Source organism: Kribbella sp. NPDC005582 (genome assembly GCF_040605415.1).
In the GTDB taxonomy this organism is placed as follows: domain Bacteria; phylum Actinomycetota; class Actinomycetes; order Propionibacteriales; family Kribbellaceae; genus Kribbella.
This window is the reverse complement of record NZ_JBEXCU010000009.1, coordinates 225,910-274,795: the sequence shown is the minus strand read 5'-3', so window position 1 is coordinate 274,795 and position 48,886 is coordinate 225,910. Positions and strand designations below refer to the sequence as shown.

Genomic DNA, 48,886 nt, shown 5'->3' with positions numbered 1-48,886 from the left:
ACTGCGACCGGGAGGTCGTGGGAGAGTAGGACGCCGCCGGACATTCACACTGTTAAGGGCCACCCCGCGAGGGGTGGCCCTTAACATTTGTCTGGATAAAACCAGCAACCGCTGAACCGCAGAGCGGCCGGCCTCAGCCTTCGGGAGCGATCCCCACCAGGGCTGCAGCGGCACAGATATGCACCGGCGTCAGCTCAGCGGGCGACACCGGCGCCTGCAGCAGCGTTCCGCGCTCGAACGGCGTCAGCTGGATATCAATTCCATGCGCGCCGGCCACCATGCCGCGGACATACGTAAGCCAACCCATCATCGGAATACCGCGCCGGAACACCCCGGCCGCAGCCGCGAGCTCGGTGTCGGCGATGCTGGCCCACTCGGGCTCCCAGATCGACACAACAGCCCGCAGAACCTGCGCAAAGCGCTCGGACTGCACCAGTGCCTCGTCATCGCTCCAATGAAGCGTGATCTGATCCGAGACAGTCGTCAGCGTGCCGCCCATCGACAGGTCGAACAGCCAAGGCAGCTCGCCGGTGCTCTGCAGATGCAGCCGCGTCGTGCTCGAGCCGTTGGCCAGCACCTTCGTGGTGGCTTCGACCATTTCCTCGAGCGGCGTCGATCCGTCCGCCTCCAGGACGTGGTATCCCCAGCGCTCGTCCTGCGTCCACATATGGACGTCCGGGAACGCGACAGCAACCGCTGTCAGCGTCCGTCCGACGCGCAGCGCGCGGTGCTCAACGGTCTCGTCTCGGTGGGCCCACTGGGCGCGTAGCAGCCAAGATGCCATCACGCCCTCCGATCGTGTGCCGGCCGATCCTGCGCAGCAGACGGTACGCCGATGGCCGGATGGTTGGCCAGGGTTCCGCCTACCCGGCGTGAAGAGCCCGTGCGGTTCCCTGGAAGTTCCACCCGACCAGTCTGCGGTACCGGTGGTTCGGAGCTGACCACCGGGGTCCGGTTTTAGTAAATAAGCGTCCGAAGCCGCTCAGCTCTTCGGCGTCGCCGCGAGCAGTCCACCCAGTGCACTGGCCTGGGTCCGCCAGTCCCGTACGCCGCCTGCCGCCCACCGCTGTCCGAGCCGATTGAGCGAGTCGCGATCGTTCTGCCAGATCGAGTCGGCCTGCCGCTGCGCGTAGGTCTTGTACGACGCGTCCCCCGTGCTGTCCGCCAGATCCATCAGGTACCGCATGAAGATGCCCTTGAACTGCTTCTGGTTGTCGTCACAGCTCCCCGCGGCATCACACGACTCCGTCAGGATCCCGCCCGGACTCAGCACCGTCGACGACATCGCCGCGTCACCCAACTGTCGCGCCTTAGCCAGTACGGCGGCATCCCCGGTCGCGCGCCACAACTCGAGCGCACCGCCGATCGCCAGACCCTGGTTGTAGGTCCACACCGTCTGCCCGTTGTTGGCACACGAACCAGTCAGCCCATCGTTCACCAGACCCGAAGAATTGATCAGGCCGCTGCCGACGAACCAGTTCCAGCCAGCCCTCGCCCGCTGAAGCCAGACTGTGTCACCAGCCAGCCGGTTGTGCAGCGCTGCTGTCATACGGACATACAGTCCGATCGTCACCGCGTTCTTGTAAGTGCGCTCGCGGTCCCACCAGACCCCGCCGCCGCACGAGCCCGTGTCCCAATACCCGTGCACATAGTTGGCGATGGTCACCGCCATGTCGAGGTACTTGCGCTCACCGGTGAGGTCATACGCCTGGATCCACGCGATCGCCCACCACTCGGTATCGTCGATCGCCCGGCTGATGAAGTTCCCCTCCAGCGCGTCACCGCTCTTCACGCCGGCCGGGAACACGCCCTTGTTCTTCTCGAACATCTCGTTGACGATCCACCGCAGATCAGTACGCCGAGTCCGCTGCTGATAGTCCATGACCGTGGTCAGTGCGACCGCCGAGTTCCACCAACTCGACAACCACCAGGCGGTGTACGGCTGATAGGCGTACATCAGGGCGTCGGCCGCGGCCGAGGTTCGATCCGCCGCCGGCCGGGCCCACGCCGTACAGGCTCCGTTTTGGCCTTCGACTGCGCGGCCGCAGGCGCGGACGGCGCCGCCGTACAGCTTGGAGCGAGGATCGGCGGTGGCGTAGAGCTTGGTCTTCACCGAGGTCGAGCCCGAGACGATGCCGACGCGGCCGAGCGAGGAACCGCCCGGCCAGGAGGCACCTTCGTTCCACGAGCGGTCGAGCCAGATCTCGTCGCCGGCCTTACCAGCGGAGATCGTGCCCCAAGCCATTCCGCGATTGTCGACGTGCAGTGCGATTTGGCGGCCGGACAGCGTGGCTGTCGGAACCGGCTGGTTGTCGCCGGACGGGCCATCACTGCCGTCGCAGGCCGCGGCACAGACGGTCGGATAGACCCACGCGGTGCAGTCCACCCCGCCGGCGTCGCCGCAAGCGCGGATCATCCCGCGCCGGTGACCGCCCGGGTCGGCCAGGTTGTACATGAGCGTCCGGCTGCCGGTCCAGCCGCTGGGGATCGAGGCCTTGCCCAGCAGACCCTCCCAGGTCGCTCCGCCGTCCCAGCTGCGATCGAGCCAGACTGCGTCGTTGGTGACGCCGTTGTCGATGCTGCCCCAGGCCATCGAGTCCTTGTCGGATACATGCAGTACGACGCGGCGTCCGTTGATCACCTTCTCGGGCACCGGGAAGGTCTCCTGCTGAGCCCGCGACGGATCAAGCGTGTCGCAAGCGACCGAGCACACTTGGGCCAACGGGACTGAGTCAGCCTGCGCCGGTACGACGAGTACGGCGCTCAGCAACGCCAGTACGAGGATCAGCCGAGCCATGTCACCCTCCCAGCCCGGACTGCGCAGCCCAAGTCGCATCGGCGTTGTAACTGCCGCCGCCGTCCCAGGCGTTCGCACCGCTGGCCGTAGCGATGTACACCAGCTCGGCAGCGTGCCGCACGTAGTAGCTGGGATAGTTCAGAGACTGCAGCGACAAATTCCCCGCCCCACCAGCCAGCGGCGGCTGCGCGCAGAACGTCGCATCCCGGCGGAACGTGTCAGTCCCGTCGCTAGTGGCCTTCTGCAGCCGGTAGTTGCTGTGCCGCAGATACTGACCGGGGAAGTTCAACGACTCGAGCGAATAGCAGCTGCCCTCCGCCAGCCCAGCCCGTACGACGAAGGTCGCGTCCTGCCGGTCAGCAAGCGCTGAGCCGGCGTCGATGACGTCAGTCCGAGCAAGGCTGTCGCGGTGCCGCAGTACTCGGTTGGTGTAGCCGGTCGTGGTCACCCGGAAGGTGCGCGTCTGGCCAACGGTGAGATCAGCACCGCTCTTCCACCACGCCGGCACGAGGTTCCAGGTCGAGTCATCGCGGAAGGAGCCGCCGGTGTCGCCGTCGACCCACACTTCCGAGTTGCGATGCCGCAGGTACTGACCAGGTCGTGCTGCGGACTCCAGCGACGTACCGCCGCCGCTCAGGCCGGGACGCGCACAGAAGGTCGCGTCGGCCGCGAAGGTGCCGCCGGTGTTGGCCTCTTTGTAGACGCGCTGATCGCGCTGGCGCAGGTACTGACCGGGGAAGTTGCGCGACTCGAACGAGAAGCAACTCCCGTTCGACAGGCCGGGGCGCACCCAGAAGCTCGCGTCCTGCTTCAGACCCTGGCTGCTCGCGGAGTCGACCACCTCGGTGTTGGCGACGCCTCCGATGTGCCGGAGATAGCGGTTGGTGTAGTTCGGCGTGGTGACGCGGAACGAGACGAGCTTGCCGGTCGGTAGACCGGTGCCGTTCGCGGCTGCCAGGACCTGTTGATGAACGGCGCGGACCCGGGCGAAGTCCATCTTCTGCACCTGGCGGTCGTAGGTGAAGAAGCCGTTGATCTCGTCCTCGACGTCGGTGGGTTCGGTGTAGACCGAGCCCGACAGTCCGGAGCCGTTGATCAGATCCGGAAGCTGGCTGGTGATCTGGACGTATCGGCTGGTCAAGGCATCGCTGGTCGGCAGCATCTCGTAGGCGAAGCTGTTCCCGCTCGGCCACTCGTGACCGGGGACGTGCAGCCCGAGCCCGCCGTACTCGCCGAGCTGCAGCACCCGCGTCGTCGACGGAGCGCGGGCGATCCCGGGACCGACGTACATGTGGTCGTCGATGATGTCGCCGTTGCCGGGGTCCGGATCGGAGTCGCAGCAGTTCGAGCCCGAGTTGTGGTTGACCAGCCGGGTCGGGTCGAGGCTCTTCACCAGGTCGGCGATCCGGCCGGCCTGGAACTCGCCCCAGCCTTCGTTGAACGGGATCCACTGCACGATCGAGGTGATCTGCTTGTGGTTGTCGATCATCCGGCGCAGCTCGGTCTCGTACCGCGCTTCACCGGTCGCGGACGCGTTGCGGCCGGCCACAAGTGACGGCATGTCCTGCCAGACCATCAGGCCGAGTTTGTCGGCCCAGTAGAACCAGCGGGCCGACTCGACCTTGATGTGTTTGCGGACCATGTTGAAGCCGAGTGACTTCTGCTGCTCGAGATCGAACCGCAGCGCCGCGTCGGTCGGTGCGGTGTAGAGGCCGTCGGGCCAGAAGCCCTGGTCGAGGGTGCCGAGCTGGTAGACGAACTTGCCGTTCAGCGTGGGGCGCAGGAAGCCGCCGATCATCGCCTTGCCGACGGAACGCATTCCGAAGTAGCCGCCGACGGCATCGCTGCCGAGGGTGACCTTGAGGTCGTAGAGGAACGGGTCGTCCGGCGACCAGAGTCGCGCGTTCGGCACCGGGACCCGGAACGACGTACCGCTGACGCCGGTGGCTTCACCGACGACCTGGCCACCGGAGAGCACCTGTGCGCGGACCGGTTGCCCGGCCGACGATGCCTGCACGGTCAGGTCGAGGCCGCCGGCGCCGACATTCGGGATGGTGTCGAGTCGGGTGATGCGGGTGGCCTGGGTCGGCTCGAGCCAGACGGTCTGCCAGATTCCGGACGACGGGGTGTACCAGATCCCGCCGCGGTTCAGGCGCTGCTTGCCGGACGGGATGTCCTCGGCGTCGACCGGCGCCCAGACGCCGACGATGATCTCGTTGTTCCCGGCGCGCAGTGCCGAGGTGATGTCGTACGAGAAGGCGTCGTACCCGCCTTCGTGCGTGCCGAGCAGTACGCCGTTCACCCAGACCTTGGACTGCCACATGACCGCGCCGAAGTTCAGCTGCACATTGCGGCCGGACCAGCCGGCGGGGACGGTGAAGTTCCGCTTGTAGTACATGCGGTTCTCGTGCCGCATGATGCCGGACAGCGCCGACTCGATCGGGTAGGGGACCAGCACTTCCTCGGCCAGCGTCCCGCCGACCGGCGGCGTAGTGAGGTTGCTCGTCGGCGCGAACTGCCAGACCCCGTTGAGGCTCTGCCACTCGGTCCGGGTCAGTTGCGGCCGCGGGTACTCCGGCAGCGGGTTGGTCACCGAGACCTGATTGGTCCAGGGCGTGGTCAGCGGCGGCGGCTTCGGCGCGAACGCCTCGGCAGGTGCTGAGACCAGCACCGTGCTGAGGATCGCGAGAACGATCAGCAGAGTGAGCCGGACGGTGACATGACGGGCATGGCGAAGCGGACCGGAGGTCATCTGTAGTCTCCCTGGGGCGGTAGGAGAGAGCGCTCTCACCCGTCAGTATGAGGACCCAGCCGACTAAATCAAGACTCTGGATGATTGTTTCTGTCGGAAAGCGTTTGTCTACGTGAGGGTGGGCGAGGCCAGTTCGAGCGTCGGCGTCTTGCCGCGATACGACTCCAGCCACGACCGCAACAGCTCCACGCGAGCGGCGTACTCCTCGTTGCCCTTGACCACAGGTGCCTGGTTGTAGGCCATCGTGTCCGAGCTGCGGCGCAGCTTGACGTACAGCCGCGACGACGCGAGGGCGTACCGCTCCATGTCGTCCTGCAGCGCGCCGATGACCGTGATGTTGCGGTCGCGGCCGATCTGCTCGAAGAGCGCGACGGCCTCCCGGCGGTGCTGCGATCCGAGGTTGCGGCCGAGCTCGTCGAGGATCAGAAGCAGCGGTCGGTCAGAGCCGCCGGCCAGCGCGGCCGCGCAGACCAGCTTCACTGCCTTCTCGTCCATCTGTGCGGTGTTGCCCTTGACGTTGAACGCCGAGAACGGCCCGCCCTCTGAACGTCGCCACTTCGGGGTGACCGTCCAGCGCCACGGCTTGTCCGGCTCGGCGGGCGGATCCGGCTCCGGGAACTCGAGCTTCGCGCCGTAACCGCCGTACTGCTGGTCGAGTCGGTCGAACTCTTGTGACACAAGGCGAAGCCGGGCTTTGATGCCGTCGGCAAGCGATGCGCGGTGGGCGCGAGCTGTGCTCTCGGCCTCGCCGAGGCCCTCCCGCGCACGCTCCAACGCGGCATTGCGCTCGGCGCGCTGGTTGGCGATCTGCTGTTGCTGCAGGCTGTCGAAGGTCTCGTGCTGCGCGAGGTGACTGCTCAGCGTCCGCTGCAGCGCCGGAACCAGGCCGACGCGTGCGCCGAGAGTGCCGCTCGTCCAGCCTTCCGGACCGTTGAGGATCTCCCAGAGCTCGGCCGGGATCTCCTCGCGGGAGCGAGCGTTCGGGAAACAGCGGCGAATCACGTCGTCGAGCTGAGTGCACGCCTGGTGGTTCCAGTCGGCCGTCGTCTTGCGTTGGGCTTCGTCGGGCATCGCGAGCAGGAACTCCTCGGCCTCGGCCGGGGTCGCACCCCAAGCGGTGATCCGGGCGGTCAGATCGAGGTTGGTCTGCTCCTCGAGCAGGCGGAGCCGGCGCCCGGCCAGGTCGTCGAGGATCCGGTCGTGGTCGCGGCGGGTGGATTCGAGATTCTTGAGTCGCTCGTCGCGCACCAGTTGCTGACCGGCCGCGGCCTCGGCGGATTCCTTGGCAGCTTGGAGTTGTGGCGCGAGGGAGTCGCGGTCGCTCTCGTGACGGTCGATCGTTTCGCGCAGCGCGAGGATCTGCTCCTGCACCGACTCGGCATCGGCGAGGGCCCGGGCGGCCGCCGTACGGCGCTCGGCCTGGTCGACGCGGGCGCGAGCTTGCTCCAGCGCGGACGATGCCGCAGCGCGCGCTTCGGCCGCAGCCTCGACTCGACGACGGGCCGCCTCGATCCGCGCGGTCCGACCGGTCAGCGGCTCGTCGAACTGCCCGACCGCGACGACACCGGCGACGTCGTCGATGTTCTCCTTGGTGGCGCGCTCGGCGAGCGTCGCGAAGAAGGCGTCCAGTGTGAAGCGTTTGTCTGCTGAGGTCGGCAGGCCCTTGACGCGCTTGGCGCCGGGCCGATTCGCTAGCACCAGAAGGAATCCGGCGTGCCCGGCGTCGGCCAGCGCCGCCGAAGCGACAGCCGCGTCACCGGCGTCGATGACAACAGCCTCCCGGTACGGCGCCAGTCGCGGCTCCCACTCGGATCGCGCCGAGGCCGGCAGCTCGGTGATGTCGGTCAGTGCGCCGCATTCGAGGCCGGCGTTCTCCAGGATCTGTTGCTGGGCAGCGGAAACGGTCTGGCCGCTCTCGGCCTCACGCAACTCGGCGGTCGCGACGTCGACTGCGGAACGGGCCGCATGGTCGCGGCCGATGTGCTCTTCCAGTGCCTCGCGTGCCTCGGCCTGCTCCTCGCCGGCCGCGGCCAGATCGCGGCCGTCCGCGGAGCGTCCTGCCTCGAGCAGCCGCCGGTGCTCCTGGCCCAGTCGCTCCAGCTGCTCACGAACGGAGCGTTGAGCCAGATCGAGGTCGCGGTCGCGCGCGTCCAGCTTGTCCCGCTCCTGCCGGGTCAGCTGGACATCGCGGAGCAAGACCTCTTCGTTGCCGAAGGCCTCAATCGCGGCGTCGACCGCCTCCCGGCGAGCCTCCTGCTCGGCGACCCGCTCGTCGAGCTCGGCCAGCTCGTGCAGGATCTCGCCGTTGCGGGCGTCACCGTCGATCAGGTGCCGCGCGCAGCGGGCCTGCCAGGATTCCTTCGCCGCGTGCAGCGCGTCGCGAGCTGCTGCGCGCTGCAGGATGCCGGCCTCTACCGCGGCCATCTCCTGCTCCCAGCGCTGCAAGTCGGCTGCGGCTTGCTTGGTCGCTTCGCGTTGGGTGTGCTCGGCCGATCGGTGTGCCTGCTCCTGCTCGAGCTCGTGATCGAGACCGGTCAAGGTGGCGATCGCGTTGAAGATGCGGGCCGGGCCCAGCTCGTTGAGCGGCTCGGCGAGCAGGTTCGCGGTCGGGCTGGAACGGACCGACGTCGACAAGAACGAGACGCAGCGGACCTGGCCGCCGTACAGGACGGTGGAGAGCTTGTTCGCGTGGAAGTCGGTGCGCCCGTTGGAGTGCGGCAGCGCGGCCCAGAGTGCGTCGGCGCCGGCAGCACGCTCGGCCTCGGTCGCGCCGTACGGGACGTGCAGGCCGTTCTTCCAGCGCAGATCGATGTACGACGCTTTGCGGTTGATGCGGATCCAGACGGTGATCGCGGCCGCCTCGATCTCCTCGAGCTCGGTCAGGTCGGGATCGGAGAAGACGCCGACGATGTAGCCGCGGTCCACGTTCGACCAGTTGCCCTCCTGGCCGGCCGCCTCGGCGGTGAACAGGAGCTCGGCCGCGCCGGGCGCGCCACTGGTGAGCCGCCACTGGTCGTCGGCATGCAGCAGGCTGAGCGCCGCGATCCATGACGACTTGCCCGCGCCGTTCGAGTCGGTCGGGCCTTGGCCGGCGACCGTGACGAGGCCTTGGCCGACCATCGGGATCGGGTGCGTCGAGAGCCGGGACAGGTCGACGACCTGGACACCGAGCAGCACCTTCGACCCGAGGATGTCGAACGGACCGTCCTCCACCGTGCTGCTCATGCCACTCCTTCTTCGGGGTCTGTGCTGCTCGTCGCGTTGTCCACCGGGGTTGCTGTCCCGTTGCGGGCCCGGATGGCTTCGGCGATCGGACTGGCCGGAGCGGCGGCCAGGATGAGTTGGTCCTGCAGCCTGCGTCGGGCCGCTGGAGTCAGGCGCTGCAGCTGCGGGCCGGGGATGTAGCTCGGTCCGCCGGAGTGGTCGCCGGAGAGCTGAATCAGCCCTGCTGCCCGGAGTCGCTGCAACGCGAGACGGCGCTCTTCGCCGCTGATCTTGGTGGTCCGTAGCTCGTCCACGGTCGTCGGCCGAGCCGATTTCCAGCTGTCGCCGGTCAGGATGCCTTCGCTGCGCGGAATCGCAACCGAGTGGATCAGCACGAGCACCAGCACGGCGCGGTCGACCACCGACAACGGCTGCCAGCCCTGCGCGGTGAGCGCCTCGGCGATGTCATCGGCGTATCCCGATGTCCAATGCGTGCCGTCCACCTGCACGAGCACGCGCCCAATCAGCTTCAGCATCTTCTGCACCTGCCGCCGCAGCGTCACATCACGCAGCCCCGCCAGCTGAACCTCAGCCACCGGATGCGCCGCGAACTGCACCGCACTGAACGCCGCCAGCACCTCGTCCCGCGCCCGGTCGCTCAGATCCTGCAACAACGGATCGAACAACGCATGCTGCAGCTCACTCATCCCCGACCTCCCGTACGTCGTTCGGCGCGGGAAGCTCATCGGGAGCCGCAGCCTCCGGAGTGGTGCTGAGGACTGCGGCGGGTGGGTCGGGAAGATGCCTGCAGAGGTCTCGAAGGGTGGCTTGGTCGGCGGCATTCCAGTTGATGACGCGGGGGCCGAGCCGAACCTCGCCTGCCTTCTCGTTCCAGCGGATCCAGTGGGTCGCGTGCAGTCGGCGCAGACTGCCGATGATCAGCGTCAAGTCGCTCGACTGCTCCGCCCGCCCGCGCATCCCGGCGTACACCGCTCGGATCTGAGTGAGCGTGCCGACCGCACCAGGCCAGGCCGAACCGCTGCGGTCGGTCCAGCAGCAGGCGACCACGATCGCCAGCACGCGGGCTGTCTCGTTCGGCTGCTCGACGGCGACCGGGGGAGTGCCCAGCTCATCGAGTACGGCGTGGCCGGAGCCCGACGGCATGGTCGGCACCAGCCAAACGCTCGAACCGTCCGGCTCGGCCGCACGAGTCAGTCCGGCCACGGCCGGCGTATCGGGGTCCACTGCGAGCGGACCGGCGGACTGCACCTTCGCCCACCACAGCGCGTTGTAGAGCCGTCGCTCGACGGCCTCGGACGGCGTGCTCACCGGCTGACCCTCCGGAACACACCTTCGGTCGCCCACGGCGTACCGGCTTCCGGATCGATACGCATCCCATCCGACCAGACCAGCTCGTAGTCCAGCTCGTCATGAAGATGCGCGGCGGTCAGCTCGGCCAGCACCCGGCGTGCGGTGACCCAGTCACCCGCATCGTCGACCACCTCAACGATGTCCACGGACGATCGCCCGGCCAGCACCCGCTCAGCCTCGGCGCGCAGCTCCTCACGATCAGTCGCAGCGGCCGACTCCGGCGCCTCCACATCCGCGGTCGGTCGAGGCGGAGCCATCCGCGCGGTCCCGGAGCGGCGACCGGTCTCGACTGCCTCGACCATGGTCTGCGGCGAGAAGTCCGGTGCGGCCGCGTCGAACAGCAACCCGTCCAGCACGGACGCGAGGACATCGGGCTCGCTTCCGCGAGTGAACGTCACCCAGGTCTCGATCGGCAGCAGCCCGAGCGCACGCGTCGTACCGGCTCGCTCCACTAGTCGACCCGCGGCCAGCTGCACAGCATCGGCATACGCCGCGAGCGACATCCGCAACGACGTACAAGCGCGGTGCAGGGTCGGCCAGCGCTCAAGGACGATGCGGTGCACCTTCTCGGCCTGCTCGATCAGACGCTCATTACCCCACGCCAGCTGGGCGTTCTCCCGGAGCTGCGCCGTCGTGCTGGTCGAGACCAGGATGGCCAACTCGTTCCCCAAGAGGCGGAACACCTTCGTCAAGCGCTCGATCGAGGCCAGCCCCTGGTCCTCGGTCGCGCTCGGGTCGCTGACGCTGTGTGCCTCCAGGGTCAGCAACTGGTGCAGCTCGCCCTGACCGCCCTGCACCGACATCCGGCGCAGGAACATCAGCATCACGTACGGCGCGAACGCGGCGCGGTGGCGCAACTCGTTCGGACGGTCGACCAGTTTGGTGATCGCGCCGTACTGCCGGAGGACCTCGAAGCGGCGGACGATCACCTCGTGCGGGTACGCGCGGCAGGCCAGCGTCGCCTGCTCGACGGTGAGCCCGTCGCTCCCGGCCTCCGCGAACGCGTCCAGGATCGCCTGGTCGACATCCAGCAGCTCCGGATCGACGATCATCGCCCCGGCCTCGCGGGCGAGCACGGCGAACACCTGCCGGTAGACGCGCAGCACGGCCGCTTCGGCCTCCGCGTCCAGCAATGTCGCGTCCATGCTCACTCCTCCCGTGTACCGCAGGAAAAGGACTCTAGTCATCGACCCCGACAGACCAAAACCAGGCCCGCCGAGCCTGTGGAAAACCTGGTGACGACCGCCACCCGCGCTGCCTACCATCGCGAACATGAAGCAGCATCAACTCGGCTGACGCGGTCCAGGTAGACCGCGTCAGGACCACAACACCCTGAGGGGTGTTCACCCACCGGTGCGCGACCCGCGACAGGGTCCCCGGTGCGCTGCTCAGTTCTCCAGTACGGAGTTCCGCACATGACTGTGCACCCCGCTGCGCCCGCCGCTGGCGCCCAGCACCCCGCCATCCGTGACCTGCTTACCGTCCGCAAGGACGCCGCTCCCGGCCGGATCCTCGTCGAAGGCGCGTGGGAACACGACCGCCTGCTCGCCACCGACACCCACCTCGAGGCGTTCTTCTGGTGCCCCGAAGCCGGTACGACGTACGCCGTGGACCGGATTGCCGAGCGCGCCGCCGAGGTCTACCGGATCTCGCCCAAACTACTCGACCGGCTCAGCCGCAAGACCCGCTCCGACGGCCTGCTCTCGATCGCCCGGCTGCCGGTGTGGAAACCACACACACTCCATTTCACTGCCGAGTCGCTGGTCCTGGTCGCAGACGGCGTCGAGTACGCCGGGAACCTCGGCACGCTGATCCGGACGGTCGACGCCGCGGACGCCGACTGCCTGGTCCTGACCAGCCGGCGGGCCCGCCCGAGCCATCCGGCCGTGTACTCCGCCAGCCGGGGGACCGTCCTCTCGACACCGGTCGTGGAGTTCGACGACATCGCCTCGGCAGCGGACTGGCTGCGTGGACACGGGTTCCGCGTCCATCTGGCCGACCCGGCCGCCCAGGGCAGCTACCGGTCCGCGCCGTACGAGGGTCCGACGGCTTTTGTGGTCGGCTCCGAGGGCTCGGGACTGTCTGCGGAGTGGCATGCCCAAGGCTTCGACGGAGTGTCGATCCCGATGCTCGGTCAGGCCGATTCGCTGAACGTCGCACTCTCCGCCGGGATCCTGCTGTTCGAGGCGCGCGCCCGCAAGAACGGGTGGTGAAAGAATGGCGCCGCCCCCAACCACAAGGAGTCGGAACGTGCCGTTCGAGCCAGGTGAGGTTGTCGCCCCATCAGACCCGCGGATCGTGCTGGAAGGCCAGTGGGGTCACCAGCCCGGAGTCGCGATCACCGTGAACTCCGGGTCGCGGCTCTCGTTCTCCTTCGCGGGGGAGCGGGTCCAGTTGCTCTTCGACACCAACGGTCTGACAGTCGCGCCGCACCTGTGGATCACCGTCGACGACGGCGAACCAGCCCTGCACGTGGTCAAGGAGTCGGTCGTCGACCTGTCCGCGCCGACCGGCCGCCACAAGGTCGAGGTGGTCGTCAAGGACGTCAGCGAGCACGTCAACCGCTGGAACCCGCCGTTCGCGTGCGCCGTCGTGTTCGGCGGCCTGGTGCTCGACGTGAACTCCCGCCTCCGGCTCAGCGGTCGCCCCGACGGACCGCGACTCGAGTTCTACGGCGACTCGATCACGCAGGGCGTCCGGGCGCTCAGCGAGGCAACCGATTCCGAAGGCGCTGACGGTACGGCGTCCTACGCGTACCTGACCGCCCGCGCGTTCGGGGCGACGTCGTACCAGGTCGGTTTCGGCCGCCAAGGCATCGTGAGGACAGGTAACGGCGAGGTGCCGTCCGGCCTCGAGTCCTTCGGCTGGAACTACGCCGGTTCGCCCGCCGAGCGCATCGCGCCGCCTGACGTCGCGATCGTCAACCTCGGCGTGAACGACGAGACGCTCACCCCCGAGCAGTACGCCGAGTACGTCGCCCGCGTGCGATCGGCGTACCCGCAGACGACGATCGTGGCGCTGCCGCCGTTCAGCGGCAAGCACGCCGACACGATCGCCGCCGCGGTCAAGTCCCTCGACGACCCGAACGTCGTACTGATCGACTCGACCGGCTGGATCACCGAAGCCGACTGCACCGACGACGTCCACCCCTCGGTCGCCGGCAACCGCAAGATCGCCGACCAGTTGATCCCCGCCCTCGAAGCAGCCACGCACCTCCGCCGCCGGAGCTGAGCGAGCTCTTGACGGGCGCGGTGACCCGAATTAGGTTGCGGGTCACCGCTCGACTCTGTGGTGTCAGCTGGAACCCGACCGGCTGACTGTTCTGCCGAGGCGCCGTCGTGCGGTTGCGCCTTCCTCCATGGTCCTTGCCTTTCACCATGGAGGAACACATGAACTGGGTCCGTGACACATTCCGGATACTGGCAACACTGGTCGTGGCCGCTGCCAGCGCCGCCATAGTGCCCCAAGCGCAGGCGGCCTCGACCGCGGCGACGACGTACTACGTCGATGCCGACGGCGGTAACGACTCGGCCGCCGGCACCAGCCCTGCGCTGGCATGGCGTTCGCTGGCCAAGGTGAACGCGGCCGCGCTGCAGCCTGGCGACACCGTGCGGTTCCAAGGCGGTGACACCTGGCACGGCGGACTGCGAATCCAGTCTTCGGGGGCCGCGGGCGCACCTGTCACCGTCACCGGCTACGGAACCGGCCGACCGGTGATCGCGGGTGACACGACTGTCGACGCCGCGGTGCTGCTCGACAATGTGCACCACGTCCAGGTGATCGGTCTGGAGGTCACCAACGGCACCGACCTCTCGGTGTCGAAGCCGACGACGTACCGGGGCATCTTCGCGCTGGCCAAGGACCGCGGAGAGTTGGCGGACGTCGTGATCAAGGACAACTACGTCCACAGCATCGACGGCAAGGGCGGGCCGGTGATCGGCAAGGGCGGCATCACCGTCGGCGTGCGTGGCAACACCACTCCGACCTGGTACTCCGGCCTGCGTGTCGAAGGCAACGAGGTGTCCGACGTGAACGCCTACGGCATCTCCACCTTCACCACCTGGTGTGCGTCGTGCGAGATCTACCCGGCCGAGACCGGCATCCCGGTGACAGAGGTCAGCGCGACCCGCAAGGCGTTCACCGGCGCCGCGTTCGTCGATAACTACGTGCACGATGTCACCGCGGGCGGGATCACGCCGCAGTACATCGACGACGCACTGGTCGAGGGCAACACCGTCGACAAGGCCGGCGCGCATCTCAAGGTTGCGGCGGGCAACAACGCGGGGATCTGGTGGCAGGGCACGAACCGGATCACCGTCCAGTACAACGTGGTTCGCCGCCAGGGGTACGACAGCTTCCGCTACCCCGACCCTGTCGACGGAATGGCCTTCGACGCCGATATGGGGAGCACCAACTCGACGGTGCAGTACAACTACTCCGACTCGAACGCCGGCGGCTTCTTCATGTGCCTGATCTCGGCGAGCAACGTGACACTGCGCTACAACGTCAGCCGGCACGACTTCTACCGGCCGTTATCGATCTGGTCGGGCTGCTGGAACCTGCGTGGCTACAACAACACCATCTGGGGTACGGCGGACACGATCACCCGGCATCGCAGTGACGGCAGCACGTTCCAGCAGGGCATCGAGGCGTTCACCCGGCACGAGTCGACGAACGGCGGCAACCTGCTCTACAACAACGTGTTCTACAACCCGGGCCGTGGGACCTACCAGTTCGGATCGGACCCGGTGCTGAACTTCAGCCACAACCTGTACTGGGATCCGACCGGGGCTCCGCTGGTTCCGGCGAACGATCCGGCCGCTGTGGTCGCGAATCCGCAACTGGCCGACCCGGACCAGGCGCTGCCCGAAGGCAAGATCGACCGGGCCACCTTGCTGCAGGTGCTGGGCAACTACGCGCCGGCCGCTGGATCGCCGGCTCGGAACGCCGGGGTCTCGTTGTCCACCGCGCCCCGGACGGATGCGCTCGGCACGCTGGTTCCCCCTGGTGCGTCCGACCTCGGCGCGGTCCAGCACGCCGTCGCGCAGACGGCCTCAACAACACTCGGTACGACGACGGGCAGCGTCAGCCAGGTTGCTGATGGCAACGAGTCCACCTCGTGGGCATCCGCCGACCAGCCGACGATGCCGGGTTCGCTGACCGTGCAGTACGGCGAGGCCCGGTCGCTGGACGCGGTGCACCTCGGTGTTACCTTCGGCCAGGGACAAGGGCCGACGCTCGTCGACGTACAGACCCAGATCGGGGGCACCTGGATCACCCAGGTCACCGGGCGCACAGTGACCTGGAGCCAGAACACCAGTGCGGTCGAGTGGCAACGGATTCCGTTGCCGCCCGTCAGTGCCACCGCCGTTCGGCTCGTCGTCCGGGCAGCGAACCTCACCTGGGGTCATGTGGCGATCAACGAGCTTCGCGCGGCCAAGGGAGCTGTCGCCGCCACGACCAACGGTGAGTACGCCGGCACGAACGCGCAGAACGCGGTCGACGGCGTACCGAGCACGCCGTGGGGATCGTCGGGGTCGGCCCTGGGGCGTGGTGTGCAAGTGGATCCCGGTGCGCCGCAGACAGTGAAGTCGGTGACGTTGTCGACGGCCTTCGGTCAGGGGCAAGGCCCGACAACAGTCCGGGTCCAGGCGCTCAGGAACGGCGTCTGGACACAGGTACTGAACGCCACGAACCTCACCTGGTCGTCCAACACGGCAACGGTGGAGTCACGCACGCTGACCTTGCCCGCGCCCGCGACCGGTACGACGTTCTACGTGATCGTCGACCAGTCCAATCTCACCTGGGGGCACTACGCGATCTACGAAATCGCGCTGAACTGACCGGACCCGCGGCGCTGTCCGGTCGGCATCCGGGCTAACCGGACAGCGTCGCGTCCAGGCCGAGCAGGCGCCGATCCACGTCGGTCAGGGCGAGCTTGATCGCGCCCATCATCACCGACTCCTCGCCCAGCTCGGAGATTCGCAGGGCCGGCGTACTGAGACACAGCTTGCCGACCTGCTCGGTCAGCGGGCCGATCAACGCCTCCCGGGCCAGCGACACGCCGCCGCCCACCACGATCAGGTCGGGATCCACGGTGAGCACCATGGCGGCGATGCCTTGCGCCAGGCGAACCGCGAACCGCTCCACCGCTGCCCGTGCGGTGGCGTCGCCGGTGCGAGCGGCAGCGAAGACCTGCTCGATCGCCGTCTCCGGATCCGCCTCCGCTCCGGCCGCTTGGGCCAGCTCACCGGGTGCCTCGTCCCAGCCGAGCAGATCGAGGGCTCCGATCTCACCGGCCGCTCCCGAGCGGCCCCGGAACAGCCGACCGTCGATGATCAGCCCAGCGCCGTTCCGCCGGCCGGCCAGCACGTGGACGACGTTGTCGGCCTCGCGGGACGCGCCGAGCCAATGCTCCGCCAGCGCGGCGAGATTCGCGTCGTTGTCGACCAACAGCGGGCAGGGCAGCGCGCGGCCGAGCCGTCCGGCGAGATCGACGCCGGACCACTCCGGAAGTACCGACAGGCTGACCCGACCAGCCGGATCCACCACGCCCACGGTTCCGACCGCCGCCGCGAGCACTTGAGAGCGTGCGACCTGGGCCTCGTCGAGGGTCGCGGTCAGCGTCTCCCGGACGACCGCCAGCCGGTCCGCCGCACCCGCCGTCTCGGCCACCTTCGCTCGCCGGGTCGCCAGTACGTCGCCTGCCAGGTCGGCCACGCCGATCCGGACGGTATGAGCGCCGATGTCGACACCGACGGCGTACCCGGCCTGGGCCCGGAAGCGGAACTGCCGGGCCGGTCGCCCGCCCGAGCTCGCTGCGGACTGTTCCTCGACCCACCCCTGCTCGGCCAGCTCGTCCAGCTGGGAGGCCACGGTGGGGCGCGACAGACCGGACGCGCGAGCGATCTGGGCCAGCGTCATGGCTCCGCCCGAGCGGACCGTCCGCAGTGTCGTGAGATGCGTCAGCCGGCGCAGCGCGGACGTCGTGTGGCCGCTCAACGCAGCGTCAACCATTCGGCACCCCCTTCGGCCAGAGCATCCTAGCCGCTTCGGACTGAACTCACTTATGAAACTATTATCCAAAACTTTCCCTAGGCCTTGACGGCGCAGGTGAACGGTCCCTAATCTCCCGGCAACGGCGTAATGAAAAATCGTTGCGAAAGTGGTTCAGGATGGCCTGGAGGGTCTTCGAGCCGCTGCCGGCCCCAGCCGGGATGCCGGGCGATCGGGTCGTTCGGCATCCCGGCACTCACGAAAGGCTCGGAGATGGTTCAGCACGTCAACCGCCGGCTCAGCCGGCGCAGATTTCTCGCGGGAACGGCGGCCGGTGCCGCCGCGGTCGCGCTTCCGGCCGGATGTGCTTCCTCGGTCGGCACCGGCGGATCGACCGGCGGCACCACCACGCTGCAGGTCATGTACGAGTCCAACGAGGTGACGCCGCAGATCGTCGCGGCGTTCGAGCAGGCCAACCCGGGCCTCAAGATCACGCTGCTGAAGAACGACAACGCCCGGCTGCTGTCGATGATGGCGGCCGGCCAGGCGCCGGACCTGTTCGAGGCGGTCGGTGTGTGGGACGCGCCGTACTGGGCCGCCCGCGGCAAGATCGAGTCGCTCGACCAGTACCTCGACCAGAGTTCGCTGCTCAAGCGCGAGGACCTGAACCCGGTCAACGACATCTGGCGCTTCGACGGGTCCCGGCAGGGGAGCGGCCCGTACTACGGCCTGTGCAAGGACTTCTCGCAGGACGGCACGATCTGGGTGAACAAGGCGGTCCTGGACTCGGCCGGGGTGGCGATGCCCAGCACCGGCACCCCGATGAGTTACGACGACCTGCTGAAGCTCGGCCGGGCCGCCACCAGGAAGCGGGGCGCGCAGGTGGAGACCTTCGGGCTCGGATGGTTCGGTACGCCGCGGCTGCTCAACCTGCTGCCGATGGTCGAGAGCGCCGGCGGCCGCCTGTTCTCCGAAGACTTCACCGAGCTCGACTTCACCAGTGATGCCGCGCTGCGGGCCCTCGAGTGGTACTGGGCCGTCGGCAAGGACGCACTCGCTCCAGGGCCGCGCGCCAAGCAGTCGCAGTCCGACGACGCGTTGTTCGCCTCCGGCCGAGTCGGCGCCATCCTGGCCGGCTACTGGTTCACCGGCCGGCTGGCCGAGGAGAAGGTCCGCGCCACCTCGTACATGCTGCCCGCGCCGCAGTTGGGGCCGAACCGCGTCAGTTCGACGTACTACGGCGTCGGCATGGTGATGGCCAAGGAGTCCAAGAACAAGGAAGCGGCCTGGAAGTTCATGGAGTATTTCCTGGGTGGCAAGCCGGCCGAGGACCGGGCCGCGGCCGGGTGGGGGCTGCCCGCGCTCAAGCACCTCGACAGCAAGCTTCCCCGCACCCAGCCGTTCCAGCAGCGAGCGTTCCAGACCCAGCAGGGCGAAGCCGCGCACTTGAAGGTGCTGGCGTTCTCCCCGTACGCGACGAACGGTGCCTTGCAGACCGTGATCGACGACAAGTTCGCCGCCGCGCTTGGCTCAGGCGACGTGGCGAAGTTCGCCCGGACCATCACAGCCGACTGCAACAAGTTGCTGGCCGAGGGCAGGACGCAGGTCAAGTGACTCGACAACCACGGACCGGGTACGGGTTCTTCTGGCTGTTCACCTCGCCCTGGACGACCGGCTTCGCGCTGCTCGGGGTGATTCCGCTCGCCTACGGGCTCGGGCTCAGCCTGACCGACTACAGCGCTGTCTCGGCCCGATGGCACTTTGTCGGCTTCGCGAACTATGCCCGAGCCGTCGGCGACCCCACAGTCCTTGCCGCACTGGCCCGTACGGCGCTCGTCCCGCTGGTCGTTGTTCCACTCACGGTCGGGATCGGCCTGGTACTGGCGCTCCTCGCGAACACCGGAATCCGCGGCCAATCGCTGTTCCGGGTGATCTTCTACCTGCCGACCGTGGTTCCACCCGTCGCCGCCGCACTGGCGTTCCGGATGCTGTTCGAACGGGACGCCGGCGCGGTGAACGGGATCTTGGCGACGATCGGGATCCCGCCGGTCGACTGGCTCGGTGGCAACCTGTCCCTCGTCGTACTGATGTGTCTGCTGACCTGGACTGTCGGCGGCAACATGGTGCTATCCCTGGCCGCGCTCCAGGACGTCCCACCGGAGGTCATCGAGGCGGCGCGGCTCGACGGGGCGGGTCCGATCCGGGCGCTGACCAGGGTCGTCGTACCGATGATCTCGCCAGTGCTCTACTACCAGGTGCTGATGGGCACGATCGGCGCGATCCAGATCGCCGTACCGGCGCTGCTGCTCGGCGGACTGAACGGCGGCTTCCCTGAAGGCCTGGACGTGATCATGGTGCACATCCTGCGCGAGTTCTGGTCGTTCGGGCGGCTGGGCTACGCCTCGGCCCTGATGTGGCTGCTGTTCGTCGTCCTGCTGATCGTCTCCGCGCTACTGATGGCGCTGAGCCGCCGCTTCGTCCACTACGCCGTCGATCCGGAGGACGCCGCATGACCGGCAGGACACTCACCAGGGCCGTCAGCTACGCCGTACTGAGCGCGTTCGCGATCGCCTTCCTGCTGCCGCTGGCGTGGTTGTTCGTGACGTCGATCAAGACCGGCGCCGAGTTGGCGTCCTTCCCGATCACCTGGTGGCCCGAGCAGCCGCAGTGGCACAACTTCACCGCTGCGCTGACCTACGTGCCGTTCCTCGGGTATCTGCGGAATTCGCTGGTGATCTCGTTGCTCTTCGCCGTCCTTGCGACGTTCTCGGCTGCGCTCGTCGGCTACGCGCTCGCTCGGATCAAGGCTCCCGGACGGGGCGCACTGTTCAGGTTCATGCTCGGCACGATGCTGATCAACAGCCTCGTCACCATGCTGCCGACGTTCGTGCTGTTCAGCCGCCTCGGGCTGGTCAACACCTATGTTCCGTGGGTGCTGTGGGGCCTGGCGGCGCCGACGTACCTGGCCTTTCTGTTTCGGCAGTTCTTCTCAGGCCTGCCCCTCGAACTCGAGGAGGCGGCCGTCATCGACGGCTGCGGCCGGCTGCGGGTGTTCTGGCAGATCGCCTTGCCGCTGGCCAAACCGGCGCTGGCCACCGCGTTCATCCTGTCGTTCGTCGGTACCTGGGGCGATTTCATCGCTCCGCTGCTGTTCCTGGACAACGACACCACCACCCTCGCCGTCGCGCTCGCCAAGGGGTACGTCGATCCGCAGGGCGGCACCCTCAACAACCTCATGTCCGCCGGTGCCCTGCTGTACACGGTCCCGGTCATCGCCCTGTTCGCGGTCACCCAGCGGCTCATCATGCAGGGCGTCGCGACCAGCGGCCTCAAATAGGAGACTCTCTTGACGCACGACGTGACCCTGGCGATCGCCGGAGCCGGACTCCGCGGCAGTCACTACGCCACGCTGGCCGCGCAGCGCGGCGCACGCATCACCGCCGTCGCCGAGCCGGATCCGCAGCGGCGCCACCGCCTCGCGCGGCAGCACGGCGTACCGGACGCCCACGTTTTCACGGACTGGCGCGATTTGGCCGCTCGACCCAAGCTCGCCGACGCCGTGGTCGTCGCCACCCAGGACTCCGCGCACGCCGAGCCTGCCATCGCACTCGCCGAGCGCGGCTATCACCTCCTGCTCGAGAAGCCGATGGCTCCGCAGGAGGACGACGCGCAGGCGATCGCGGACGCGGCTGAGCGAGCCGGCGTCATGCTCTCGGTCTGCCACGTCCTGCGCTACACGCCGTACACGACAGTTTTGAAGAGCCTGCTCGATGCCGGACGGATCGGCGACATCGTGAGCATCCAGCACCTCGAGCCGATCGGCTGGTGGCACTTCGCGCACTCCTACGTTCGCGGCAACTGGCGCCGCGAGCAGGACTCGTCCTCGATGCTGCTGGCGAAAGCCTGCCACGACGTCGACTGGCTCTCGTACCTGATCGGGAAGCCTGCCACGCGGGTCTCCTCCTTCGGCGGACTCACCCACTTCCGCCGCGAGAACCAGCCCGCCGGTGCCGCCGACCGTTGTGTCGTCTGCCCCGTCGAGCCGACCTGCCCGTACTCCGCACCTCGCCTCTACCTCGGTTGTCTCGGCGACTCCGGCCGGGAGTTCTGGCCGCTCGGCGCGGTGACCGAGACCGCCACCAAGCAAGCCGTGCTGTCCGCTCTCGCCACGGGTCCGTACGGACGATGTGTGTACACGAGCGACAACGACGTGGCCGATCAGCAGGTCGTCACGATCGAGTACGCCGGTGGTGCGACCGCAACCCTGACCGCAGTCGCCTTCAGCGTGCTGGGCCACCGCCAGACCCGCATCTTCGGCACCCGCGGATCAATCGAAGGCGACGGCGTCAGCCTCACAGTCAACGACTTCGTCACCTCAACCGCGGAACACCTCACCACAACCCCGCAGGGCGCCTCAGCCGCCGACGGCCACGGCGGCGGCGACGAAGGCCTCGTCGCCGCGTTTCTGCGAGCAGTCGCGACCGGCGACCGCAGCCACATCCTCTCCGGACCGCAGGACTCCGTCGACAGCCACCGCATCGTCTGGGCCGCCGAAACCGCCCGCCACCACGGCACGGTCGAAACCCTCGCCCAGCAGATCGCGCCAGTGGCCACATCCTGATGTATGTGCTGAACCTACTCAGAACCCAAGAGGTCTTGAGGATAAGGGGACGGCGGGCGACTCAGCGTCCAGTCACCGAAGTGTTGGTCGAAGCGGTACCACAGACCGTCAGAACCGAGACGGAGCTGGAGTTTGCCGGCCGTCACCCGGTTGCCTTCGACAACGGCCTTCGGGAGCAGGGCAGCAGCTTCGGCGAAGGCTTCGGAGTCAGGGTTACTGGGCGATTCGAGCGTAGCGGCGAGGCCGCCGGGGCCACCCAGGCGCCAGGCGGCGGCCCAGCTGGTCAGCTGACGAGCCGGTACGCCGGATCGATGCGCCAGCTCGGCCAATTCCGCCGTACCGACTCCAGCGGCTCGGCGCGCGAGGTCCTGATCAAAGGTGAGCTCCGGTACGCCGTCACCCGATGCCAGCTCCCAGGCCCGCTGGGCCGCGTCGGTCGCCAGCGCGATCAGATCCCGTACGTCGATCCCCGACGCGCGAGGTGGATCCAGCGCCTGCACCGCCGCGGGTACTCGCGCAGTCCGCAGCGGTCGAGGCGCAACCGGCAGCACGCCGATCCGAGCCTGGTAAGCGATCCGAGCCGGAATGCCCGGCGGAGCGGCCTTGACCACAGCTGCGGTCTCGGATGTCCCGCGGCGGGCTCGGAGAGCCGCCAACAGCTCGTCCTTGGATCGTCCGCGAAGCAGCAGCAGCTCGAACGGATCGTTGTCGAGGGCATCGGTGATCACGTAGCAGACCGCCGCCGAGTGCTTGCACGGTACGGCGAAGTCCGGACAGTTGCAGTTCGTCCGGATCTCGCCCGCGCCGGGCAGCAGGTCCAGCCCGGCAGCGCGGACGTCCTCAACCACCTCGGGCGGCAGTTCGCCGTCCAAGAGTGCCGCCACCCGACCGATCTGCGCCGAGACAACATCGAGCACGGCATCCCACTCCGACGCCGAGAACGCCTGCACCCGCACAGTCACCTGGTACGGCGTCGTCCGGCTGCCCTGCACGACTGCTTCGACCGCGCCCGGCGTGACCGTCAGCTCCAGCACGCTCCCACGTCGCGCATAAGAACGGCCGCGCGCCAGCCGGTTCGGATCCAGCCGCGCGCGGTGCTCCAGCGCGTCCAACCAGGCGCGTCCCCACCATGTGGCCCCGAACGGCCGCCGACTCCCCGGCCCGCGAGCCGCGGGCAGCCCTGCGTTGTCACCTTTGTCGCGCCAGCCCTGCCAGGGCACTCGCTCGTTCATGGCTGAGCCCTCCCAACCGCAGAGGGGTTGTACGCACTCGCTGATCCCGAACGAGCCGGCCCGTTCGAGAGCGAGACCAGCTCGGTCAGCTCCGCATCGGACAGCTCACTCAGCCACGCCTCACCTGAGCCCACCACTGCATCGGCCAGATTGCGCTTCGCCGCAATGACCGTAGCGATCCGATCCTCCAGCGTGTTCTCGGTGACAAGTCGATGCACCTGGACCGGCCGGTCCTGGCCGATCCGGTAGGCACGGTCGGTCGCCTGATCCTCGACCGCCGGATTCCACCACCGGTCGTAGTGCACGACGTGAGTCGCCTGCGTCAGCGTCAACCCGACACCGCCGGCCTTGAGCGAGAGCAGGAACACCGGCGACTCACCGGCCTGGAACTGGGCAACCAGTTGCTCGCGCTTCCGCACTCCGATCCCGCCGTGCAGGAACAGCGGCTGCACGCCCCGCGTTGCCAGGTGCGCCTCGATTAGCCGGCACATCTCGACGTACTGACTGAAGATCAGCACCGATTCACCTTCGGCCAGGATCACGTCGAGCAGTTCGTCGAGCGCGGCCAGCTTGCCGGAGCGGCGCTCGAGCGGGCCCGGCTGATGCAGGAACTGCGCCGGGTGATTGCAGATCTGTTTGAGCTGCGTCAGCAGACTGAGCACCAGCCCCCGCCGCTCGATCCCTTCGGCAGCCTCGATCTTGGCCAGCGTCTCCTTGGCGACCGCCTGATAGAGCGTCGCCTGCTCGACCGTCAGCGGGACGACGAGGTCGTTCTCGGTCTTCGGCGGAAGCTCCGGCGCGATGCCCGGATCGATCTTGCGTCGCCGCAGCAGGAACGGCCGGGTGATCCGCGCCAGCCGGGCGGTCGCCTCCTCGTCGTGATACCGCTCGACCGGTACGGCGATGTCCTGCCGGAACCGCTCGAGCGTGCCGAGCAACCCCGGCGCGGCCCAGTCGAGAATCGACCACAACTCGGACAACCGGTTCTCCACCGGCGTCCCGGTCAACGCGATCCTGGTTGCCGAGGGCAACGTCCTCAACGCGCGAGCCGTCCGCGACAAGGGGTTCTTGGCGTGCTGCGCCTCGTCGGCGACGGCCAGCCCCCACTGCACTTCGCCCAACACCCGATGGTCCTGCCGAATCACGCCGTACGTCGTCAGCACCACCTCGTCCGGCGCGAGATCGCTCAACGTCCGCCCTGCCCCGTGGAACCGACGCGTCGGCACATCAGGCGCGAACCGCGCGAACTCCCGCTCCCACGTCCCGAGCAGGGTCGACGGACACACCACGAGCGTCGGTCCGCGACCGCGCCGCAGCAGATGCAGCGCGATGACCTGGATCGTCTTGCCCAGTCCCATGTCGTCGGCGAGACATCCACCGAGGCCGAGATCGGTCAGCTGTGCCATCCAAGCGACACCGCGGCGCTGATAGTCGCGCAGCGTTGCCTGTAAGCCGTCCGGATCAGCCGAGAGTGGCGTCTCCTGACCCGACCGGAGCCTGGTCAGCATCTCCGCCAGCGATCCGTCCGCGTCAAAGGCGACGAATTCGCCGTCGACCTCGATCGTGCCGGTCAGCGCCGCCGCCAGCGCCTCGGCGCCGGTGAGCTTGCGCGTCCCGTTGCGGCGCAGCTTCCGAACCAGGTCGTAATCGATGCGGACCCAACGCCCACGCATCCGGATCATCGGTCGCTTCGCCTCCGCGAGCGCTGCGACCTCGTCCTCGCTCAGCTCCTGCCCGTCCAGCGTCGGCCGCCAGCGGAACGCGACCAACTCGGTCAAGCTGAAGTCCGGACCGGTCACTGCTCCCGGAGCGGGCGTCGCAACCGTCCCCCGAACAGCCAGTCCGCCGGCGAAAAGCTCAGCCGGCCAGAGCACCTCGATACCTGCGCCCTCCAGTGCCGTGCTGCCTTCAGCCAGCTCTTCGAGCGCCTCATCGTCGACGTCGACCGCAGCGGGGGCCGCATCCCGCAGTGCTGCCGACAGCGGCGGCCACACTCGCGCTCCACGACGCAGCGCCAGCAAGAGATCGGTCTCCGCCCGCTCGCCCAGCGCCGCCAGAACTGCCGCCGGCGCCGTCCACACCTCAGCCACATCGACCAGCAGACTCGGATCGAGCTCGCTCCGCAGTTGCAGCACGGCTTGGAAGTCGGACACCTCCAGCTCCGGAGGCTCGATCCGCAGCACCAGTCGAGCGCCGGCGTCCTCACTCTGTGCCGTCTCGGCCAGCCATGCCGTCGGACCCGTCACAGCCACCGGCTCCACCGCCGCGAACGGCGCCGCACCCGGTCGCACTGCGACAGCCGCCGCGGGCGTCCGCACGAGTGTGTCGGCCATTGCGTCCCAGAAGGCCCGAACGAGCTGCTCCGGATCGACTAGTCGCACCGGCCGTGATCCCTCGATCGGCAAAGCATGCCCGTACGCCGGCATCGCCGCGGCCAGCTGCTTCAGCCAGCCACGGTCAGGTGGGTCCAGTGGAGCCACTCGCCAGCCGCCCCACCCGCTCGGCGTGAGATCCGGCACCAGCCGACCGCGCGCGATCAGCCCCAGACCGGCCAGAGCAGCCGCTCGCCACGCCTCCCAACTCGCGGCGCCCTGCACCGGCGACGACACCAGCGTGAGCGCCTCCGAGATGCTCAGCATCCGCGCCGGCACAGTCGTCCGCCGGACCTGCGATCCCTGTGGGAGAACGAGAGTCACGCTCCCGTCGGCATCCTCGATCTCGCCGTACAACGCCAGCCGGCCCGCGCGGGGCGGGTCGGCGGGGACGAAGACGGCGTCGAACATGCCCAGCACAGTACGCCGGAGGTCGGACAGATTTCTCGTCGCGCGATCCGGCCTGTGGACAACTCGGATCGCACTTGACCTCAACCAAGGTTGAGGGCCGACGGTTGAGCTCATTCGACGACGAAGGAGCAGCGATGCGTGCAGCGGTAGTGACCGAGTTCGGTGATCCCTCGGTGATCCAGATCCAGGAGTGGGCCGACCCGGTGCCGGGCGACGGACAGGTCCTGGTCGAGGTCGAGGTGGCCGACATGATCTTCGTCGAGACTGCGATCCGCCAGGGACTGCATGGTGGGTTCTTCAGCGTGCAACCGCCGTACGTGCCGGGCGGCCGGTTCGGTGGCCGGGTCCGCGCGACCGGCCCCGGCGTACCGGAGAGCTGGATCGGTACGACGGTCGTGGGGCGCGGTGTGGACTTCGGTGCGCACGCCGAGCTGGTACTCGCGGCAGTCGACACTCTGACCGAAGTACCGGCCGGTCTGAACCTGGAGACCGTCGTGGCAGTGACAGGCGACGGCTACACAACCCTGCTGCTCGAGCAGTTGGCCCCTGACCTGCAAGGCCAGAGTGTGCTCATCACTGCGGCCGCAGGTGGCATGGGATTGCTACTGACCCAGCTCGCTCACCGTTCGGGGGCGCAGGTGATCGCCGCTGCGCGCGGTCAAGCGAAGCTCGACCTCAGTAAGGCGCAGGGCGCAGACGTGGTGATCGACTACTCGAAGCCGGGCTGGGAGAAGGCTGTCCTCGATGCAACCGGTGGCCATGGCGCTGATGTGGTCTTCGAGGGCGCAGGCGGTGAGCTGGGCGCGGCCGCGTTCAGTGTGGTCAGGGACGGTGGCTGGTTCTCCGCGCATGGTGCACCGAGTGGTGGCTTTGCGGTCTACGACCCGGCCGAGGCGGAGCGCCGGGGGATCACTGTGAAGGGGATCGCCGACCTGCGCGTCGACCTGGTCACCACGCCGGTGACCGAGGAGCTGGTCCTGCAACGGGCAGCGTCCGGCGAGCTCACGCCAGTGGTCGACCGGGTCTTCGACCTAGAGCACCTGGCCGACGCACACACCGCCCTCGAGCAGCGCACCCTGCTGGGCAAGGCCCTGATCAGAGTGCGCTGACTCTCAGTCGACCGGCTGGTCGGCGTGGTCGGTCACAGCAGGTGGGTTCGGCTGGGCCGCAACGATGCGGTTCCGGCCGTCCCGCTTGGCGCTGAGCAAGGCGTTGTCGGCGGCAAGCACCAGCTGGTCCATGGTGTTCGCGACATTCGGATAGACAGCCGTGCCGATGGACGCCGGCACACCGGTGATCACCGCGGTCTCGTCGGCAGTGGTGTCGACGGAGACGGTTAGCGCGCTCAGCCGGTCGCGAATCCGCTCGGCAACCTCCAGCACTTCGGTCTCCGAGGCACCGGGCAGCAGCACGGCCAGCTCGTCTCCACCGACGCGTGCCACCAGATCGCCCTGCCGGACCTCCGCCCGGACACTCTGACCGACAGCCTTCAACGCCTGGTCTCCGGCCGGGTGTCCGTAGGTGTCGTTGATCTCCTTGAACTTGTCCAGGTCCAGCATCAACAGACCCACCGTGCTGCGCAGCGTCTCCGCACGCGCCAGCTCCACCGGCACCGCATTAGCCCAGTACGCCGGGGTCGCCAGGCCGGTCTTCACATCCGTCCCAGCCGCGCGCTGGAACTGCGGCAGCAGCAGATCGCGGTGCAGGGTCAGCACCGTCACCATCAGGATCGGCACCACCCACGGGTACGACGCCTGGAGCGCCCCGACCGCCACACCGAGACCCAGACCCGCGACCACCACCAGCTGATCGGAGAGGTCGCCCAGAGCGCCACGCGCGGTGGCGTCGGGGGAGGACAGCAGGATCGCCCCGATCACCAGAGCGAAGTTCACCAGCCACCACGTGGTCGCCGCACCCAGCACGACGAGCAGCGAGAACGGTCCGGTCGGCACCCGCGGCTCCGAGAGCAGCCCGCCACCACGCAGTACCGCGGCCGCCGCGGCGCTGGCCAGGATGAACGTGCTCGCGGAGAACACTTTGCGGTGCGCGATGGTCCGGCCGTAGACGCGGATCCACGAATACCCGTACGAGACGACGATCAGCGCGATCACCAGGCTCAGCGGCAGCAACAGCAGGCCGGCGAAGACCCAGAGGCTCTTCAGGTTCGTGTAGGGCGAACTGTTAGCGGCCATCTCGCGTCGCCGCTCGATTCCGCGGGCAGACTCCAGATGCAGGACCGAGGCGGCCGCCAGCACGGCGAACGCGGCCCACTCGGAGGGCCTGACGCCGGTTCGGGCGCCGGAGATCGTCGAGGCCAGAGCCAAGGCGGTGATCGTGACTGCGACAGCGTCGACACCGAGCACGTAGCTCAGCGCCGGACGTGGCAACGACCAGAGCTTCCAGTGGCGGGGTGGCACCCACTTGCTCCGACCGATCAGAATCATGGTGGCCTCACACGGATAGACCTGAGCGGTTATTCCTGAATAGTAACTGCCCGTTCACGCGAGGTCATCCCGGACCGCGCGTTATTCCATCTGGCGGATGGCGAAGGAAGGATCCCCACCATGTCCAAGATCAGCACCGGCAACGAGTGGTTCAACGGTTCCAGCAAGCGTTCGGTTGGCGGCGGCAACGAGTGGCTGCACGGGGGGAACGAGTGGTTCCACGGCGGGAACGAGTGGTTCACGCAGGGTGGCAACGAGTGGCTGCACCGGCCGGCCGGAAGCGGCAACGAATGGTTCACCAACGGTAACGAGTGGTGATCCGTCGCCGCTCCCAAGAATTTCTTTACCTGTAATTTACGGACGGCCGTCCGGAGGTATTTCGCTGAATCGCCGGCCGGTTCGCGCACAACAATCAGGCGAGGCTCGTTCCGGCAGTTTCGGGCCCCGGCCGGCGGGCCCGCGACCAGGCGGCGCCCGCCGCCAGGGCCGCACCCAGCCCCAGGGTGCCCATCGCCCCCAGAGCGAACGACGGCGACGAGCCGTCGGCGATCACTCCGGCCAGCAGGATGCCCAGGCCCTGGCTGCCCTTGAGCGCCGTACTGGCGACTCCGAATGCCTGACCGCGCTGTGAGTCCGGCACTGCTTGGACGAACGCCGCACTGGTCGGCAGATGGTAGGCCGATGCCATGCCGGAGATCGCCCACAGCGCCACCGTCGGCACCAGCCCTGGTGTGAGGAAGCACAGAGCCAGCGGAACGCAGGCGAGCGCAGCCAACGGCCCGAGCAGCCGCATGCGCCGCTCCGGCGGCCAGAGCGTTATCAGCCACATCCCGACGACCGCACCGGCCGGGCTGGCCGCCAGCAGGAGTCCGGCCGCGGTTGGCCCCTGTCCGATCTCGTGGGCGTACGGGACCGCCAGACCCTCCACGGTGACGTAGAAGCCGGCGATGGTGGCCAAGATGACCAGAGCGCGGAGCTTCGGCGTCCGGGCGACCAGCGAAAGGCCCGCGGAGAGGTCCGCGAAGTAGCTGCGGCGTGGCGCATCAGTGCCATTCGTCGGAGCAGGCCTGCCACGGACTCCGGCGGCGATGAGCGCCGCCGACAGCAGGAAGGTCGCGGCGTCGAGCAGGAGGCCGCCGGACGTGCCGACGGCCACGACGATCGCGCCGCCGGCGCCGAAGCCGAGCACCTGACTGAACTGGACGACCATGTCGTTCGCGGCCTTGCCGAGCACGTAGTGATCCCCAGGCAGTACGGCGGGCAGCGTAGCCGCCCGGGCCGCGTTGAACGGCGACCCGAAGGCCTGCAGCCCGAGCAGCAGCACAATCACGACCAGCAGCGGAAGGCCCTCAATCGCCATGGCAGCAACGAGAACCGCCCTGGCCAGATCGGTGAGGATCATCACCGCCCGGCGTGGGAAGCGGTCCGCGAAGCCGGCCAGCAGCGGACCGAAGAGCAGGTCGGGGATGTAGGTCAGCGCATACGTCAGTGCGGTCAGGCCGGCCGACTCCGTCCGGTCGAACACCAGCACCGCCAGTGCGACCCGCGCGAACTGGTCGCCGGCCACGGACAGCACCCCGGCGACGAACAACGCGCGGAACTCGGCATGCCCGAAGACATCCCGCCAGCGCGCCCGCTCGATCACCCCACCCTCCATACGAGCAGCTTTCACCACTATCCGTAGTCCCACACCTGCCAGGCGTGAGCGGAAGGGTTTCCCTGCGCGAATCAGGCATAGTTCAAGGGTTTGCTGGCGGCGCATCAGTGCCATCTTCCGGCCAAAACGGCTACCCGGTGGCGTCGGGTTTGATCAAAGGTTCTATTGTGTAAGTGTTCCGGTACCGGGGTCTGGGCGGGGCGGCCCCGACCCTGGTACCGGACTTCTCATGTCCGGGCAGGAGCCGACCAAAAAGTGTCGGTGGAGCCCGGTAGCGTTCTCCGTGCCAGGGGCGGCTCCTGGACGTGCTTCCTTCTCCTTCACCAGGCCAAGTAGCGCGTCCGCTCTCCGCCCCTGGCGTCATCTTCACGACGCCTTGCGGGGAGGACGCGATGCAGGAGGCTGCGGCCGTGCTGTTACGGCGTCGGCGGCTGGTCGACGCGGCGGCGCTCACTCCGCCGGTGCGCCGATCGGCCTGGCAGTGGCTACGACGGCCGCTGACCATCCAGGCCGGTCTGTCCGCGCTGCAGGCCGACCTCGTCCAACGCGGTTTCCTGCTCTCCGTCGGTCTGTACCGGCACTGCGCCGGACTGTCCGCACCAGCGCTGGCCGGTCTGGGCGGCGCACTGCTCGACCTGCTCGATGCGGAGTCCGGTCACGACACTGAGCACGTGCCACTGTTCCGCAGCTTCCCGGAGACCGTGCCGGCCGACACCGACACGTTCTACGTCAACCGCGTCTTCGCCCGGCTGCTCCAAGAGCCCCAGCAGCCCTGTGTGCTGTGCGGCGATACCAAGTCGGTCCACGCGGTCTCGCCCTGTGCACACCTGGTCTGCCGCAGCTGCTGGGATGGTGCAGACCTGAGCGCCTGCCCGCTCTGCCTGCACCGGGTCGATCCGAGTGACCCCTTCCTACAGCCGTCCTTCACCGAGGCCAAGCCGGCCCAGGTCCATTCCGATCGGCTCCGCCTCCTGTCCCTCGCCGGTCCGGACGCAGTGCGCACCACAGTCGAGTCCCTACTCGTACGGCGTACTCCGCCGTCGGCCCTGGACCGTGCCGACCTGCAGGTGCTGCTGCCGCTGTCCGACCTCTCCTGGCTGCCGAGTGAAATCCCGGTCCGCGAGACCCAGGCGGTTGTGCTCGCGCACTTCCTCGCCGACGAGCCGGACGTGATCGACCGGGCCAGCACGGCGACCGACGTACTGCGGCTGCTGTATGTGCTGATGGACGCTGACCCCGGTCTGCGGACGCCACCGGTCCGGCGCAGCTCACTGCCGCGCTCCACCCGACGGCTCCTGCTGGCCCGCCTGGACCGGCTGCCGGCCGAGACGCTGATCGAGGACATGCTGCGCCACGAGCGCGCCTGGAAGCGGATGGGCGAGGTGCTGCATCCCTTCGAGTTCGCGACCCGGCATCCGCGCGTCGCGCTCGCGTTCGCCGTACTGCGGCGTACCGAGCTCGGATCGCAGTCGGCGGCCGGGCGAGCGATCCTGGGCGAGGCGACGGAGCATCCCTTCGTGCGGCTCGAGAACGGACGCCTCGTCATGCGCACCTTCGCGTCCCGCGTCGAGGGAGCGTTCGTAGACGGCCGTCCGGGCCTAGCGCTCGACCTGCTGCGGCAACGGCCGGGTGACCTGCTTCGGAGACTCGTGCAGCTCGCTCGGGAGCTACCGGCGGAGCAGCACAGTGATCTGGTCGGTGCTGTGGCCACAGCGGTCTCAGATGTGTCGCCTGCTGTCATCACCGCAGCACTCGGCCAGGTCCGGACGCCACCAGGTGACCTGCGACTGTTCTTCCCACGCGGCGGCAATACGCGAGTGTGGACCACCGTCGACCATCGGGAGCCGCTGCCATCCCAGCTCGCGGCCGCGCTGGCCGGCGTACTGGTTGGAGAGATGTTGCGGCGGGCAAGTGACCTACCGCGGTGGCGGCGGGCGTTTCTGGATGAGAACCTCGCCAGACTGGCTGCACCGGGCTCGGAGCGTGGCTCGTCGGCGTCACTGCGCCGGATGACGCGGGGGAGTGCGGTGTCGATCCCGCCGGAGGATGCGCTGCGCTTGTTCCTGCACTGGGTCGAGCCGGCCGGGAAGGTCGTCGATTTGGACCTGTCGGTCGCAGTGTTCGGCGAGGACTGGGACTTCGTCGGGCTGTGCGACTACACCCAGCTCCGCCTCGACCAGGACGCACTGGTGCACTCGGGCGACCTCACCTCGGCCCCAGCGCCCGGAGGCTCGACGGAGTTCGTTGATCTCGACCTGCGCGCGCTGCGCCGAGCCGGCGGCCGCTACGTGCTGCCGGTCGTCTTCAGCTACAACAACGTTCCGTTCGACCAGCTCGAGCGTGGCTTCGTCGGCGTGATGCGACAACCCACTGCGCTGTTCGACCCGGCCGCGATCGAGGAGCGGTTCGACCTGTCCGGTCCGGCCAAGATCCTGCTCCCGTTCGGCGTCGACCTGCACACCAAAGAGCTGCGCTGGTACGACGTCAACCTCAGCGCCGGCGGCTACGGCCACAACATCGCCCGGTACGGCGGCCACCTCGCGCTGATGTCCGCCGCCCTGGAGGACGTGTACGGCTCCGGCGACCGGGTGAGCCTCTGGGAGGTGTGCTGCTGGCATGCCGCGGCGCGCGCCGACGAGGTCGCCGTACGGTGTGATGACGGATCGGTCGTCGGCTACCTCCGTGACCCAGGCGAGGACGTGGCAACCTTCGCCCGCCGCTTGATCGCCAGACTCGAACCGGACCGGCTCTGGGACGAGGACGCGGCCTCCCGCGCCGATTTCATCGGGGTGCTCCGCGGTGACCTCACCCCCCGCCCCGGCACGCAGGTCTACGCCCTGCATCCGCACCTCCTCGACCCCACCACCCTCACGCTCGTCGACCCGCCGTACCTGCTCAGCGCGCTCGCACCAGACAGTCGCGCCCACGCACCGGTCAACCTGTGAGGCTCCTGAGAGCACTTTGACAATTGCGTGACGGTGCCGCGTCAGGTGCTTTGGCCCGGTCCGGGACAGGAGTACAACGGGAAGTGACTGCGAAGGGAGCCACGCATGACCTACGACGTGGTGGTGCTCATCGAGCGGGAGATGAGCGAGGGCGACGCGCGCCGCGTTGCCGCCCTGCACGCAAGGCACGAAGAAGCCATCAACTACCACCTGCTGATCTCCAGTCATCCGGAGCGCGGATTCGGTGGTCCGATGGCACTGCTGGGAACGACGTTCGACGATGTGGCCGGTCTGTCCGGCTCATCGGGAAGCGCCCCCGCCGGGACTGCGACGGCGACTCTGGCCGATCCGCAGCTCGACATGGCATCCGTCATCGAGCACAGCGCACGCCAGCTGCGGGCGGCGAGTGGCTACCCGGTGCACGTTTCCATCACCCATGGCGAGGTGCTGCTCGCGCTGAAGTCCTTGGTGATGAGCAGCGGCAGTCAGGAGGTCGTGGTGGTCGCCTGGCCGGAGACCGCGGCCAGCTTCCTGTGCTCCGACTGGGTCGCCAGGGCCCGCAAGCTCCTCAAGGTGCCCAGGGTCCGAATCCTCGAGCACGACAGTTAGCCGGTGAGTGCCCGAAGGGCGTCACGTTCGTCTTCGGGCACATAGCCGGCGTAGTAGTCGTACATGTTCTGCCGAGCGATCCGCGCCGCGGCATGCCCGTCGCCGGAGCGGATCGCCTCGACCACCTCGGCGTGATGCTGCAGCGACTCCAGCATCAGCGCACGGCTGTTCGGCGCGTGCGCGATCTTGTCCGAGATCAGCGTCAGGACGACGCCGCGGACGACCTCGTTGCAGGTCTGGATCAGTGAGTTGCGGGCGATCCGCGCGATCACGTCGTGGAAGGTCAGATCGGCCTCGCTGAACGCGGCGAAGTCGACATCGATCGCTTCCCGCATCGCGACCAGGGTCTGCTCGAGCTCGGCGAGCTCTGCCGGCGTGCGGAGCTGAGAGGCGACCTGGATCGCGGCGCCGTCCATGATCATCCGGAATGCGATCAGCTCGGCCAGGGTCAGTTCGTCGACCCGCGCCAGCCGCACCATCTGCTTGCGCAACGCGGTCGAGGAGAACGGCAGGATCTCCGGCCCGTTCGGGTCGCCAGGCCGCGACCGGACGACGCCGTTGCTCTCCAGCACCCGCAGCGCCTCGCGCACCGTGGACCGGCTGACCGCGAACTGCGTGACCAGCTCCCGCTCGCTCGGCAGCCGCTGACCTGGCGCGAGCTCGCCGCGGACCAGCGCCTCCTCGACCTGCTCGACGATCCGCTGGTACGCACGGACGGGCTGGACCGGCTGGAACCGCGGGCCGTCGGCCATCCCAGTCACCCCTTTCGCCTTGACACAGCCTTGAGTAGCGACAAACCTAGTGGCCCACTGACACCTAGTCCACTGGTCGGACCAGTCACAGCTGTACGGCGAACTCCGCCGTACTGCGTGCCCGCTGCCGGCCGGAGCGGACCGGGTCGGCAGAATGCGGCGAGAGTCCGGTGACCTGGAGGAGTTCGCGTGAAGTCGTACACCACTCGAGCGGTCGCGCTCGCCGCCGCCGCACTGCTGGCCCTGACGGCCTGTTCAGCCGGTTCCAGTACGTCGGGTGGTTCGTCCACCGGGACCGATCAGTCGCTGTCGCTCGGCCTGGTCGCGGAGCCGGCCAGTCTCGACTTCACCACGACCGACGGCGCCGCGATCCCGCAGGTGCTGCTCGGCAACGTCTACGAGAGCCTGGTCAAGCAGGACGAGTCGGGCAAGATCGTGCCGTCGCTGGCGAAGTCGTGGACCGTCTCGCCGGACCGTAAGACGTACACGTTCGACCTGGTCGACAACGCGAAGTTCACCAACGACAAGCCGTTCACCGCGGCCGATGCGGTCTTCAGCATCAAGCGCGTGAAGACGGCCTGGACGACCTCGCTGAAGGCCGCGATGGACGTCGTCCAGGACGCGAAGGCGCTGTCGCCGACCCAGTTGCAGGTGACGCTGACCAAGCCGAGCAACGGCTGGCTGTTCCGGATGACGACTCGGATCGGGGCGATGTTCTCCGAGTCCGGAGTCAGCGCCCTGGCCACCGAGCCGATCGGCACCGGGCCGTACAAGTTCTCGAAGTGGAACCGCGGCGACTCGATCGTCCTGCAGCGCAACGACGGCTACTGGGGGACCAAGCCGCAGTTCCAGCAGATCACGCTGAAGTACTTCAAGGACCCGACCGCGCTGAACAACGCGCTGCTGACCGGCACGATCAACGTGATCACGACCGTGCAGGCGCCGGAGGCGCTCAGTCAGTTCACCAGCAACTCGAAGTACCAGGTGATCGAGGGGACCACGAACGGCGAGGTGCTGCTGTCGTTCAACAACTCCAAGCCGGTCTTCAAGGATCTCCGGACCCGGCAGGCGATTCGGCAGGCCATCGATCACAAGGCCTTGCTGGACACGTGTTTCGCCGGTCGCGGCAAGCTGATCGGCTCCATGGTTCCGCCGACCGACCCGTGGTACGAGGATCTCACCACGGTCGCGCCGTACGACGTTGCCAAGGCGAAGTCGTTGCTGCAGGCATCTGGTGCGGCCGGAGCCACGCTGCGACTGCGGCTGCCCACCCTGCCGTACGCGACCTCGTGCGGGCAGGTGGTGAAGAGTCAGTTGGAGCAGGTCGGGCTGAAGGTGCAGATCGATCAGCTCGAGTTCCCGGCGGCCTGGCTGACCACTGTCTTCAAGAGCGCGGACTACGACATGTCGATCATCGCGCATGTCGAGCCGCGTGACCTCGGTGCGGTGTTCAGCCCGACGTACTACACGCGATACAACGACCCCGAGCTGCAGAAGTACCTGGCCGCGGCTGACGCGGGTGACGAGACGGCGCAGCTCGAGAACATGAAGAAGGCCGGTCGGCGACTGTCCGAGCAGGCGGCAGGGGACTGGCTGTTCCTGCTGCCGAACCTGATCGTCGCGGACAAGAACCTGACCGGTCTGCCGCAGAACGCGATCACCGAGAACTTCGACCTGTCCCGCCTCGCCCGGTCGTGACACCGTGATTCTTCGCCTGATCGAGCGCACTGCCGTGCTCTTGGTCAGTCTTGGGGTCAGCTCGGTGCTGGTGTTCGGATTCATGGCCGTGCTGCCCGGGGATCCTGCCCGGGTAGCACTCGGCGTCAACGCGTCGGACGAGGCGGTGGCCGAGCTGCGACGCCAGTTCGGCCTCGACCGCCCGCTACCGACGCAGTACTTCGATTGGCTCGGCGGACTGCTTCGGGGCGACCTCGGTACGTCGTACGTGTCCAAGGCGGCGATCGGACCGCAGGTGTTCGATCGGCTCCAGGTGACGCTGCTACTGGTCGTCGCGGGCATGCTGATCGCGCTGGTGCTCGCAGTACCCGCCGGAACGGTGATGGCGGCTCGGCACCGGCGACTGTCTGGGGTAGCGCTCTCTGCGCTCTCTCAGGTGGGCGTCGCCGTACCGGCATTTCTGGCGGGCATTCTGCTGATCATGGTGTTCGCGGTGAAGCTCGGCTGGCTCCCGGCGAACGGGTGGACTCCGCCGGCTGTTGACCCAGCACAGTTCCTGCGGCAGCTCGTGTTGCCGGCGTTGTCGCTCGGGTTGGTGCAGGGCGCCGTACTGACTCGGTACGTGCGCAGTGCGGTGCTGGACGTGCTGCGGGAGGACTACCTCCGTACGGCGCGCGCCAAGGGGCTGCGGCCGTTTCCGGCGTTGTGGCGGCACGGTCTGCGCAATGCCGCCGTACCGGTGGTGACGGTGCTCGGTCTGCAGCTTGCAACGCTGCTGATCGGCGCAGTGGTGGTGGAACGCGTTTTCGTCATCCCCGGGCTTGGCAGCCTGCTACTGGACGGTGTGTCGCAGCGGGACCTGATTCTGGTGCAGGACGTCGTCATGGTGCTGGTCATCGCCGTACTGCTGGTCAACTTCCTGGTCGACCTCCTTTACGTCGCCCTGGACCCGCGGCTGCGGACGGGGTCGCGATGAAGCGGTTGAACCCCAGTCTGGTCGTGGGCGGCCTGATCGTCGCAGTGATCGCAGTGATGGCGCTGCTGTCCTTCGTCTGGACGCCGTACGACGCGACGCTGGTCAACCCGTCGGGGCGGCTGGCGCTGCCGTCGTGGGAGCACTGGTTCGGGACGGACAAGTTCGGGCGGGATGTGTTCAGCCAGATCATGGTCGGGTCGCGGACCACGCTGTTCGTCGGAGTGGTCGCGGTCGGCGTGGCCGCGGTGATCGGCGTACCGCTCGGGGTGCTGGCCGCTATGACTCCGCGCTGGCCGAGTGAACTGATCATGCGGACCAATGACCTGATGCTCGCTTTTCCGGCGCTGCTGCTGGCGATCATGTTCGGTGCGGTCTTCGGTGCGAGCACGCTGACGGCGATGGTTGCCATCGGCATCGCTTCGGTGCCGAGCTTCGCGCGGGTGATCCGGAGCGGTGCGTTGCAGGTGATGCGGTCCGAGTACGTGCTCGCCGCCCGCGCCGCTGGGCGGAAGCCGTTCCCGATCGCGCTCCGGCATGTTTTGCCGAACGTGACCAGCCTGATCACCGTCCAGGCCTCGGTCTCCTTCGCGATCGCCGTTCTCGCCGAGGCGGCGCTGTCTTTCCTCGGCTATGGCACTCCGCCGCCGACTCCGTCCTGGGGCCGGATGCTGCAGGAGAGTCAGGAATTTCTGTTCAGCGCGCCGCGGCTGGCGGTCTTCCCCGGCATCGCGATCGCCGTTGCGGTGCTGGGCTTCAACCTCCTCGGCGACGGTCTCCGCGACCGCTTCGATCCCAAGCTGGCGGTGCGCAGATGACGGCCGACGTACTCACGGTCAAGGGGCTCAACGTCTCCGTCCATGACACTGCTCTGGTCTCCGATGTCGATCTGACGGTCGGGCCGGGGGAGCGGGTCGGGCTGATCGGCGAGTCCGGTTCGGGGAAGTCGCTGACCGCTTTGAGCATCCTCGGTCTGCTGCCGGACGACGTCGTACCGACCGGATCGGTGCGCCTCAGCGGCATCGACCATGATCTGATCGGCGCCGACGAGCGAGCGCTGTCCCGGATCCGCGGCCGCGATCTCGCGATGGTCTTCCAGGAACCGATGACCGCGCTCAACCCGACGATGCGGATCGGTGATCAGATCGCCGAGACCATGCTCATCCACCGCACGCAGCCAACCCGGGCCGCCGCCCGCGCCGCTGCCGCCGACCTTCTCGACCGCGTCCAACTCCCCGCGGACGTCCTGCGCGCGTACCCACACCAGCTCTCCGGCGGCCAGCGGCAACGCATCGTCCTAGCCATCGCTTTGGCCAACGACCCCGCGTTGCTGATCTGCGACGAACCCACCACCGCCCTCGACGTCACCGTCCAAGCCCTGGTCCTCGACCTCATCCTCCAGGGTGTCCTCGCGCGATCGTCGGCGCTGCTCTTCATCACCCACGACCTGGCAGTGGTCGCCACTGTCTGCGAACGCGTCCTCGTCATGTACGGCGGCCGCGTCGTCGAGTCCGGGCCTGTCCACGAGATTTTCACCAACCCCCGCCACCGCTACACCCAAGGCCTCCTGGCCGCCTCCAACCTAGAAGCCGCCACACCTGAAAGCACGAGCACCCGCCCACGCCTCACGACGATCCCCGGCACGGTCCCCGCAGCCGGCCACTTCCCGTCCGGCTGCGTCTTCCGCAACCGCTGCCCGCACGCCACCGAGGTCTGCGCCACCACGCCCGCCTGGTCCGGCACCCCCACCACCGGCTACGCCTGCCACCACCCCGCCGGAGCTCCCCATGCCTGACGCCCCCGCCGTGCAGGTCATCGACGTCGTGCGCGACTACCCCCGACCCCGTACGTCGCTCCTCCGCCCGGCGCCCGTCGTACACGCTCTGCGCGGTGTCAGCCTCGAGGTCAAGCAAGGCGAACGCTTCGGCATCGTCGGCGAATCCGGCTGCGGCAAATCGACATTGCTCCGCCTGATCGCAGCCCTCGACCGCCCGACCTCCGGCCAGGTGGTTGTCGAAGGCACCGACATCACCAACCTCCCCGAGCGCCGCCTCAGGTTCCTCCGCGAGAACCTCCAGCTCGTCTTCCAGGATCCGATGAGCTCCCTCGACCCGCGCATGCGCGTCCGCGACATCATCGCCGAACCCCTAGTTGTGCAAGGCCATCCCGCCTCGGGAGAGCGCGTGCGCACGTTGCTCGAAGCAGTAGGCCTCTCCGCCGACGCCGGCGACCGCTACCCGCACCAGTTCTCCGGCGGCCAGCGCCAACGCATCTCCATCGCCCGCGCCCTGGCTCCCCGTCCCCGCATCCTGATCGCCGACGAACCGGTCAGCGCCCTGGATGTCTCCGTCCGAGCCCAGGTCCTGAACCTGATCTCCGACCTGGTCGACGAACTGAACCTGACCCTGATCTTCGTCTCCCACGACCTCTCCGTCGTCAAGCACGTCTGCGACCGAGTAGCCGTCATGAACGCCGGCCAGATCGTCGAAACCGGCCCCACCACGCAGGTCTACGCCGCCCCTCAACACCCCTACACGCAACGCCTGGTAGCCGCCATCCCCACCCTGGAAAGAGCCCTCTCCGGCGCTACCACCACCGACCTGCTCGCCGACCCGCCTTCGAAGGGAGAGACCGCATGAACTTCCCGTCCGGCCTGCCGATCGGCGAATCCTGGGTCGAGGCGCCGACCGTCGCCCCGGTCACCTTCCCGTACGACGGTACGACGATCGCCGAGGCCCCGGTCGGCGACACGGAGCTCGCCCGCCGAGCGCTCGACCACGCAGTCGCCGTTCGAGACGCGGTCGGCCGGCTGCCGTCGTACGTGCGCCGGAACGTCTTGCAGGCAACGCATTCCGCGGTACTGGCCGAGCGTGAGGCCTTCGTCGACCTCCTGGTACTCGAAACCGGCAAACCGCTCGTCGACTGCCGCGTGGAGATCGACCGAACCCTGCTCACCCTGGAGACCGCAGCCGAGGAGGTCGCCCGCCTGCACGGGGAGACCGTGCCGCTCGATCTCCTGCCGAGCGGCGAGGGGCTGCACGGGTTCTGGGTCCGCAAACCGATCGGCGTCGTCGTCGGCATCACCGGCTTCAACTACCCGCTCCTTCTCGCCGCCCACAAGATCGCGCCTGCCTTCGCCGCCGGCTGCCCGATCATCGTGAAGCCCGCCCCACAAACTCCGCTCGCCACGCTCTGGCTCGTCCACCTCATGCGAACCGCACTGAACGCCGCCGGAGCACCAGAGAGCGCGCTTCAGTTGCTGACCGGCGGAGCTGATGTCGGCGCCACCCTCACCACCGACGAACGCATCGGCGCCGTCTCGTTCACCGGCTCAGCCGCGGTCGGTCACCAGATCGCTCGCGACGCGGCACCCACCAAGGTCCTCCTCGAACTGGGCTCGAACTCCGCCCTCGTCGTCGCCGAGGACGCCGACCTCGATGCGGCCGCCGACGCGATCATCCGCGGCGGCTACTACGCCTCCGGCCAAGCTTGCATCTCTGTCCAGCGCGTGCTGGCGGTCGAGCCGATTCGCCAAGCCCTGCTGGAGAAACTCAGCACTCGGCTACCTCAGGTCGTCGTCGGCGACCCGCGCGATCCCGCGACCCGAGTCTCCGCGCTGATCGACCCTCGCTCGACCGCCCGCGTCCGCAGCTGGGTCGACGACGCCGTCCACGCCGGCGCCACCATCGCCTACGCCGCCGAAGGCGACATCCTGGGACCGATCGTGCTGACCGACGTACCGGCCGGCCAGCCAGCCTGGGACGAGGAAATCTTCGGCCCGGTGATCGCGGTGCGCTCCGTTCCCGACCTGGCGAGCGCTTTCGCCACCGTGAACGCATCGCGCTACGGCCTGCACGCCAGCGTCTTCACGTCCTCGCTTGACACAGCCTTCGCGGCGATCGACCAGCTCGACGTCGGGGGAGTTGTGATCAACGAGGTCCCCGGCTTCCGCTCGGACGTCATGCCGTACGGCGGTGTCAAGGACTCCGGCATCGGCCGCGAGGGACCCCGCTTCGCGATCGAGGAACTGACCACCACCCGGATGGCGATCATCCGCCCCCATCCATGAGAGGTGAACCGGCTATGACGGACTATGCGAACCTCTTCCGCCTCGACGGCAAACACGCCCTCGTAATCGGCGCCGGCAGCGGGATCGGCCGCGAAAGCGCTCTCGCCCTCGCCGCTCACGGCGCCCGGGTCACCTCCGCCGACCGGGACCGGGCCGCCGCCCAAGCTACCGCGGCGGGTGCGGCGTACCAGCTCGACATTCTCGACGACGACGCCATCACCCGAGCGGTCACCGAACTCGACCCCGTCGACGTGCTGGTCTTCACCGCCGCAACCAATGTGCGCAAGCGCATCCTCGACTACACCAGCGAGGACTTCGATCGCGTGGTGTCGCTCAACCTCCGAGCGTCGTTCCAGCTGATCCGTGCCTTCGGCAAGGGGATGGCCGAGCGCGGGCACGGCAGCATCATCGGCTTCAGCTCGATCCGCGGTACGACGGTCGAACCCGGCCAATCCGTGTACGCGGCAACGAAGGCCGGTCTCGTCCAACTGCTCCGCACCGCCGCCGCCGAGCTCGGCCCGTCCGGCGTCCGCGCCAACGCGATCGCTCCCGGCGTCGTCGAGACACCGCTCACCGCGCAGATCAAAGCAAACCCCGCCTGGTACGACGCGTATGCGCAGAAGGGGGCGCTTTCCCGCTGGGCGCAACCGAGCGAACTCGCCGGAGCAGTCGTGTACCTCGCCTCGGACGCCGCCAGCTTCGTCACCGGCAGTGTGCTCGCGGTCGACGGCGGCTGGACCGCAGTCGATGGCCGCTTCGATCCGCCGAACTAGCGTCGAACGACACAACCCCGATTCCTGAGGAGCGTGGATGAGTCTCGCCGATCTGACCGCGACCGAGCTGGTTTCCCGGTATCGAGAGCGTTCTTTGTCGCCCGTCGAGGTGATCGAGGACGTCCTCGTCCGGGTCGACCAGCTCGAGCCACAGCTGTGCGCGACCTATGCCCTCGATCCGGAGGGCGCCCGCGCGGCGGCCCGCGAGTCCGAGGCGCGCTGGCGCGACCACACGGCCGGCTCGCTGGACGGCGTACCGGTCACTGTCAAAGAGAACATCGCCACGCGCGGAACCCCAGTCCCACAAGGCACTGCAGCCACCGAGCTCATTCCTGCCGCCGAAGATGCGCCCGCTGTCGCCCGCCTTCGCGCCGCCGGGGCGGTCATCTTCAGCAAGACGACGATGCCGGAGTACGGGATGCTCTCGTCCGGTGTCTCGACCTTCCATCCGCTGACTCGCAACCCCTGGGACGTCTCGAAGACGGCCGGCGGTTCGAGCGCCGGCGCTGCGGCCGCCGCGGCAGCAGGGTATGGGCCGATCCACATTGGTACCGACATCGGCGGATCGATCCGCCTGCCGGCCGGCTGGTGCGGTCTGGTCGGCCTCAAGCCCACCCACGGCCGGATCGCGGTCGGCAATCCCTATCCAGGCAGAGCAATCGGTCCGCTCACTCGGACCGCCGCTGACGCAGCGCTGGCCCTGTCTGTCATGTCCGGCTACGACCCGCGCGACTACACGTCGTACCCGCCGCCGCCGGACAACGGCGACCTTGGTGAGCACCCGGCGAGCGGTCTCCGCGTCGCGCTCCTCCTGGACGCCGGCCTCGGCCTCCCGGTCGACCCCGAGATCACCGCCGCCGTCTCCGCGGTCGCCGCCCTCTTCGAGAAGGCCGGCGCCGTCGTCGAACCGATCGCGCCGATCATCACCCGCGAGATGCTCGACGGCCTCGACCGGTTCTGGCGGATCCGATCCGCGACCGACATCGCCGCCCTCCCCGAAGAACGCCGGGCCAAAGTTCTCCCACAGATCCGCGACTGGGTCGCCACCGCGGGCGACCTGACCGCCGCTGACGTCTTCCACGGCTACAGCCAGATGGGCGCGATGGCGGCCGCCGTCACCGCCATCTTCGCCTCGTACGACGTGATCCTGTCGCCGGTCGCGCCGATCACCGCGTTCCCGGCCGAACTCGCCTATCCAACCGACGACCCGGCCAAGCCGTTCGAACACATCGCCTTCACCGTTCCGTACAACATGTCCGCCCACCCGGCGACCACGGTGAACGCCAGTTGGTCCACGACGGGCCTTCCCATCGGCGCCCAGATCGCCGTACCGCATCACCAGGACATGACTGCCCTGGCCTTAGCGGGATACGCAGATAGCGCTCTCTCGGACCACCGCCCCTGGCCGACCACCCTCTGACGCCGGTCCGGGCGGTCAGCGCGGGGCGCGGATGCCGTCGATGATTCGAGTCCAGTGGTCGCCGCCGTGGCCGTCCTCGATCGCCCGGCGGTAGTGCGCCTGCACCGCGCGCGGAAGTCCGAGATCGATACCGGCCGCCTCGCTCGCGCCGACGATGTGGTCGGCGGTCGCGCCCATCATGGTGATCGTGCTCAGGTCGCCAGGGTGCTTGCCGGCATCGATGTCCGCGCCAGGATTCTGGTCGCCCACCTCCAGCATCGGCGGAATACCACGGACCATCCCGATCAGTTCCGGTACGGCGTTCGCCGCGGCCAAGCCCGCCGTACCGAGTAGTGCCGTCGCGTGCATCAGCGAGGACAGCGTGGTCAGGAAGACGTCGAGCTGAGCCTGGTACATCAGCTGAGCCAGTCCGGGGTCCTCGCCCAGAAACCGCGGCGTACCGATCAAGGACAGCGTGTCCTGGTGCTGCTCGAAGACCGCACTCGGACCGCTGTAGTAGACGGATGCTGCCTCGGTTCCGACCATCGGCGCCGGCACCATGACTCCGCCGGTCAGAAACGTCCCGCCGCGCTCGACGACCCAGTCCGCTGCCGAGCGAGTCCGGTCCGGTGTGTCCGAGCTGAGATTGACCACGGTTCGGCCGGCCAACGAGACGGACTCGAGGACGTCGTACATCGCCTGATAGTCAGTGAGGCTGAGGACGACAAGCTCGCTGGCCGCGACAGCTTCGGCGGCGCTCCCAGCGAGTACGGCGCCATCGGCCACGACACCGGCCGCGCGGGCGGACGACCGGTTCCAGACGGTCACCGGATGTCCGGCCGCGAGCAGTGTCCGGGTCATCGCTTGGCCCATCGGACCGAGGCCGATGAGCGTGACGGGGGAGCGGTCGGCGTGGGGCATGAGACTCCTTGCTGTTCGAGTGATCTGCCTCCATGCTGTGCGGTAGCGTGAGGTTCTGGAAGTACGCACTATTTTCTGCGGTACTTACTTTTTGGTTAGTGGGTGAGGATGACGAAGTCAGCTCGGCGAGGCCCGTACATCTGCGGTATCGACGCGGCCATGGACGTCGTGACCGGGAAGTGGAAGGGCTTGATCCTCTGGGAGCTCGACGCGCACGGCATCCGCCGGTTCGCCGAGCTGCGCCGCGGACTGCCCGGGGTGAGCGAGAAGATGCTGACCCAGCACCTGCGCGAGATGGAGCAGGACGGCCTCGTCGTCCGCACCGTGTACGCCGAGGTCCCGCCACGCGTGGAGTATTCGCTGACCGACGACGGCCGCGCGCTCAACGCGGCCCTCGCGCCGCTCGGCCAGTGGGGATCGGCGCGAATCCGTCGTGAGCAGATCGAGATGGTCGACCACCAGGACGCCGCAGCCATGCCACGCCCGTGAAGCGCGGCTATCGGCCCCTGTTCCTGATCAGTTCCTCCGGTACGGCGTACTGCGTGTTGCCGTTGTATCCGGTCACCGTCGTCGCCATCGTCAGCGAGTTGAGCAGCGCTTCCTCGGTGGCTTCAGTGCTCGCTTGGAAGACTTCCTTCAAGGCTGTGTCCACCATCGGTACGACGGCCCGTCGGGTACTGAAAGCGATCGCGTAGTCCCCACTGCCTGGTGAGAAGTCGGAGCCCGCCTTGCCCATTGCGAAAATGGACCGCCGAGCTACCCGCCCCAATTGCCGGGCGTCGAGCGGCAAATCGGTCGCGAGCACGATCATGCAAGAGTTCCCCTCCGGCGCCGGTTTCTCGATCGGCGGCCGAAGCGGCGTCCCCAAGACGGTCAGCGTCCCGGAAAAGTTGGCCTGCACCAGCACCCCGACTGTCCCGCCGCCGACCATGCGCGACGACGTACCGATGCCGGCCTTGAAGCCGAGCGCAGTAGTGCCGGTGCCGGCTCCGACATTGCCTTCCGCGGGCAGCTCAGCCGAAGCAGTGTCGAGCGCAGCGAAAACATGCTCCGCAGTGATCGGCCGAGACCGGATGTCCGACAAGTAGCCGTCATTGGTTTCACCCACCACCGGATTGAGGCTGGTCGCTGAGGGATCCCGCGCCAAAAGCCAGCTGAGCAAGGCATCGGCCACCCGAAAGACCGATAACGTGCCGGTCAGCAGAATCGGCGTTTCGAGGACCCCCAACTCGTCCACCTGAGTCGACCCCACCAACTTCCCGTATCCGTTGCCCACCGCAACCGCCGCGGGCAACCCGGCCGCGAAGTCCGGCGGCACGACAGCGGTGACCCCGGTGTTCACCTCGCCATTCGCCAGCGTCGTCTGCCCGACCAGCACCCCCGGCACGTCAGTGATGGCGTTCAGTCGCCCGGTCGGCAGATCGCCGGGAACGACGCCCAGTTCACGAACTCTCATGCCAGCTATCGTCGGGCAGATGGTCGAGAAATTGCAGCACCTCAGCGGCCGGATATGGCTCTACCCCCACGATCCGGATCCGGACGCCATCCGCGCCGCGGTCGCGTTGATCGTCGACGACGCCGGCAACGTCCTCGTAGACGCCGGCAACAGCCTGCGACACGCCCGCGAGATCCAGCAGGCGATCGCGGCCGCCGGCCTCGAGCTGCCAACGACGATCGTCTACACCCACCACCACTGGGACCACACCTGGGGCGCAGCCGCTTGGGGCGACGTCGAGATCGTCGCTCACGCATCGGCGAGCGAGCTACTCACGGCCGAGGCGGCGCGGCCTTGGAGTCACCAGTACCTCCGTGACCAGGTCGCCGAGAACCCGAAGCTCGGCCCGAGTTTCCGGGCGCGAGCCCTCGCGATGCCCGACTGGAGCGATTTCGCGATCAGGATCCCCGACCGTACGTTCGACGACGAGTTGAGCCTGCGGAGCGGCGTACAGGTGAGGCACGTGGGTGGGCGGCACGCGCCCGATTCGTCGGTCGTCGTCGTGCCGGGTTCCGGTGTGATGCTGCTCGGCGACTGCTACTTCCCGCCGCCGTTCCACCTCCGCAGCGAGGACGACGGGAACGACTTCGGGCTGGCCAAACGGCTGCTCGCCGAGGGGCACCGGTGGTACGTCGACGCGCATTCCGCGCCGCAGGAAGGACCTCAGCTCCAGGCGTACTTGCCGTAGACGGAGACCGTCGTACCGATCGGTGTGTCGGCGAAGATCTCGTGGATCGCCGGGCGCAGGACGCGGACGCAGCGGTGACTGGCCGGGTAGGGCTTGATCAGCGAGTTGACCCGCGAGCCGTGCAGCGCAATCCCCGGGCGGTCCTTGAGGAAGTAGAGCGAGTCGTACATGTAGGCGTCGTCGTACAGGCTGCTCTCGTGCGCGCCGGCCCACTTGCGCCACACCTTGCCGGTGCGGTTCGGGGTGTCGTAGCCGGGAGCGCCGGTCGAGATCCAGACGATTCGCTTGTACTGCTTGTTGACGATTTGGTAGAGGATCTGGCAGGTCTTGTTGACATAGATGCCGTCGGCGCGCGTCGGCGTCGGCTTCGCGGTCGCGTTGATCACCGAGTACGCGTCGTTCAGCGTGAGGCCCTTGCGAGTGATCGGCAGACCGTTCGTCTCACGCCAGGCGCACAACGCTTGCCGGGCCCGCACGGTGATGTCGCCGTCGGCGTCACCGACCGGATAGCCGAGCTTCTCCAGCTTCTGCTCCACCTTCAACGCGTAGTACTGCGCGTTGTGCGGATTCTTCGGCTTGGCGGTGGGCTTGGGGGTGGGCTTGACCGTGGGTTTCGCGGTCGGCGTCGGCGTGCTGGACGGTGTCGGCGTGCTGGACGGTGTCGGCGTACTGGCTGGGGGAGTGCTGCTCGGAGTTGGGGTGCTCGTGTCCGACTCGCTGGCAGCCACGTCCGCACAGCCGGCCAGAACGAACGACAGTACGACGGCCGCAGTCACTAGACCATGTCGACGAGACATGATTCCCCTCTCCCTCGAGCACCTCAACGGTCGCAGAGCCACGCCGAGTGAGCGTGCAGCGACCCGCCGAGATTAGTGCGCGGGGAGAGGCACCGTTGTGCGATCGGCGACCGCCGTCACCGAACCGTTGCCGACCGTGTTGCCGATCGTGTTGCCGAGAGGTCAGAGACCGAGATCGCGCAGGAACTCCGGCTTGTACGCCTGCAGCACGACGTACCGCGGGTCCGGCACCTCCATGCCGGCGTTCTTCGCCTCGTCACTGGCCTCGTCGTGCGAGCCGACCGGAACGCTCGGATCCGTCCACTCCTGCTCGGCCGGATTCCACCGGGTCACCGTGTACTCCGCGGTGAGGTTGTCGTCCGCAACGAGTTCCTTGACGGTCCGCTCGGCCTCGAGCGCGTCCTCGAGGGTCTGCGTGTAGAGCAGCATCCGGTTCCCGTCGCGGGTCACGGTGACCTGGCTCCCGAGCCGCTTCCGCGCGTCGTCATCCAGATCCAGCGCCCGCAACCGATCCCAGAACGTCAACCCGTGCTCGTCGTTGCCCAGCACGACCTCAACCCGAAACTCATCCGCCATGGCAGACACCCTACAGACCGTCAGGACCCGTTCCGGTGCTGCCTTGAGCAACATGTCGTGGCGCACAGTCGCCTTGATTCGATCGACTAGAGTTCTTAGTCATGGAGCTCAGGCACTTGGAACACTTCGTGGCCGTCGCCGAGCAGAAGCACTTCACGCGGGCGGCCGAGGCGATGTCGATCTCGCAGTCCGGCCTCTCGGCGTCGATCCGCGCCCTCGAGCGCGAGCTCCGCGCCTCACTCTTTGTCCGCAACACTCGCAGCGTCGAACTCACCGAGGCTGGACGGGCGCTCTTGTGCGAGGGACGCCGTACGTTGGCTGCCGCCGAGGCCGCCCGCGACGCGGTCGCCGCGGTCCAGGGCCTGCTGCGCGGTCACCTCACGGTCGGACTCGAGCAGTGTCTCGGTGTTGTCGACGTACCGGCGCTGCTCGCCAAGTTCCGCTCCGCCTACCCCGGCGTCGAGATCGAGGTCCGCCAGGGCGGCTCCACGCCAATGCTCGACGAGCTGGCTTCCGGCCGCCTCGACCTCGCCTTCGTGGCCACCGCCGGCGACGCGGTCGACGGTCTCGACCTCCGTCCGCTGTCCCGCGAACCGATGGTCCTCGTCTGCGCCCCTGACCACCGGCTGTCCGCCGGTCGTCCGGTCTCGCTGGACGACCTCGCGGGCGAGTCCTTCGTCGACTTCGACCCGACCTGGGGCGCCCGCACGATCTCCGACCGCGCCTTCGCCAGCGCCGGCGTCGCACATCCGGTCACGATCGAGGTGAACGACGTACACACTTTGCTCGCGCTCGTCGCGCACAACCTCGGCGTCGCCCTCGTCCCCGAACGCATCGCCGCCAAGCGCGGCGACCACTGCACCGTGCCGCTCACGCCCGGCAGCGCCGCCGACTGGCAGGTCTCCGTCGCCGTCCCAACCGGCACGGCCGCGTCCCTGGCCGCCGACGCGCTGCTTGGCATGTTGCCGACGACGGCGGTCCACTAGTACCGGCGTACTACTAGTGGACCGTTCGGCCTACCAGGCGTAGTCCTCCGGAGCGGTCTTGTAGCCCGGGAAGATCTCGTCCAACTTAGCCAGCGCCTTGTCATCCAGCTTCACGTCCACCGCCCGTACGGCGGACTCCAGCTGCTCCATCGTGCGCGGCCCAACGATCGGCCCGGTCACAGCCGGCTGGTGCAACAGCCACGCTAGCGCCACGTCGCCCGGCGCATGCCCGAGCTCGTCCGCGAACGCCTCGTACTGCTCGATCTGCGGCCGCAACTTCTCGAGCGCCTCCTTCGCGCGCCCCTCGGTACGGCGTACGCCCTCGTTCTCCTTGCGGATCACACCGCCCAGCAGACCACCCTGCAGCGG

Annotated in this window: 40 protein-coding genes (1 of these 40 cut by a window edge); 22 read left to right on the top strand and 18 right to left on the bottom strand. The window is 68.1% G+C overall.

Annotated elements, in window-relative coordinates; translation table 11 throughout:
- Positions 1 to 133: 133 nt before the first annotated feature.
- The 7 genes from ABZS29_RS36940 to ABZS29_RS36910 form a co-directional block, all read right to left on the bottom strand.
- The gene (locus ABZS29_RS36940; protein ID WP_355469451.1) at positions 134 to 784 is read right to left on the bottom strand and encodes a hypothetical protein; all 651 of its coding nucleotides are present in this window, start codon (positions 782 to 784) and stop codon (positions 134 to 136) included.
- A 198-nt stretch (positions 785 to 982) separates the two neighbouring features.
- Positions 983 to 2,797 (bottom strand): glycoside hydrolase family 76 protein, encoded by a 1,815-nt coding sequence (locus ABZS29_RS36935; RefSeq protein ID WP_355469449.1) that lies wholly within the window; start codon positions 2,795 to 2,797, stop codon positions 983 to 985.
- 1 nt (position 2,798) lies between these two features.
- A complete protein-coding gene (locus tag ABZS29_RS36930) occupies positions 2,799 to 5,549 on the bottom strand; it encodes an AbfB domain-containing protein (protein ID WP_355469448.1) in 2,751 nt (916 codons plus the stop codon).
- Between the two features lie 108 nt (positions 5,550 to 5,657).
- The gene (locus ABZS29_RS36925; protein WP_355469446.1) at positions 5,658 to 8,774 is read right to left on the bottom strand and encodes a chromosome segregation ATPase; all 3,117 of its coding nucleotides are present in this window, start codon (positions 8,772 to 8,774) and stop codon (positions 5,658 to 5,660) included.
- Positions 8,771 to 9,460 (bottom strand): hypothetical protein, encoded by a 690-nt coding sequence (locus ABZS29_RS36920; protein ID WP_355469444.1) that lies wholly within the window; start codon positions 9,458 to 9,460, stop codon positions 8,771 to 8,773. The genes ABZS29_RS36925 and ABZS29_RS36920 overlap by 4 nt, the downstream gene beginning before the upstream one ends.
- On the bottom strand, positions 9,453 to 10,082 hold the full coding sequence (locus tag ABZS29_RS36915) for a hypothetical protein (RefSeq protein ID WP_355469442.1): 630 nt from the start codon (positions 10,080 to 10,082) through the stop codon (positions 9,453 to 9,455). Before ABZS29_RS36915 ends, ABZS29_RS36920 begins: the two co-directional genes overlap by 8 nt.
- Positions 10,079 to 11,269: a hypothetical protein gene (locus tag ABZS29_RS36910; RefSeq protein WP_355469440.1), complete on the bottom strand. Its 1,191-nt coding sequence runs from the start codon at positions 11,267 to 11,269 to the stop codon at positions 10,079 to 10,081. The genes ABZS29_RS36915 and ABZS29_RS36910 overlap by 4 nt, the downstream gene beginning before the upstream one ends.
- A gap of 270 nt (positions 11,270 to 11,539) precedes the next feature.
- Between ABZS29_RS36910 and ABZS29_RS36905 the strand changes: the two genes are divergently transcribed.
- From ABZS29_RS36905 to ABZS29_RS36895, 3 genes are all read left to right on the top strand, one after another.
- The gene (locus ABZS29_RS36905; protein ID WP_355469438.1) at positions 11,540 to 12,337 is read left to right on the top strand and encodes a TrmH family RNA methyltransferase; all 798 of its coding nucleotides are present in this window, start codon (positions 11,540 to 11,542) and stop codon (positions 12,335 to 12,337) included.
- A 37-nt stretch (positions 12,338 to 12,374) separates the two neighbouring features.
- Positions 12,375 to 13,355 (top strand): GDSL-type esterase/lipase family protein, encoded by a 981-nt coding sequence (locus ABZS29_RS36900; RefSeq protein ID WP_355469436.1) that lies wholly within the window; start codon positions 12,375 to 12,377, stop codon positions 13,353 to 13,355.
- 158 nt (positions 13,356 to 13,513) lie between these two features.
- Positions 13,514 to 15,967: a discoidin domain-containing protein gene (locus ABZS29_RS36895; protein ID WP_355469434.1), complete on the top strand. Its 2,454-nt coding sequence runs from the start codon at positions 13,514 to 13,516 to the stop codon at positions 15,965 to 15,967.
- A 34-nt stretch (positions 15,968 to 16,001) separates the two neighbouring features.
- On the opposite strand, the gene ABZS29_RS36890 is transcribed toward ABZS29_RS36895, so the two are convergent.
- The gene (locus ABZS29_RS36890) at positions 16,002 to 17,141 is read right to left on the bottom strand and encodes an ROK family transcriptional regulator (protein WP_355469433.1); all 1,140 of its coding nucleotides are present in this window, start codon (positions 17,139 to 17,141) and stop codon (positions 16,002 to 16,004) included.
- 252 nt (positions 17,142 to 17,393) lie between these two features.
- On the opposite strand from ABZS29_RS36890, the gene ABZS29_RS36885 reads away from it, so the two are divergent.
- The 4 genes from ABZS29_RS36885 to ABZS29_RS36870 are packed head-to-tail and all read left to right on the top strand — an operon-like array spanning position 17,394 to position 21,741.
- A complete protein-coding gene (locus ABZS29_RS36885) occupies positions 17,394 to 18,734 on the top strand; it encodes an extracellular solute-binding protein (RefSeq protein WP_355469431.1) in 1,341 nt (446 codons plus the stop codon).
- Positions 18,731 to 19,633, top strand: coding sequence for a sugar ABC transporter permease (locus tag ABZS29_RS36880; protein ID WP_355469429.1), 903 nt, complete (start codon positions 18,731 to 18,733; stop codon positions 19,631 to 19,633). Before ABZS29_RS36885 ends, ABZS29_RS36880 begins: the two co-directional genes overlap by 4 nt.
- A complete protein-coding gene (locus ABZS29_RS36875) occupies positions 19,630 to 20,457 on the top strand; it encodes a carbohydrate ABC transporter permease (protein WP_355469428.1) in 828 nt (275 codons plus the stop codon). The genes ABZS29_RS36880 and ABZS29_RS36875 overlap by 4 nt, the downstream gene beginning before the upstream one ends.
- A 9-nt stretch (positions 20,458 to 20,466) precedes the next feature.
- Entirely contained in the window at positions 20,467 to 21,741 is a 1,275-nt protein-coding gene (locus ABZS29_RS36870; protein ID WP_355469426.1) for a Gfo/Idh/MocA family oxidoreductase, read from the top strand.
- A 14-nt stretch (positions 21,742 to 21,755) separates the two neighbouring features.
- Here the strand turns inward: ABZS29_RS36870 and ABZS29_RS36865 are convergent, their stop codons facing one another.
- Positions 21,756 to 22,973 carry an SWIM zinc finger family protein gene (locus tag ABZS29_RS36865; protein WP_355469424.1) on the bottom strand — a complete coding sequence of 406 codons (1,218 nt, stop codon included), beginning with the start codon at positions 22,971 to 22,973 and terminating at the stop codon, positions 21,756 to 21,758.
- Complete coding sequence (locus tag ABZS29_RS36860) at positions 22,970 to 25,756, bottom strand: DEAD/DEAH box helicase (protein WP_355469422.1); 2,787 nt, start codon at positions 25,754 to 25,756, stop codon at positions 22,970 to 22,972. The genes ABZS29_RS36865 and ABZS29_RS36860 overlap by 4 nt, the downstream gene beginning before the upstream one ends.
- Positions 25,757 to 25,890: 134 nt before the next feature.
- Between ABZS29_RS36860 and ABZS29_RS36855 the strand changes: the two genes are divergently transcribed.
- The gene (locus tag ABZS29_RS36855; protein ID WP_355469421.1) at positions 25,891 to 26,865 is read left to right on the top strand and encodes a zinc-binding dehydrogenase; all 975 of its coding nucleotides are present in this window, start codon (positions 25,891 to 25,893) and stop codon (positions 26,863 to 26,865) included.
- Between the two features lie 3 nt (positions 26,866 to 26,868).
- Here the strand turns inward: ABZS29_RS36855 and ABZS29_RS36850 are convergent, their stop codons facing one another.
- Positions 26,869 to 28,200: a GGDEF domain-containing protein gene (locus ABZS29_RS36850; RefSeq protein ID WP_355469419.1), complete on the bottom strand. Its 1,332-nt coding sequence runs from the start codon at positions 28,198 to 28,200 to the stop codon at positions 26,869 to 26,871.
- A 120-nt stretch (positions 28,201 to 28,320) separates the two neighbouring features.
- Between ABZS29_RS36850 and ABZS29_RS36845 the strand changes: the two genes are divergently transcribed.
- Entirely contained in the window at positions 28,321 to 28,518 is a 198-nt protein-coding gene (locus ABZS29_RS36845) for a DEAD/DEAH box helicase (RefSeq protein WP_355469417.1), read from the top strand.
- A gap of 94 nt (positions 28,519 to 28,612) precedes the next feature.
- On the opposite strand, the gene ABZS29_RS36840 is transcribed toward ABZS29_RS36845, so the two are convergent.
- Positions 28,613 to 29,857 (bottom strand): MFS transporter, encoded by a 1,245-nt coding sequence (locus tag ABZS29_RS36840; protein ID WP_355469415.1) that lies wholly within the window; start codon positions 29,855 to 29,857, stop codon positions 28,613 to 28,615.
- Between the two features lie 392 nt (positions 29,858 to 30,249).
- On the opposite strand from ABZS29_RS36840, the gene ABZS29_RS36835 reads away from it, so the two are divergent.
- Together ABZS29_RS36835 and ABZS29_RS36830 are read left to right on the top strand one after the other, a co-directional pair.
- Positions 30,250 to 32,802, top strand: a complete 2,553-nt coding sequence (locus ABZS29_RS36835; RefSeq protein WP_355469413.1) for an MXAN_6230/SCO0854 family RING domain-containing protein — start codon at positions 30,250 to 30,252, stop codon at positions 32,800 to 32,802.
- Positions 32,803 to 32,907: 105 nt separating this feature from the next.
- Positions 32,908 to 33,411, top strand: a complete 504-nt coding sequence (locus tag ABZS29_RS36830) for a hypothetical protein (protein ID WP_355469411.1) — start codon at positions 32,908 to 32,910, stop codon at positions 33,409 to 33,411.
- Here the strand turns inward: ABZS29_RS36830 and ABZS29_RS36825 are convergent.
- Complete coding sequence (locus ABZS29_RS36825) at positions 33,408 to 34,163, bottom strand: FadR/GntR family transcriptional regulator (protein WP_355469409.1); 756 nt, start codon at positions 34,161 to 34,163, stop codon at positions 33,408 to 33,410. The two genes, ABZS29_RS36830 and ABZS29_RS36825, sit on opposite strands and share 4 nt — an antisense overlap.
- Before the next feature lie 189 nt (positions 34,164 to 34,352).
- Between ABZS29_RS36825 and ABZS29_RS36820 the strand changes: the two genes are divergently transcribed.
- From ABZS29_RS36820 to ABZS29_RS36785, 8 genes are read left to right on the top strand one after another with little or no spacing between them, the layout of a single operon-like run.
- Positions 34,353 to 35,861, top strand: coding sequence for an ABC transporter substrate-binding protein (locus ABZS29_RS36820; protein ID WP_355469407.1), 1,509 nt, complete (start codon positions 34,353 to 34,355; stop codon positions 35,859 to 35,861).
- A 4-nt stretch (positions 35,862 to 35,865) separates the two neighbouring features.
- The gene (locus ABZS29_RS36815) at positions 35,866 to 36,816 is read left to right on the top strand and encodes an ABC transporter permease (RefSeq protein WP_355469405.1); all 951 of its coding nucleotides are present in this window, start codon (positions 35,866 to 35,868) and stop codon (positions 36,814 to 36,816) included.
- A complete protein-coding gene (locus ABZS29_RS36810; RefSeq protein WP_355469403.1) occupies positions 36,813 to 37,631 on the top strand; it encodes an ABC transporter permease in 819 nt (272 codons plus the stop codon). Before ABZS29_RS36815 ends, ABZS29_RS36810 begins: the two co-directional genes overlap by 4 nt.
- Positions 37,628 to 38,608 (top strand): ABC transporter ATP-binding protein, encoded by a 981-nt coding sequence (locus ABZS29_RS36805; RefSeq protein ID WP_355469401.1) that lies wholly within the window; start codon positions 37,628 to 37,630, stop codon positions 38,606 to 38,608. The genes ABZS29_RS36810 and ABZS29_RS36805 overlap by 4 nt, the downstream gene beginning before the upstream one ends.
- Entirely contained in the window at positions 38,601 to 39,452 is an 852-nt protein-coding gene (locus ABZS29_RS36800; RefSeq protein WP_355469399.1) for an ATP-binding cassette domain-containing protein, read from the top strand. Before ABZS29_RS36805 ends, ABZS29_RS36800 begins: the two co-directional genes overlap by 8 nt.
- Positions 39,449 to 40,882, top strand: a complete 1,434-nt coding sequence (locus ABZS29_RS36795) for an aldehyde dehydrogenase family protein (RefSeq protein WP_355469397.1) — start codon at positions 39,449 to 39,451, stop codon at positions 40,880 to 40,882. The genes ABZS29_RS36800 and ABZS29_RS36795 overlap by 4 nt, the downstream gene beginning before the upstream one ends.
- Before the next feature lie 14 nt (positions 40,883 to 40,896).
- Positions 40,897 to 41,655 (top strand): SDR family oxidoreductase, encoded by a 759-nt coding sequence (locus ABZS29_RS36790; protein ID WP_355469396.1) that lies wholly within the window; start codon positions 40,897 to 40,899, stop codon positions 41,653 to 41,655.
- 37 nt (positions 41,656 to 41,692) lie between these two features.
- Complete coding sequence (locus ABZS29_RS36785; RefSeq protein ID WP_355469394.1) at positions 41,693 to 43,075, top strand: amidase; 1,383 nt, start codon at positions 41,693 to 41,695, stop codon at positions 43,073 to 43,075.
- A gap of 15 nt (positions 43,076 to 43,090) precedes the next feature.
- Here ABZS29_RS36785 and ABZS29_RS36780 read toward each other — a convergent pair whose 3' ends face one another.
- A complete protein-coding gene (locus ABZS29_RS36780) occupies positions 43,091 to 43,975 on the bottom strand; it encodes an NAD(P)-binding domain-containing protein (RefSeq protein ID WP_355469392.1) in 885 nt (294 codons plus the stop codon).
- Between the two features lie 108 nt (positions 43,976 to 44,083).
- On the opposite strand from ABZS29_RS36780, the gene ABZS29_RS36775 reads away from it, so the two are divergent.
- Complete coding sequence (locus ABZS29_RS36775; RefSeq protein WP_355469391.1) at positions 44,084 to 44,464, top strand: helix-turn-helix domain-containing protein; 381 nt, start codon at positions 44,084 to 44,086, stop codon at positions 44,462 to 44,464.
- A 7-nt stretch (positions 44,465 to 44,471) separates the two neighbouring features.
- Here the strand turns inward: ABZS29_RS36775 and ABZS29_RS36770 are convergent, their stop codons facing one another.
- Positions 44,472 to 45,431 carry a P1 family peptidase gene (locus ABZS29_RS36770; RefSeq protein ID WP_355469390.1) on the bottom strand — a complete coding sequence of 320 codons (960 nt, stop codon included), beginning with the start codon at positions 45,429 to 45,431 and terminating at the stop codon, positions 44,472 to 44,474.
- 19 nt (positions 45,432 to 45,450) lie between these two features.
- Here ABZS29_RS36770 and ABZS29_RS36765 point away from each other — a divergent pair, with 19 nt between their 5' ends.
- Positions 45,451 to 46,158, top strand: coding sequence for an MBL fold metallo-hydrolase (locus tag ABZS29_RS36765; RefSeq protein WP_355469388.1), 708 nt, complete (start codon positions 45,451 to 45,453; stop codon positions 46,156 to 46,158).
- Here the strand turns inward: ABZS29_RS36765 and ABZS29_RS36760 are convergent.
- Together ABZS29_RS36760 and ABZS29_RS36755 are read right to left on the bottom strand one after the other, a co-directional pair.
- Positions 46,134 to 46,955 carry a L,D-transpeptidase gene (locus ABZS29_RS36760; RefSeq protein ID WP_355469386.1) on the bottom strand — a complete coding sequence of 274 codons (822 nt, stop codon included), beginning with the start codon at positions 46,953 to 46,955 and terminating at the stop codon, positions 46,134 to 46,136. The two genes, ABZS29_RS36765 and ABZS29_RS36760, sit on opposite strands and share 25 nt — an antisense overlap.
- Positions 46,956 to 47,117: 162 nt before the next feature.
- Complete coding sequence (locus tag ABZS29_RS36755) at positions 47,118 to 47,531, bottom strand: hypothetical protein (protein ID WP_355469384.1); 414 nt, start codon at positions 47,529 to 47,531, stop codon at positions 47,118 to 47,120.
- Between the two features lie 101 nt (positions 47,532 to 47,632).
- On the opposite strand from ABZS29_RS36755, the gene ABZS29_RS36750 reads away from it, so the two are divergent.
- Positions 47,633 to 48,517 carry a LysR family transcriptional regulator gene (locus ABZS29_RS36750; protein ID WP_355469382.1) on the top strand — a complete coding sequence of 295 codons (885 nt, stop codon included), beginning with the start codon at positions 47,633 to 47,635 and terminating at the stop codon, positions 48,515 to 48,517.
- Between the two features lie 30 nt (positions 48,518 to 48,547).
- Here the strand turns inward: ABZS29_RS36750 and ABZS29_RS36745 are convergent, their stop codons facing one another.
- On the bottom strand, positions 48,548 to 48,886 hold the final stretch of the coding sequence (locus tag ABZS29_RS36745) for an aldo/keto reductase (RefSeq protein WP_355469380.1). 636 nt of this gene lie beyond the right edge of the window; the window shows 339 of its 975 coding nt (coding positions 637-975); the start codon falls outside the window, past its right edge; the stop codon is at positions 48,548 to 48,550.

Coding starts and splice junctions, on each gene's coding strand:
- ABZS29_RS36860 (WP_355469422.1), bottom strand. CDS start 25,756: ATGTTCGACGCCGTCTTCGTCCCCGCCGACCCGCCCCGCGCGGGCCGG.
- ABZS29_RS36895 (WP_355469434.1), top strand. CDS start 13,514: ATGAACTGGGTCCGTGACACATTCCGGATACTGGCAACACTGGTCGTG.
- ABZS29_RS36750 (WP_355469382.1), top strand. CDS start 47,633: ATGGAGCTCAGGCACTTGGAACACTTCGTGGCCGTCGCCGAGCAGAAG.
- ABZS29_RS36940 (WP_355469451.1), bottom strand. CDS start 784: ATGGCATCTTGGCTGCTACGCGCCCAGTGGGCCCACCGAGACGAGACC.
- ABZS29_RS36865 (WP_355469424.1), bottom strand. CDS start 22,973: ATGAACGAGCGAGTGCCCTGGCAGGGCTGGCGCGACAAAGGTGACAAC.
- ABZS29_RS36835 (WP_355469413.1), top strand. CDS start 30,250: ATGCAGGAGGCTGCGGCCGTGCTGTTACGGCGTCGGCGGCTGGTCGAC.
- ABZS29_RS36910 (WP_355469440.1), bottom strand. CDS start 11,269: ATGGACGCGACATTGCTGGACGCGGAGGCCGAAGCGGCCGTGCTGCGC.
- ABZS29_RS36875 (WP_355469428.1), top strand. CDS start 19,630: ATGACCGGCAGGACACTCACCAGGGCCGTCAGCTACGCCGTACTGAGC.
- ABZS29_RS36775 (WP_355469391.1), top strand. CDS start 44,084: ATGACGAAGTCAGCTCGGCGAGGCCCGTACATCTGCGGTATCGACGCG.
- ABZS29_RS36785 (WP_355469394.1), top strand. CDS start 41,693: ATGAGTCTCGCCGATCTGACCGCGACCGAGCTGGTTTCCCGGTATCGA.
- ABZS29_RS36925 (WP_355469446.1), bottom strand. CDS start 8,774: ATGAGCAGCACGGTGGAGGACGGTCCGTTCGACATCCTCGGGTCGAAG.
- ABZS29_RS36790 (WP_355469396.1), top strand. CDS start 40,897: ATGACGGACTATGCGAACCTCTTCCGCCTCGACGGCAAACACGCCCTC.
- ABZS29_RS36890 (WP_355469433.1), bottom strand. CDS start 17,141: ATGGTTGACGCTGCGTTGAGCGGCCACACGACGTCCGCGCTGCGCCGG.
- ABZS29_RS36850 (WP_355469419.1), bottom strand. CDS start 28,200: ATGATTCTGATCGGTCGGAGCAAGTGGGTGCCACCCCGCCACTGGAAG.
- ABZS29_RS36765 (WP_355469388.1), top strand. CDS start 45,451: ATGGTCGAGAAATTGCAGCACCTCAGCGGCCGGATATGGCTCTACCCC.
- ABZS29_RS36795 (WP_355469397.1), top strand. CDS start 39,449: ATGAACTTCCCGTCCGGCCTGCCGATCGGCGAATCCTGGGTCGAGGCG.
- ABZS29_RS36920 (WP_355469444.1), bottom strand. CDS start 9,460: ATGAGTGAGCTGCAGCATGCGTTGTTCGATCCGTTGTTGCAGGATCTG.
- ABZS29_RS36805 (WP_355469401.1), top strand. CDS start 37,628: ATGACGGCCGACGTACTCACGGTCAAGGGGCTCAACGTCTCCGTCCAT.
- ABZS29_RS36905 (WP_355469438.1), top strand. CDS start 11,540: ATGACTGTGCACCCCGCTGCGCCCGCCGCTGGCGCCCAGCACCCCGCC.
- ABZS29_RS36885 (WP_355469431.1), top strand. CDS start 17,394: ATGGTTCAGCACGTCAACCGCCGGCTCAGCCGGCGCAGATTTCTCGCG.
- ABZS29_RS36755 (WP_355469384.1), bottom strand. CDS start 47,531: ATGGCGGATGAGTTTCGGGTTGAGGTCGTGCTGGGCAACGACGAGCAC.
- ABZS29_RS36935 (WP_355469449.1), bottom strand. CDS start 2,797: ATGGCTCGGCTGATCCTCGTACTGGCGTTGCTGAGCGCCGTACTCGTC.
- ABZS29_RS36770 (WP_355469390.1), bottom strand. CDS start 45,431: ATGAGAGTTCGTGAACTGGGCGTCGTTCCCGGCGATCTGCCGACCGGG.
- ABZS29_RS36845 (WP_355469417.1), top strand. CDS start 28,321: ATGTCCAAGATCAGCACCGGCAACGAGTGGTTCAACGGTTCCAGCAAG.
- ABZS29_RS36825 (WP_355469409.1), bottom strand. CDS start 34,163: ATGGCCGACGGCCCGCGGTTCCAGCCGGTCCAGCCCGTCCGTGCGTAC.
- ABZS29_RS36780 (WP_355469392.1), bottom strand. CDS start 43,975: ATGCCCCACGCCGACCGCTCCCCCGTCACGCTCATCGGCCTCGGTCCG.
- ABZS29_RS36810 (WP_355469403.1), top strand. CDS start 36,813: ATGAAGCGGTTGAACCCCAGTCTGGTCGTGGGCGGCCTGATCGTCGCA.
- ABZS29_RS36855 (WP_355469421.1), top strand. CDS start 25,891: ATGCGTGCAGCGGTAGTGACCGAGTTCGGTGATCCCTCGGTGATCCAG.
- ABZS29_RS36760 (WP_355469386.1), bottom strand. CDS start 46,955: ATGTCTCGTCGACATGGTCTAGTGACTGCGGCCGTCGTACTGTCGTTC.
- ABZS29_RS36840 (WP_355469415.1), bottom strand. CDS start 29,857: ATGGAGGGTGGGGTGATCGAGCGGGCGCGCTGGCGGGATGTCTTCGGG.
- ABZS29_RS36930 (WP_355469448.1), bottom strand. CDS start 5,549: ATGACCTCCGGTCCGCTTCGCCATGCCCGTCATGTCACCGTCCGGCTC.
- ABZS29_RS36800 (WP_355469399.1), top strand. CDS start 38,601: ATGCCTGACGCCCCCGCCGTGCAGGTCATCGACGTCGTGCGCGACTAC.
- ABZS29_RS36830 (WP_355469411.1), top strand. CDS start 32,908: ATGACCTACGACGTGGTGGTGCTCATCGAGCGGGAGATGAGCGAGGGC.